Raw genomic sequence first — 57,671 nt, forward strand, 5'->3', positions numbered from 1 at the left:
GGTGCCGGGTAGTGGCTGGTGGGTGGGGAGGGTGTAGACGGTGTGGGCGATGTTGCGGAGGGTGTCTTGGGTGCCGGTGATGTGGTTGCGGCGCATGTGCCGGATGAGGCGGGTGGTGGCCTGCGCGGGCTCGAGCGCGAACAGTTCGTCGTGGTTTTTCAGCACCAGCGATCCTGTGCGCCGCTGGAGGGCGGTGTGATCGGCGGGCCGGTCGGCGGAGAGTGTGGTGTGGCGGTCACCGTTGGCGTCGGCTTCGGCCAGGATCCGGGTGATCAGGGGTGTCAGGGCGCCGTCGGTGTCCCGGATGCCTTCTTGGGTGAGGAGGGTGACCAGGTGCTCGACGGTGGCGGTTTTGTGTTCCCATGCCGCGGCGTAGGCGAGTGAGCCGATCCAGTTTTGATCGGCTTCGTTGGCTACGTCGAGGAACCGGCCGTGGTATGTGCCGGTTGGTCGCAAAGTGGGGAGCCCGAGCTGCTGGGCGGCCTCGGCGAGCGCGGGATCGTCCTGCAACGCCTGTCTACGCTCGCTCACCAATACTTGTAAGACTTTGTCGTCTCCGTGCACGTTCACCTCATGCAGTGAGTTCATCACCTGGTGCCGTGTGGGCGAAGGGGTGTTCGCGAGAATTCGGTCGATCAGGGCGATGATCCTGTCACGGTGGTCCGGCTTGGCGGCCTTCAGGTACGCGTGGCGGCGGCCGTCGTTCGTGGCCGCTTCCATCACGGCTCTCGCCTCGTCCGCCAGCTGTTTGGCGTCAGCGGCGAAACCGGCCGCTGCCGCGCTGGAGGCGATCGCGGTCGGGCTCTTCGTGTGGTCGGTGACGACTTGCCGGTACAGCCAGGCGGTGAGGTCGTCGGTGTGGCTGTCTTTTCCGGAGTTGCGGAGTCCCCGGTAGGTGGGCAGCCACAGCTCGCCGCTGTCCAGGAGGCGTGCTCGTTCCGTGGTGAGATGCTCGCTCATCTCTTTGAACGAGAGCCTGCTTTTCCTGTTGGGGTTCGGCCACCTGGCGATCAGGTAGCTGATGTTGAGGTCGCCGAAGTCGAGCAGGAGTTGCTTGGCCGTCGAGGCGAGTCCCTCCTCGGCCGGTGAGATGTCCGGGCCGTAGCCGGTGGGTTCGGTTTCGGCGCCGAGGGCCCGTGCCGCGGAAGGGAGGCCGTCGAGGTCGAGCGGGGCGAGGGAATAGTCCTGGGTGAGTTCTTCGGCGGGGGTCTCGAGGATGGTTTGGGCGATGGTTTCGAGGTCGTGCTGGGGCCCGGTGATGTGCCGGGTCCGCATGTGTGTGACCAGGGCTGTGACCGGGGCCGTGCCGGTGGAGGCGTAGAGGGCGGGGGTTGCGTTGACGATGGCGGCGGTTCGGGCGTGGATGGCGGCGTGCTGCCCCTGGTCGGTGGCGTCGAGGAGGGGCAGCCGGTCACCCTGGCGGGTGGCCTCGCCGATGACCGTGGTGACGATCTCGCGGAGAACGCCGGGATCTCCGGTGATGCCTTCATCCCGCAGCAGGCGGGTGAGCTCGTCGGCCGTGGCGGTCTTGTGTTCCCACGCCGCGGCGTAAGCGAGTTTGTCGATCCAGCCCCGATCCGCCGTCTTGGCCACGTCCAGGAACCGGCCCAGAAACGCGCCGCTCGGCCGCAAAGTAGGAAGCCCGAGTTGCCGCGAGGCAGCGGCCAGCGCGGGATCGTCCTTCAACGCCTGTTCCCGCTCGGTTATCAGTCCGCGCAACGCGGCGATTGCTCCGTGCACGTTCAAGTCATTCAGTGAGGTGAGTGTCTTGCCTTGAGTGCGGCGGGTGGTATTCGCGAGAATCCGGTCGAGCAGCGCGATGATTTTGACGCGGTGTTCAGGTTTACTGAGTATCAGATAGGGGTGGCGGCGGCCGTCGATTGCTGCCGCTTCCGCCGCCGCGTCCGCTGCGTTCGTGAGTTTCGCATAGCTGGAGGCGAAGCCTGTTTCCGCCGCGGTTTTGGCTATCGCGGCAGGATTGCTCGTCTGGTCGGCGACGACTTTTCGGTAGACCCACGCGGTGAGATCATTCAACTCTTCTTTGCTGAAATTTTCGACATTGCTCTTCCCTCGATAAAGCGGACTCCACAGGGTGCCGGAATTGGCCTGATTTTCCCTTTCCTGCTTGAAGTGCAGGTGGAATTGTTTGTCGAATAGGCCCTGTGGGAAGATTTCGCGGGGAATCGAGTAGGAGAGCCACCGGTCGGAGAGGTTGCCGTACTGGTGGAGGAGCCTCGCTGAGACCTCGGCGAGCCTCGCCGAGGTCTCAGGGGCTTTGGGGTCGGCCACCATCGTGTCATTCCGGCGGCGTTTCGGTGCGAGGTGGAGGGTGTGGGGGATGGCGGGGTCGGTGAGGCTGAGGCCGCCGGTGGGTGCGACGAAAAGAGGGGTCTGGTGATAAGGGGCGTGGAGCTCGACGCCGAAGGTGGCGTGGATCGCGGGGGTAAGGCGGTCGAGCAGGGTGGGGGTGAGGTCGCAGGCGAGGAGGTCGATTTTCGTGTAGTTGCGCCAAGCGGCGAGCTGGGTGGGGAGGTCTTGAAGGGCTGCGATGAGCCTTTCGGGCCGGTGTGCCGGGTCCAGGGTGTGGTGTCCGGGTAGCGCGAAGGTGTTGTCGCGGTGTTGGACGACGACGCGGAAAACGCCGGGTTCCGGGTGTGGGAAGGCGTTGGTGATGTTCGTGGTGTAGCCGTCGGGGACGAAGGCCACGCCACCGTTGCCCGGTAGCGGGATGGCTCGCACGGGCTCGATCGGGAAAGAAGCGGGGACGTCGTGTGGTCGTGGCGTGGTGATCGCTGAGGGCTCGGGCATGGACGCTGACGGCGTGGGGTCCGTGAGGGCCGGGGTGTGGAGGGTGTCCGGCACGGTGGGGGGCCGTGTGGTGGCGGGTGCGGTCTCGGCGAGGAAGGACCGGGTGCTGTCCGGCAGCACCGTGTCGGCGGCGCGCGCGGTGGCGGCGAGGTGTCCGCCGGCGGTGTCGGGTCGCGCGGCGGGCAGCGCCGGTGAAAGGCTCGCGGTGGTGCTGAGCGGGGCGGCGGTGCGATCGGCCTGAACACGTGATGACGTCGTGTCCGGGCTTGTGGATCTGGCCGGGTTCGACGTGTCCGGCCGGGTCTCCGAGACGACCGCGGTCTCCGGGGTGAGGAGCCGGTGACCGGGAGGCGCACCGGCCACGACACTCGTGATGCCGTCGGGTGAACCGTGGCCAACCTCCGGCGCGAGGGTGTCCGGGGTGGCGGTTCCCCTGTTCCCCCGTTCCGGTGTCGCGCCGGCGGCAAGGGCTGTCTGACTGGCCGCGTCACTCAGCGGCGAGAGGGTCGTGGGTGCGGCACCGTTCGCCGCGGCGGTGGTGTGGAGGGTGCCGAGGGCGTGGGGGCTGGTGGTGTAGGCGGGGGTCTTCTCCAGGCGGAGGCCGGTTTCCGCGGGGAGGGTGGTGTAGGGCGGCGGCGTTTCGGATGCCTCGGGGGTTTTGAGTACGTCCTTGGCGGGCTTCTCGGTGCCGGGTTCTTTGGCGGTGTCCGGCTTTTCGGTGAGGGTGGGGATGGTGAGGTCGGGGATTTCGGGTGGGTGGATGGTGTCGAGATTGCCGTTCGTGGTTCCGTTGGTGCGGCTGCCGCCGTAGCGGGAGAGTGCGCCGAGGGCGCCGAGGGCGGGGTTGCCGGTGGGGGCGCCGAGGGCGAGGTTGATCAGGGGTGCGGTGGCGATGACGGTGATCATTTGGCCGGTGGCGTAAGCGGCGTCGCCGAGGGCGGCGAGGGGTTTGTTGATGGTGGTGATGACCTGGCCGACGGTGACGTTGTCGGCGAGGAGGTCGTCGGGATGGCGGGTGGCGAGGCGGTCGCGGAGGCTGAAGGCGGTGGAGCGGATTCCTCCGGCTGCGGAGTGGAAGATTCCGGCGAACGCGCCGCCGAGTGCTCCTCCGACGAGGGAGGAGGTGAGGGATGTGGTGTCCCAGCCTTGGCGGTCGCCGTCGGCGATTTGGCGGGCTTGAACACCGAAGTCGGTGCCGCCCATCAACGCCGCGCCGAAGGCGGCGAAGCCGCCGGTTTTGATGGCGAGGTCTTTCGCGAACTTCAGCAACGCGGTTTTGGTGGCTTGCGACAGGCCACCGCTGAGGGACAGTTGTCCCATGCGGGTGATCAGGGCCCGCCAGATCGCGGTCAGCGCCACCCTCGCAGCGGCGATGACGACCCCGGTGAACAAGGCTCCGATCAGGGTGGCCATCAAATGGATGATCGAGGCGAGGGTGAAGGCGGCGAAGACGACGAACATGACTTTGGTTTTGTAGACGTCGGCGGCGGCGTTCTGCGCCATTTTCGCCAGCTCACCCGCGGCCTCACCCAGCCCCGCGACCCCGTCGGGGATCGTCGCACTCAGGAAGTGGGCGAAGAACTCCCCGGTCTCACCCTCCAAGACCTGCGGGACCGCCACACCGGCTGCCCGGGCAGCGGCCTCGAACACCCCGGCCGCGTCCTCGAACGCCTCCCACGCTTTCCACAACGCGACCAGGCCCTGATCGTCACTCTCCGGCCACGACAAGCCCAGAGTGAACTCCAGGAACTTCCGCACATCCGGCGGAATGTGCACACCCCCGTTGCTCAAGTGCGACACCTCCTCCGAACAACCAAGCCGTCGTCTGCCTGCGGACACAAAACGGCCCGGTGCAAGTCACCTTGCACCGGGCCGGTGGCCGCTATCAGGGCGGAAGTACCCGATCGGCCTAAACGGAGGGAATCACTTCGCGAACGAAACTCGTCGTCGGTCCAGGCTCAGCCGAGGTCGAGGCCGGGGGCCAGCAGCTCTTTGCGGCTGGAGAGCTGGAGCTTGCGGTAGACGCCGGAGAGGTGGAACTCGACCGTTCGTACGGTCAGCTCGGTTCTCGCCGCGATCTCCTTGTTGGTGAACCCGGCCCTGGCCAGACTGGCGACGCGATGCTCCTGCGGGCTCAGCGACTTGCGGGGCGGGGCCTTGTCCACCTTCCGTTGCTCGACGGCGACTTCCCCGGCCAGTCGGCGGTTGCCGATCTCGTGCGCGAGCTCCGCCGCGAGCGAGAACTGACCGGCCGCCCGTGGGGCATCTCCGGCGGCGGCGAGGGCCCGCCCGAACTCCAGGCACACCGTGGCGAGCTCGACCCGGGCACTGGCGACTTCGAGCAGCTGGACAGCGTCGCCGAGCAGTGCGACTTCCTGGCCCCGGCCTGCGACCATGGCCTTCACATACAGTGCGTAACCGACTCCGGCCGGGGCGCCGCAGTGCTTCGCGGCTTCGTGTTCACCCTCGGCCAGCGAACGGGCCAGGTCCGGGCGGCCGCACCCGGCGGCGGCGAACGCGGCCATGGCGCGCCAGTGCAGGACGGCCTGACTGGCCATGTGCTCGAACGCATGGGTGTCACCGCAGGTGACGAAGTCGTTCAGCGCTTCCTGGTACCGGCCTTCGGCGAGCCGGACGGTGCCGCGCGCTGCCAGCAGCAACGGCCGGTGGGCCGAGGGGCGCCCGGTCAGACCGTCGAGATCGCTTTCTTTGGCCAGGGTCACGGCTTCCTCGATCTCGCCCGCCCGCACCAGGGTTTCGAGCTGCCAGGCCAGGGCGAGGTGTCGGACACTGCGTGGAACACCGGGCCCGACCAGGCGTGACAGCATGTCCCGGGCACCGGCCAGGTCGCCCGCCAGCCGGGCGATCTGCGCGCGGACCAGCGGCCACACCAGATCCGAGGCGGGGCCGGCAGGTCCGGTCCGGCCGGCGAGGCGGGTGCAATGAGCGTCGAGCGCCCGGATGGCACGGGCGATGAGCAGCACGGAAACCGCCCGCCACACGCAGCGGAGGTCGTTCATGCACGGTGCGGTGGCGAGGGCGCGGTCGGCCAGCTGGGTCGCCAGGTTCCGGTCGATTCCCTGCAGCCCGACCGCCATGGCCTCGGTCGCCAGGCAATCCGGGTGCAGGGGAGCGGGAAGGAACTCCTGAGGCTCGTCGTGCCCAGGTATGGCCGGGGTTTGGGTGTGCTCGAAAAGCTGGGTCATCGCCTCGGCCTCGTCTGGACTCGCGCCGTCATCGGACTCTCTTCGGCCATCGCCAGGTCCCCGCTCGTGCTCCTCGATCTTCCGTCGCGTCACGTCCGGATCGTCGATCCGGACATTTCGCCAACGACGTTAGGCCGCCCTTGGCAGCGCGTCAACTGCGGAAACCGCCGTTGAGACAACTTTTCACCTCGGATCGTTACAGTGGAGGGAAGAGCACGGAGCGGAGTCCGCCGCGTCCGGCGATGCCGAGCTTCCGGTAGACCGTGGACAGGCAGAGTTCCACCGTGCGGAGAGAGACGTGCAGCCGTCCCGCGATGTCCTTGTTGCCGAAGCCCAGCCTGGCGAGATAGGCGACCCGGAAGTCCTGGCGGCTCAGCTCGCGGTAGCTTCCCCCTTCGCCCCAGTTCCGGAGCGCGGTGTCGATGCGGTCGACCCAGAATCGGTTACGTGATCGAGCGGCGAGGTCCCGGGCTGCTGAGAGGGCCTGCTCGCCCTCGGCGAAGTGCCGGTCCAGGCTGAGTTTGGCGCCGAAGTCGTACCAGAGGGCTCGCAGGTCGGCGTTCGCGCCACCGGTTTCCAGCAGGGCTGCGGCGGTGTGCAGAGGGTCGACTCCTTCGTAACTGTCGGTGATGAGAGCGTCGACCCCGAGTGCCCTGCCGATGGGATTGGGGGCGCCCCAGCGGTTCGCCTCGACGACCTCTTCCCTGGCGAGGGCGAGCGAGATGTCCCGCCGCTCGACGGCGTAGGCGTTCCGCGCCGCGGCCGAGCGCCAGGGGATGACCGCGGGGTTGATCACGGACCGTTTCAGCAGTTCACGTCCGCAGGCCATGAAATCCTCGAATGCCGCCTGCGGGCGATCGACGGCTTCGTGGAGGAGCCCTCTCGACCACAGCACCTCGGCACGGTCGCCTTCGTCCTCGAGAGGGCCGGTCAAGCCGTTCCGGCGGAGCAGGTCTCCGGCGTCTTCCAGAGCGCCGAGGTCGACCAGCGCGGCGACGGTCCAGGCTACCGCCAAGCCGTGCTGCTGGCTGTGCACACCGGCGGCGAGCAGCCCGGTGAACCGGTTGGCCGCGGTGACCGAGTCCCCGGTCAGGAACGCCACCCTCGCGTGCAGCACCGCCGCCGCGTGGCGATGGCGCTCGGAGCTCGACCGGCTGGCGTTGTGCACCGCTCTCGCGCAGTGCTCCCGCGCGGACTCGAGCTGATCCGCGTACACGAGAGCCAGCACCGCGTACCAGAAAGTGCCCACTTCCCAGCGTCCAGGCGAACTCAACGCGGTTTCCGCGGCTTCGACCGCTTCGTCGAGCTCGCCGATGCGGTTGACCACCGACAGCGCCTGCATGGCGATGGCGCGTTCGTCCGGGACGATCAGCCGTTCCCCGGCGGGCGGGGACTGGCCCGGCCGGGGGCCGCCGGCGACATAGACGAGGTCCGCCAGTTCGGCCGCGATGACGCCGGTGGGTTCGGACTGCAGGAGCCGGACCGCTTCCAGTGCGGCGTTGTTCGCTTCACTCCAACGGCCCAGCCTGGCGAGTTCGGCCAGGGCGCCTCGGTTGGGAGCAAGGCGATCGACGGGCGGCATCGCTCCTCCGGAGGTTCGAATCGGTACGGTCCAGCGATGATACCTGTCACGCAAAGTGACGCGAACTGAACCGTCGGTGTTCGATCGGGTGTGTTTTGGGGCGGGTTGCGGTGGACGTAAACACGGGAATCGTTCGAGAGGCTGACCTGCCTGCCTAAGGTGCTCGGAAAACTTCGGCCGGAGAGGATGAGGATGATCGGCGAGGACCCGACGGACCAGGAAGCCAGGCTCCTGCTGGTCGACCAGTTCTGGTACCCCGATCCGGACGACGACGAGGAAAGCCCGCCGCCGGAGGCGATCATCGGGCATTGGCCCGTCTCCGGCGACGGTCAGCTCGGCACCTTCTCGGCGAATCCGGATTACCTGCCGTCCGACGAGGAATCCCCGTCGGACCCGCTGGACGCGGTGCTGCACATGCTGGTGGACGGCGAAGCGAGGTCGGCGCACCTGCAGGTGATGATGGCCGGCTGTCCGCTCGACGTCGCGATGAACGGCGACGGCAGGCCGATGGTGCTCAAGGAAGAAGACGGCGCCCTGTCGCTGGTGGTGACCACCGGCGACGCCCACCGGGAACGGTTCCGCGCGCCGGACGTCCGGCGAACCGATCTCGCGGGTTTGGTGGACATGCTCGGAGAAGAACACGACGTCGTGCTCAACCCGGGCGGCCCGTCCGCGACGCGGCTCGCCAACGGGTTCGTGCGCTCCACGGCCGAATTCGGGGCCGACGAACTGGACGCCATCACCCAGACGTTCCGCGACATCGAGCAGCTGGTGATGACCGGATCGGAGTCCGAACTCGATCAGGCCGTCGCGACCACCTGAAAGTTGCGGGGTCAGCGCCGGAAGCGTCGCGAAAGCCACTTTCGGGACGTCTGATGTCCCCAAAGTGGCTTTCGCGACGTGTTTGGTGCGCGGGCATGGGTGGCGTCTGCGTGTGCTGGGGTCGACGATGGAGGAATTGGGACGTTGAACGTCCCAATTCCTCCATCGTCGCCAGGGGCGCCCGGTCCCCGGTCTTGATCAACGGAGGATCGGGGACACTCAACGTCCCCGATCCTCCGTCGACCACACCGGACTCCGGTACAAGCCCCACCCGGCGCCGAGAGCACCAGACCACCCCAATGGGTAGACAAATGCGAGTCCGCGAAAGTGGCTTTCGCGACACCGGGATCGGCGTGGGGGCGAGCGACCCGAACACGCCCTCTCCGCCGTCCACCTCGATAGGGCTGAAATGAAGTCACACCAACGAAAATCCCTTCATGAGTGAGTACGTACTGCCACCGTCCGGCCCGGGCGGCGGGGCCGGCTATTCCACTTGTAGCCATCCGATGGACTTCGCGGTCCTTTGCGCGGTCAACGGACGCGCCGAGGTACGAGGGCATTTCAGCTACGACAGCCGGGACCCGTATACGGTTCGGGCCTTCTTCGCGCGAGGCGAGGACGATTTCGTCGAATGGGTCTTCGGGCGTGAGCTGCTGGCCGATGGGCTGCTGAGGGCGGCTGGGCACGGCGACATCCGGATCCGGCCGTCGTCCGACGACCGCGCGCTGATCGTGATCGAGCTGACCAGCCCGTTCGGGACCGCGGTGCTCGCCGCGCTGCGCCAGGCGCTGGAGGAGTTCTTGGCGTGCGCCGCCGAAATCGTGCCCTTCGGTGAGGAACACCGGCTGCTGGACTGGGATTCGGAGCTGGAGCGCCTACTCGCCGGAGAGCGGTGAACGACGCCGCGTGTTCGTGAGGGAAGTCCAGCCGATCCCGCCGGTATCCGGGGAACGAGGTTCTCCGGCGGCCGGGCCGAGGGCACCATTTCTCGCGGACAAGGGGTTTCCCCGCCGTCCGGACGGACTCGTCGGACCTGCCCGAAGGAGCACGTGTGTCCATTTGGAAAAGGCTTCGCGCACGAGCCGGCGCGAGTCCTAACACCAAGGCCGAAGCCGCGGCCGGGATCGAACGAACCCCCGCCGGTCATGTCGAGGTCGTCCACTTGGCGGGTGCGGTGCCCCATCGGGCCCGTCTGTTCGCGTCGTCGCTGGCGCCGGATCCGCATCACCGCCTGCTGGTCGTCGACCTGCCGGAGAGCGAACTGGAAGAACTCGCCGGTGTACTCCCGGTGGGAACGCGAGGAGTGCGCCTGGTTCCCGTCCCGTCGGGGCAGGACCTTTCGTGGGTGGACGGCCAGTCTCTGGCGGAAACCCTCGGAAGCGCGGTCCTGCTCCCGCACGGGACGGTGCGGCCCTCGCACGCGGGTGTCTCCTTCGACGACCCGCTCACCGACGGCCGCTGGGTGCGGTACCGTCCCGGAGCCGAGGCGACCTGGGCGGGCCGGAGGTTGCCGCAGCCGTCCTGGGACGTGCCAGGCTCCTTGGCCGAGACCCAGGTGCTCGGCAAGGACGTCGTCGCCGAACCGTTGCCGTCGGGCGTCTGGTTGCGGGCGGCGGGCGACGACCGGTGGATCCGCGCCGCCCGGGCCAGGCTGATTCGCTGGGTGCCTTGCCGATCCGACGAGATCCTCGTCGCGCTCGGCGCCGAAGGCCTGGCGCCGTTGCCGATCGACGTGGTTTCGCGATGGTGGGAATCCTTAGTCGGGCCGCGTCGGGAACTGCTCCGCTTCGTCCAATTCGGACCAGTGCGGACCGCCGCCGGGAAGTCAATGGGACAGGCACTTTCCGACTCGACCGGCGCGGAGATCGTCGTCTACTGCGGCCTGCCGGTGCATTCGGTGAACGGTCCCGAAGTAGTCGCGCTGCGGCCCGACGGCTCCCACGGCTGGTCGATGTTCGCCCACACCCTGGCCTACCGGCCACACGGCACGGACGAGACCGGCGAGGCGGCACCGGTCTTGCGCGCATACCGGAAACCGATACCGAGGTTGCCGAAGGTCGCCGCGGGGGTCTACCGGTACGACTCGGACACCGTGGTCGAGGTCGTGCCGGCGGGACTGTGGGTCCGTGGCGAGGCCGAGCCCGCTTACAGCGACTTCGTCCGCACCCTGCCACCGGACCCGCAGGCGCCGACCGTGTTCCACAACGCCTCGGACGGGGAGATGACCGCGCACCACTGGCAGAGCGCGGAAGAAGTGGCCGAAAGGCTGCGGCAGACCACGGGAACGGCGGTGCGGGTGGTGCCCACCGACGGCATCGAACCCGCCCCCTCGACCAGTTGGGTGGCTCACCCCGGAAAGCGGAAGACGTCCGGCGAACCGAAGATCGCCGCCCCGGTCGCCGAAGAGCAGGCAGAGGCGGAAGAGCCGCTGGTCCTCTTGATGCAGCTCGTCGGCGGGAACCAGGACGCGGACACCGAAGACTCCGGGCCGAACGATGCCGCGCCTGTACCGGAGCAGGGCGCTTCCGCCGACTCCGTGCCGGATCCCGTCCGCGATCGCGCGCTCATCCGGGAGACCTGGCCGGAGCATTTCGCCGGTGCGGCGGAAGCGGAAGACCAGGACGCGTTCACCGATCTGATGGCGGCGCGGTTGCACCTCGGTCCGTTGGGCCGTGAAGCCGGGATGGACGCGACCGGTCCGCTGGCCGCGCTCGGCAGGCGCGCCGCGGAGGGGATCGTCGATCTGCCCCGGCACCGAGGGGCGACGGCCGCGGCGGTCGCCCCGGACAGGGACCAGTGGGCGTCGCTCGACGGGCGTGCCGTCCTGGTCGAGCCCGGCGTCTGTGCGATGTCCCTCGCGCCTCCGCCGCTCGGGGCCGGGACCACCGATCTGCTCGTCTGGTCCATGTCCGGACGGTTGGTGGAACTGCCCGCTGGAGACGGGAAGGGGGTCGTCTTCCCGCCGGGGACCTCGTTCGCGGTCCTCGACGTCGTCGAACCGGCGGACGGCCTTCGAGGACGAGTGCTGCTGAGGGAACTGAGCGATCGCGAGCTCGAAAAGCGCGCGCGTTCACTGGACGATCTGATCCTGTCGTCGCTGCGGCAGTCCGCCGAGCGCTGGCGCCGGACCGAATCCGGTGAGCCGACGCCGGACGGCGAGGTCGGCCGCCTGCCGGGCATGTCCGCCGGATCCGTGCTCGAAGGGAGCCTCAGTCGATGACCGGGAAGCAGGACACGGCGCCGAGCCTGGTGGAGTTGTTCGACGGCGGCGAGGTGAAGCTGCTGCTCGATCCCGCCTGGGCCGCAGAGAACGAGGACGACGCCGAGCCGCCACCGGACGCCATCCTGGGCGGCTGGGCCGTGACCGCCGACGGGATGTGGACCCGGTTCCGGTCCAATCCCGACTACCGGCCGCGGTCCGCCGACGCACCGCTGGATCCGGTGGACGCCGTGCTCCGCGCGATGGCCCGCGGCACCGGCGAAGACCTCACGGACGACCTGACCTCCACCCTGTTCGACACCGTGTTCGGGGTGGCCGTCGACGAAAAGAACGTCGCCCTGGTGCGAAGCGCGCCGGACGGTGTCTCCTCGGTCCTGGCCACCACCGCGTACGGGCACCGCGCCCTGCTCGACGTTCCCGGCTGGGTGGAGGTGACCTTGCCCCAGTTGGCGGCCGCGTTGCCCGAAACCGGGGTGGACGTCCTGCTCAATCCCGGATCCCCGGCGGCGATGCGGGTGCGGGCCGACGTGATCAGGGCGACCGCCGAGTCACCGGACGGTGTCCTCGACGCGGAGAAGCGGTGAATCAGGCGGATGATGCTCCCGTCTCGAACTCGCCGTTGAGCAAAGCCTTCGACAGTTCGATCCGTGACCGGTGGCCGGTTCGGGAGGCGAGCCTGCTCAGCCTTCCTTCGACGCTCTTCTCACTGGTGCGCAAGGCCGACGCGAGTTGCTTGTTGCTCAGGCCCTCGGACATCAGCACCGCGAGCAGATGTTCGTTCTCCGCGACGGCTTCCTGACGTCCGGGCACCGGAATACCGCGTTCACGCATGATGCTGCGGGTCCGCGCGCGCACGAGCAGGCAACCGTGCGCACCGAGGGTCTCGTAGACCTCGCTGAGCCCGTCGGGATCGGCGACCCCGTGTTTGATCAGCTTGGCCTGGATCTTGGTCTGTTCGAGCGGCTGCCCGCGTTCACCGCAGCGGCGCAGGCATTCGGCCGCCGCCGCGCGATCACCGGTCACGATCGCGCGGACGAACAGCGCGTGGACGACGTTGCGGACGGTCGGGGTGGTTTCCGCGAGCCGTTCGATGTCGGCGAGGCAGCGTTCCGCGGTCGCGCGATCGCCCAGATCGATCGTCAGGTCGGCCAGCAGGGCCCAGACGAGGTCCAGGCCGATGACGATCCCGCGTGCTTCGGCGTAGGCGAGGGCAGAGCGCACCTTCGCGGCCGCGCTCACCGGATCGCCGAGCAGGAGGTCGTATTCCGCGTCGGCGAGGTCCAGCAGGTGCGCGAGCACGGGGTTCGTCGTCCGTGCGTTGGCGAGCAGTTGCCGGGCGGTGGCGAATTTCCCGCAGGAGGCCAGCATCGAAACGATCAAATGGTGCATGCCGCTGTATCCGGCGTCGAAACCGCCACTGGAGCGGTAAGCGAGGGCGCGGCGCGCGATGTCGGTCGCCGAGTCGATGTCGCCCTTCAGCGCGGAGATCATCACCCGGCTGCTCGGCTGTAGTTCCTCCTCCGGCAGCTCCTCCTCGGCGAGCAGGCGTTCGGCGGGCCCGAGTTCACCGCTCGTCAGCAAACCCGCGACGTGCAGATTGACCTGCTCGGCGTGATAGCGCCGAACGGTGCGCAGCGGCCATCCGGCCCGGTCTTCGATGGAGGTCTCGAAATAGCGCAAGTCGCCGACGCACAGCCGGGCGAAGCTCCGGTGGAGGCTCGCGAACATCGCGGACGTGGTGTTGCCCGCTGTCCACTCTTCGGCGCCTTCGGCCAGCAGCCGGTCGGTTTCGGCCCAGCGGTCGAGCATGCCGCACGCCAGCGCCCTGGTCACGAGCGTGGCTTCGGGGGTGCCAGGCCAGTGGTGGTGACCTTCGGCCAAAGTGGACAACGGCTCGGTCCGGGCCAGCCGCCCGAGCGCGACCACGGCCGCGGCCTGGAGTTCCTGCGCGGTGCCGGCGGAAAGGTGGTCGGCGAAGTTCTCCAGCAACCGCCGCGCCCCGTGCAGGCTTTCGGCGTACTTCCCCCGGGAATGGCAGATCGCCGTATGGGTCAGGAGGATCATCATCCGCTGCGAACGGTTCTCGGCCAGTTCGACGGCGGCGCCGAGCCAGCGCAGCGCGACCTCCATCCGGTCTTCACTCGCCGCCGTGCTCTGCCGGAGCAGGTGCCCGAGAGCACGCCGCGAGTCGACGAGCTTGCCCGCGTCGACCACCCGGTCGCTCAGGTAGTCGGCATCCGGACAGGCCGCCGCACCCGTCCAGACCGCGGTGACCGCCTTCGCCGCGAACTGCTGCTTCGTGCAGGGCCCCATCCCCGCGATCAGCGAGGAGGCGATCTGCGGGATCACGAACCGCCACCCGCCGTCCGCCCCCTTGTGCAGAACGCCGTGGCGGCGCAGGACTTGGAGGTCGCGGATCACTTCCTCCTCCGCCACCTCCAGCGCTTCGGCGGCCAGTGTGGGCATGGCTGGCCCGAGGGGAGCGAGGACGGCCGCGGCTTCGGCGGTGCCGAGGACACTCGGACCGAGTTCCGCGCACATCTCGGTGATCCCTCCCCGGGACATCGGCGCGCCGGCTCGCGGAGCGGGCACCAGGTAGGCCCGCTTGTCCACGACCCTGACCTGGCCGAGCCGTTCGAGGTGCTCGTAGGCCTCGCGGAAGGCCGCGCGGACCCCGCGGCTCTGCGCGTGCAGGAAATCGACCAGTTCGGGTTCCGGGAGCACACTCGCCGTCGAGGTCACCTCCCGGCCGATCTCCGTCCTCGACATCGGACGCATCCGGAAATGCCGCACGAGACCGGATTTCCGGAGTTCGTCCACCGCTTCCGAGGCCACCGGCTCCAGCACGGGGGTCCGGACAGCGCACACGCAGCGGATCGTGCCGCTCGCCGCGCGGCGGGTCAGGGCGGAGAGGATCGCGAGTGAGTCGGGGTCGACCCAGTGCGCGTCGTCGATCAGCAGGAACGACCGGCCGCCGGGCTGCTGCAGGGAAGCCAGCAACGCCGCCGCCGCCCGTTCGGCCACCGCCTGATCGGACCGAGCCCCCGTGACCGGGCCGAAGGAGGCCAGAGTCGGCTCCCGGGGAACGGACACCGAATCGGTCGCGCCGGTCCTGAACAGCAACGGCAGCACGTCCCCGCGCGCGGTGAACCGGACGGCCGAAACCCGGCCCCCGTCCTCGCGCACCCGGGTGCCGAGTTCGGCGAGCGCCGTCGTGCGACCGGCGCCGGCCCGGCCGGTCACCAGCACGAGCGGCTCATCGGATTCGTTTACGGTGTCGAACAGATCCTCCACGCCGAGAATCGTCGCCGACGAAGAGGCGGCTACGAGCCGTTCGTGGCCGCGAGAAGCGAAAATTTCCGGCGATTCTGCCCCTAGGAACGGCGGATGGATTTCCATGAAGGACTTGCCGGTTGGAAAAAAGGGCGATTTCGTTCGCCGCGAACTCGTTCCTTCGGTCACCGGTATTCGTTTTCCGGTAGGCCGTCCCATGAGGTCGGAGAATTTTCCCACCAGACGAGACATGGATTTTGCCTGGTCGGTGTCTCGGCCCATACTGCGTTCCGGGACCTGATTCCCTGTGCCCTGGAAGAGGGGTGCGGGACAACTGGCCGAGGTGATCGAATAGCATGGCTTGTCGTTGGTGGGAGCAGGAAACCAAGCCGAAACGTCGCGTGAGATCCGCGAAAGGATGCGGATGCCGGACAGTTCCTGTGTCACCGTCGCCGACCGAGGTGACGGCGTCGGGTGCCCTTCGTGTTTTCGGCGAAATAGCTCTCTTTTCGAAGGTGGCGTGTCGATCCGATGGCAGCTCGGAGTAGCTCGTCCAGGCGGCAGGAGTGCCTCCGGCGTTTTTTCGTCCATCGGTTCTGCCCGAAAGAGCATCGGCCGGGCCCGAGGATGCCGATTTCGGTGGATAGAGATTTACTTGAGTCGTGGGTGGTGTGCTGGATATCCGGGTGATGTAGCGGAAAGGAACATGGGATGGCGCGGCAGGGCAATGGTTTTGTCGGACGCCGTGCGGAGTTGACCGCGCTCGCCGGCGTGGCGGCCGTCACCGCGGGCCCGGCGCCCTTGTCGGTGCTGTCCGGCGAGCGCGGCGCGGGCAAGTCCGCGACCTTGACGCAGCTCGGCCGCCGGTTACGTGAAGGAGGCGTCACCACCCTTTGCGTTTCGTGCGACAGTCCTCTTCCGGCGTGGGACCGCTACGGGATCACCTTGCTCGTCGCCGCGATCCGGGGGGCGTTCGAATCCTTCGCGGGTCGTCCACGGCTTTCCGAAGCTGTCGACGCCGTGGTCCGGCAGTGCCAGGAGGAGGCCTATGCCTCGGCTTGGGATCGTTACCGGCTGCTCAACGCCGTGGGTGGGTTGTTCGCCCGGCTCGGCGGGACGCGCCGGGTCGTGGTGCTCCTCGACGACGCGGATCTTCTGGCCGAGCCGGAACCGGTGCTCACCGCCCTGCAGCGGTTCGGCCGGCCGGTCGTGGCCGCCTGCACGCCCGGCGGGCCGGTGGCCGGACGGCTGCGCACCCTCGCGGACACCGTCGTCGAACTCGGGTCGCTCACCGGGGAAGAATCCGAGAGGCTCCTGCGCAAGGCCGTCGGCGCTCCGGTCGACATCGCGCTTCGGGACGCCGTGCGATCCGCGCTCGGTCCGCTCTGGGGGAATCCGGGGACCCTGCTGTCCACTGTGGCCGATCTGCGACGGCGGGGGCGGCTCGTTCCGGTCTGCGGGGCGGTCTGCCTCCGCGAGCCCGGCCGTGATGTCTGCCTCGCTCCGGATCACCACCTGCTGAAGACGGTCTCGGAGTCCGGCGCGGACGGGCGGGATCTCGTGCTGCTCGCCGCCGGGCGGCGCGGCCTGGACATCGATGGTCTCCCGGTGCTCGCGATGGCGACGGGTGGTTCGCCCACCGGCTTCACCCGGCGGGCCGACGCGCTGGTCCGCGCCGGGGTGCTGCACACCCGCACCCCCGGCCGGCTGACCTGTCTCTGTCCCGCGCTGGCCGCCTCGGTCGTCGAGCAGACCGGAGCGGACCGGGTCACCTGGTTGCACCGCATGATCGCGCGCCAGCTGCTCGACGCGCGGTCCCGGTACGCGCGCCCGATCTCCATCGTCGCCGAGCACGTCGTCGCCGCGGGCCGGGCGCTCGCACCCCGCCCGGAACTCGTCGGCCTGCTTCGCGACGACGAGGTGCGGCTCCAGCCGTTCGACCGGTCGAAGCTGATCGCCCACCGCTATGCGTCCTGGTGGCACACCGAACCGGGTGGCGAACGTGATCGGGCGTGGACCGAACTGGTGCGCCTGCTGGCCCGTTCCGGTGCGCCGACCGAGCTGGCGGGCCTGCTCCTGGAACAGGACGGGGACTCCGACGGGACGCAGGTGGCGGCCGCGGCGATGGTGTCGCTCTGCGCGGGGACGGCGGTGTCGACCGAACCGCCGGCGACACAGGGCCCGGTCGTGAACCGGTGGCTGTCCGGTGCCCCCGTGCGGTTCGAAGACGTCTTGGCGGGATTCGCCGTTCTCGGTGCCCCCGTCGCCGAGGTGGCGGTCGCGGACGCCCGGGTCGAAGCGGCTTGCGCCTCCGGCGACCTGGTTCCCGCGCTCGATCTGGTCCTCGGGCCGGACCACCGGCTGCCCGCGCACGGGCCGCTGGCGGCGTATCACCGCGTGTACGGCGGCTATCTCGACGGTGACTGGGACGAGGCGCTCAGCGCGGCCCGCGAGGTGGAGCTCGACCCCGCGTCGCCGGAACCACTGCGGACGCGGACGCGGCTGCTGGCGGCCGAGATCTGCGGCTGGCGCGGGGACGAACGCGCCGCCGCGGCCTGGCTCGACAAGGCGAAAGCGGCGGAGGTTTCCCCGTTGGCGTTGTGGGCGGCCATGGGGCCGCGTGTCGTGAGCGGGACGGCGACCGAAGCCCTGGACGAAGGCTGGGCGCTTTACCGAGCGGGGGCGGGGCTGCCCGACGAAGCGGGGATCCTGCGCTCGCTCACGCGCTTGCTGCTCATCTCGGCGGAGTACCGGGAAGCGCACTGGATTCGCCGGTTGCGCTCCGAGGCCGACGCACAGCACGAGCGGTTCGGGTCGCTGTGGAGCGCCGAGGTCACCGCTCTTGCCCATGGCCTCGCCGAGGACGCGCGAGTCGGTTCGGCCGCCGTCGTGGAGCTGGTCCGGGCCAGGGGAGACCGGTTCGGGCTGGCCACCGTCTGCCTGGCGGTGGGCAGGATCGCCGACGAACCGCTCGAACTGCTCACCGAAGCCTACGAGATCGCCCAGGATCTGGGCGCGACCAAACTGGCGGCGGCCGTCCGGCAGGCGATGGCCGACCGCGGCCTGACCGTGCCGGTCGTGCGGGCCAAGAGCCTCGAACTGTCCGAGATCGAGGTGCGCATCATCGGGTTCGTCCGGCAGGGACGGACGAACCGGCAGATCGCCGGGAGCCTCCAGATGAGCGAGAAGACCGTCGAAAAGTACCTCACCCGGCTCTACAGCAAGGTGGGCTGCCGCAACCGGTACGGCTTGGCGACGTCCGATCTGGACGGCTGGACCGAGCAGGTCGGGGCATGAGCACGCGAACCGGGGCAGGCCCGGAGGAGGAACGCGGAACGTGAACCAGAACGTCATCATGGTCGCGCAGGGGCCGGGCAACGGCTACCGGCGCATCGGCGACGCGGTGGCCGCCGCCCCGCACGGCGCGGTGATCGTCGTGGGGCCGGGCCGGTACGCCGAGAACCTGGTGCTCACCAGGCCGGTCACGATCACCGCCGAGGACGGTCTCGGTTCGGTGCGGGTGGCCCCGCCCTCGGGGGTCGCGGTGATCCTCGACTCGGATTCCGCGGCACTCGCCGGGCTGACGATCGCCTCGGCCGACGAGGAGAATCCCGCGATCCTGGTCGCTCGCGGGCAGTTGAGCGTCTCGGAATGCGCGGTGCGGGCGGAGGGCTGGACGACCGTGTTCGCCGCGGCGCAGGGCACCCTCCTCATGAGGAACTGCGAGATCGGCAACTCCGTCGGCGCGGGGGTGGTCGTCACCTCACCCGAAGGCGGAGTGCTCGACGCCTGCCGCCTGGAAGCGCTCGGGACCTCCGGGGTCGTCGTCGCGGAGGACGGGGTGCTGCTCATGCGCTCCTGCTCCGTCGACACCGCGGCGGGCAACGGGATCTGCCTCAACGGACGCGGAAAGCTGACCGTCGAGGACACGACGGTCGCCCGCGCCGCGAAGCCCGCGGTCGCCGTCGAGCAGGAGGCGACGCTGACCGCCACCCGGCTGACCGTGTCCGACGCCGAAACCGTCGGGTTCTATCTCGCGAGCTCGAAACCGGTGGTGCTGGAGGAGTGCGTGGTCGAGCGATCGGCTGCCGACGGCATCTTCGTGGCGGAGGGATGCGCTCCGGTGCTGCGGGGCTGCGCCGTGCGGACCGCCGTCAACCACGGCGTGCACTACACCGGCCGCGCGGCGGGGACCGCCACCGGCACCGAAGTGTCCGATGTGGATGGAGTGGGCATCGGCGTGAGCGCCCGGAGCGTGCCCGAATTCGACCGGGTCACCGTTTCCGCCTGCACGATCGCGGGGGTGCGTGTCGACGACGGCGCCGATCCGTTCTTCCGCCGCCTTCGAGTGCTCGGCTGTGACGGTGCCTCCGTCGAGATGACCGGCGCGGCGAGGGGAACCTGGGAGAACCTCGAAATCGAAGAAGGCCGCGGCGTGGGGATCATGGTGACCGACGGGGCCCGTCCGTCGGTCACCGGCTTGAGCCTGAGCCGCACGGCGGACGCCGGGGTGCGCGTGCTGGGTGCCGCGCTGACCCTGACCGACAGCGCGTTGTCCGGCACCGGTGCCGAAGGGGTGCACGCGGGCTCGGGGGCGGACGTGTCAGTGACCGGTAGCCGGGTCCACGGCAGCGCGGGAGCCGGTTGCCTGTTCGCCGACGGCGCCTCGGGCACCATCACCGATTCGGAGTTCACCGGTGGATCGGCCGACGGGATCCGGCTGGACACCGAAGAAGCGGTCCGCGTTTCCGGCTGCACGGTTCGCGACAACCACGCGAGCGGGTTGCGCCAGACCCATCCGAATCCGGCCATCGAGGTGCACGGTCTCGTCTCCGGCGGCAATCTGGCTCCCGACGCCTACGGCACTTCCGCTTCGGCGGGTGCGGCGGCTCCCGCCGCGCGGCCGGATCAGCCGGCGGCGGCCGCCCGGAACAGCGTGGCGGACCCGCTGGCCGAGATGCAGACGCTGGTCGGCCTCGCCGGGGTCAAACGGGAGGTCAACTCCCTGATCAACCTCAACAAGATGGCGCAGCGCCGCAAGGACGCGGGGCTCTCGGCGCCGCCGATGGCGCGCCACCTGGTCTTCGCCGGGGCACCGGGCACCGGGAAGACGACCGTCGCCCGGCTCTACGGTCAGGTGCTCGCGCAGCTGGGCGTCCTTCGCAAGGGACACCTGATCGAGGTCGCGAGGGCGGATCTGGTCGCGCAGATCATCGGCGGTACGGCGATCAAGACGACCGAAGCCTTCAACACCGCGCTCGGCGGGGTGCTGTTCATCGACGAGGCGTACACGCTGAGCTCCGGTTCGGGCAAGGGCGGGACCGGCCCGGACTTCGGCCGTGAGGCGATCGACACCCTGGTCAAGCTCATGGAGGACCATCGCGACGACGTCGTGGTGATCGCCGCCGGCTACTCGAACGAGATGCTGAGTTTCCTCGAGGCCAACCCCGGGATGGAGTCGCGGTTCAGCCGCACGATCGAGTTCGCCAACTACACGCCGGACGAACTGGTCACGATCGTGCGGGTGCAGTGCGCGAAGCACGACTACCGGCTGACCGAGGACGCCGTCGAAGTCCTGCTCAAGTACTTCGACGCGATCCCGAAGGACGGCACGTTCGGCAACGGCCGGACCGCGCGCCGGGTGTTCGAGCGGATGACCGATCGCCAGGCCTCGCGGCTGGCCGAGATCGACGATCCCTCGTCGGCCGACATGACGTTGCTGACCGCGGCCGACGTCGAAACCTGAGAGACCGGACCGGACACGGCGCCACCCGGTGCCGGAGCTGGAAAAGCTGGAGCGAGAAGATGGCTGAAGATTCCGCGGCCGCGCTGGTCGCCGACCGCTGCGGGGCGCACCTGCTCGTGCGGGAGCGCCATGAAACCGTGGACCACGCGGGACGGTTCGCGTGGCCGCCCGTCGTGGACGGGCAGTTGTTCGTGCTGGTCTCGCCGGTCGCCGCCAGAAATCCTTCGGTCTTCGGTGTCCTCCCGGATCTGGTGGGGGTCGCCCGGCGGGAGACCGGCGCCCTCACCGTCCGGATCGGGCTTCCCCGGCTGGGCGCGCACACGGCGATCGCGCAGCGGCTCGCCGACCGGCTCGGTACCGACCTGTTCGCCGCGGACGGCGGCTTCCTCGACCGGCCGGGCGCGGCCCTGTTCGCCGGGCACGGGACCGGCGGTACCGGCTGGCGCCTCTTCCGGCCGGGACAGGGGGCCGAGTTCGGCGGGATGCGGCATCCGCGGCCCGGGTGGGAGCTCGCCGTGGCCGCTCAGCCGTTCGTGCGGGGACCGGTCGCGGTGGAGCCGGTACCCGCCGGGCTGGTCGTCCGCGACCTGCGGACGGCTCCCACGAAGCTGTCCGACCCGGTGGCTTGGATTCCGGTGGACCCACGCGCGCCCCGGGTGTTCGTCGGCGGTCAAGGGGTGGCGCCTTCCCCCGCGGCGGTCGCCGAGGTGCTCCGATCGCTGCCGGAGTCCTTCGTGCTCGTCCCGGGGGAACCCGCGGTGGCGGGTTACGCGTGGCTCGCGGAGACCACCTTGCGCCTCGGCCGGGACCTCGTGACCGTTCCGGGCGGGTTCTCGACCGCGGGGCCCGGGAACCGGCCGCCGCGGACGCGGTTCCCGTCGTTCGCCACCTTGCTCCGCCAGCCGATGGGCGGCGGGGACCAGGTGGTCCTCGACGTCGTGCCCCCTCCCGCCGGTTGGGAGCGGGTCGGTCCCAGCACGTACGGGCTGGGTGACGTGCGGGCCGACGTCGTGCCCTCTGGCCTGGTCGTCCGCTCCGGTGCGGCGGACCCGGCCTCGACCGCTCTGCCCTTCGATCCGGCAGGCTGGACCCTGCAGCTGGGCACCCCCGGATCCCGGGTCGACCGCGCTCTTCTGCACGCGGTGGAGAAGCTGCTGTCCGGGCTGGACCCCGCCTTGCGGGCACGGGCCAGGTTCCGCGTCGCCGGCGAGCCGGACGACTCGACCAGGGCGGTCCTCTCTCGGCTCGCCGCGCCGGGCGGTCCCTCGACGGCGAAGGCCGCACCGCACCGGAATCCGGTGCCCGTCGACCCCGCACCCGCAGCCCCGGCGCCCATCGCTCAGGCTCCGGCCGCCCCGGCGGCGGAACCGGTCACGCCCGCCGCACCGCCGCACGCTCCGGCTGTGCCGAGCGCGGCCGCGGCGGCGAGGATCGCGACGATGTCGGCGATGCCCATTCCGACGGTCTCCGGAATGCCGGGGACCCGGCCCGGCCCCGCCGAGGAGGCGCCTCCGGCACGCAGGGAGGAGCCCGCGCCGCCACCGCCCGCCGAACCGCGGCCGGTCACCCCACCGGCGGCCGGTGGTCCCCCCAGCGCGCCGGAGCCGTCGCCCTACCCGCCCGAACCGCTCGTGCCGCCCGCCGCGCAAAGCTCTCCCGGACGTGCCGGGACTGACCCGGCGCCGGGCGCACCGCCCGTTCCGGTCGCGCCGCGGCGCGACCCGCTCTCGGTGGCTCCGGGACCGACGCCGCTGGCGGTCGCCGACCGGGGCAGCAAAGCGACGGAGCAGGCCAGTTTCACCGCGGCGGCCGGGCACGACTTCAGCGAGGCGCTGGCCACCGTCAACGCGGCGCTGGCGACCTGGCCGTCGATGCGGCAGGACGATTCGGCCGGAGTGAAGGCCGATTACGCCGCGGTCTGCCTGTTCCTGGGCGAAGGTCGTGGTGGAGCGCAGGCGGTCAACGGAGCGGTCCGGTCCGGCCAGGAGAACGGCTTGCCCGGTCAGCTCGAGTGCCTCTCCTCGGGGATCCGCCGCCTGCCGATGCACCGGCGGCCGGTTCTGCGCCAGAGCCGGTCCGACGAGCCGGTCGAACCGGGTTCGGTCCACGTCGAGCCCGGATTCCTCACGGCGAGTCTCGACCTGGACGTCACGGTCACCGACGCCGCGGTCGACGTGCTGATCTGGCCCGCCACGGCCCGGCGCACCACGGAGCTGCTGGGCCAGCGCACACCCGATGAAGTGGTGTTCGGTGCCGGAGCAAGGTTCAAGGCGCTGGCGGTGCGCCGCGCCGACGACAGCGAGGATCCGGACGTCGAGGGCCCCCGGGCTCCCCGGATCGCTGTTCTCCTGCGCGAGCTGGCGCCGGGCGAGGTCCCCGGCGACACCACCGAACTCGACGAACGCGATCAACGGGCGCTCGGCAAGCTCGACGCGGTGCTGGCCCGGCGGCGGAAGAACACCCTCCGGCTGGTGGACGGTCCCGGGGCGGTCGCCCGGTTGACCAGCCCACTCGTCGAGTGGGACGCCGAGACCATGGCGGCGCCGGGACGGGCGGGCGGGCATTCGACCGTGATGGCGTCATGAGACCGCCACGGTTGCTCGAAACGACGGCGAGCTTGGCGGCCGTCGTCCTCCTCACCGTCCTCTCCGGCGCCCCGGCCTCCGCCCAGCAGCCTCCGCAGCCGCTGCCGACCGACCAGAAGGGCTGCCTCGGTCCGCCTCAAGGGACCGAACGATCGGCGCCGTGGGCCCAGCAACGGCTGGCACCGGAACGGGTCTGGCCGCTGACCACCGGAGCCGGGATCACCGTCGGCATCGTCGACTCGGGGGTGGACGGCGGTTCACCACAGCTTTCGGGCGGGAAGGTGACCGCCGGGGTCGACGTCACGGCCCCAGGTGGGCGGGCGGACACGGACTGCTACGGCCACGGCACGTTCGTCGCGGGGATCATCGCGGCCTCGCGGGACTCCACCACCGGGTTCGCCGGTGTCGCGCCCGGCGCGTCGATCCTGCCGATCCGGTGCGCCAAACTCGGCGAGGACGGCTCCGCGCCGGTCCTGACTGCGGCGTCGCTGGGCGACGGCATCCGGGCGGCCGTGGACGGCGGCGCGCGCGTGATCAACGTGTCCGCCAGCACGACGGTGGACGATCCGAAACTGTCCAGCGCGGTGTCGTACGCGGCGAATCGCGACGTGGTGGTGGTCGCTTCCGCGGCCAACAGCGCGCAACAGGGCGATCCGGTGACCTATCCCGCCGCGTACCCCGGGGTCATCGCGGTGGGAGCGATCGACCGGGATGGCAAGCACGCCGACTTCTCCCAGACCGGGTCCTTCCTGTCGCTCGTCGCCCCCGGTGTCGGGGTGACGAGCATCGGCCCCGGCGGACCGGGGCAGTGGCAGGGCACCGGGACGAGCTACTCGGCGCCGTTCGTCGCCGGTGCCGCCGCGCTGGTCCGGGCCTATCATCCGCAGCTCAGCGCGGGCCAGGTCAAGCATCGGCTCCAGGTGACCGCCGATCCGCCCGCGGCCGCTCGTCCCGATCCCGGGCTTGGCTGGGGCACGGTGAACGTCGTGGCGGCCGTGACCAGGGTGCTCCCGGAGGAGGCCGGTGTCCTGAGGCAGCTGGCGAGCCCGCCGCCGATGGGTCCCGTGCCCGATCCCGAAGGCGAGGGGAACGGCCAAGTGGTCGCGGTCCTCAGCCTGCTCGTCGCGGGAGTGCTGGCCCTCGTGCTGGTGCCGGCGCTGCGGCTGATGCGCGGCGGCCGGGAACGGAACTGGGCGGTGCGGCGGACGGTGCGCGTCCGGTCGCGTGAAACTGGTCCTTGAGAACCAGCCGTCGGTGCGCCGGTCGGGCGATAGAGGTCAAGTGAAGTGTGCGAGCCCAGGCTTTCCTCACTGGTGAAATCAGTCAGAGGGAGGCAGTCGTGGAGAGCGCCGAGGTCTTGGTGCACGCCCCCGACCCGTTCACGGCGTCCGGCGTCCGGACCCTGCTCGAACGGTCGCCTCACCTGCACGTTCGTGTCGACGACCCCGAGCAGGACCGGGTCGACGCCCCGGACGTCACGGTGGTGGCGGTGGAGGGGGTCGCCGGTGTCGAGGTGTTCGCCTACCTCCGGCGGCTGCAGAACCGGCTCGGCGCCGACGCGGCGCTGAAGTGCGTGGTGGTCTGCCGCGAGTTCCGCGCCGAGGACATCCTCACCGCGGTGGAATGCGGTGTGGTGGCCTTCCTGCACCGCCAGGACGTCACCAACACCTCCCTCACCGCGATGGTCACCGCGGTGAGCAGGGGAGCGGCATTCCTGCCGGGCTCGCTCCAGGGCACCCTGCTCGAACGGTTGAACTGGCTGCGGACCGAGGTCCTCGATCCGGAGGGGCTGACGCTGTCCGGTCTGGAAGACCGTGAACTCGCGGTGCTCCGGCTCATAGCCGACGGCTACCAGACCGAGGAGATGGCGGATCTGCTGCCTTACTCCGAGGGCACGATCAAGAACGTCCTCTACGGCTTCATCAACCGGATGGGACTGAATTCGCGGGCGCACGCGGTGGCGTACGCCTTCCGGACAGGCGCGATATGAGGCGCTCCAGGTGATCAGGGGCAGCGGATGTCGCATTCGGACAACAGATACAGCGAGCGGGAGGTTCTGGTGAAGACGGTACGGGTAGGGGTGCGCGCGTTCGATGCGATCACGCAGGTCGGACTGACCAGCTACTTCCGGTCGCGGCCGGAAGTGGAAGTGGTGGACTGCGCGGCGCTGACCGCGAACGACGTGCGGGTGGTCCAGGCCGATCGGATGTCGTCGCAGGTGGTGGCCGAGCTCAAGCAGTGGGCGGCCGAGGTGGCCGTGCCCACGGTGCTGGTGACGAACGAGTTGCAGGAGCACGAGGTGATGACGGCCGTGGAATGCCGCGTGGTGGCGGTGTTGTCCCGCGAGCAGGTCTCCGCCGATCGGCTGGTGGAGGTGGTGCGCGCGGCCGGATCCGGTCGTGGGGCGCTGCCCCCGGACCTGCTGGGACAGTTGCTGGAGAACGTGCGGCGGTTGCAGCGTGACGTGCTGTCCCCCAGAGGGCTCGGAGCGGCCGGGCTGACCTCGCGGGAGGTGGACATCCTGCGGTTGATCGCCGACGGTTTCGACACCGCGGAGATCGCCGAGGAACTCTGTTATTCCGAGCGTACGGTCAAGAGCGTGATCTACTCGATGACGAACAGGCTGCACCTGCGAAACCGCCCGCACGCCGTGGCGTACGCCCTGCGAGCCGGCGTCATCTGAGCCCGAGGAGCCGTCGCGCGCTGGGGGCGCGACGGATATGACGGGCCTCGGGTGTGGTGAACGAGCGACAGGAAAAGTCGAGGACCACGAACACCGCCGGACATGAAGACAGCCCTCCTCGCCAGTCGGCGAAGAGGGTCTTTGCGCGTTGCAAGTACCGCGTTCAGAGGACGAAACGCGTGTGCCGGCTACGGGGGTTCGGGCCGGCAGGCCAATTCCGGCGGCAGGCGGTCCCTGAGACGGCCTTGGGTGCCGTCAGGAACGCCGTCCGAAATCCGTTGTGGCGGTATGTCGGGTGAAGAAGGTCCCGGATCGCCGTGGGCGAACCCTCTGATCAGTCCTCTATGGACACTTTCGGGATGTCCGCGTTCGCCGGCCGTCGTGCTCGGCGCCGAGCTGACCCATTGGACGAGCCGGAGCGCGGTCTTCGCCGATTCCGGGGCCAGCGTGTGTCCATTGCGGAGCACCCAGTCCCGCACCCACGAATCCACCGAGGTCGGTACGGCCTCGACCCGGTCGGCGACGTGGTCCACCTCGGTCCCGGCCGCGTCGAGGACTTCCGCGAGCTGCCGGTGAAGCGCGAGCCGGATCGCCTGCGGCATCGTCGTGTAGAAAGCCTGGCGGACGGCGGGGTGCCGGAAGCGCAGCCCGTTCCCGGTGCGCGTCAGCAGTCCGGCGTCCACGAGTTCGTCCACCAGACGCGCCACCTCGGCCGCCGGAAGCTCGAGGACCAGTGAAAGGTCGCGCTCCGGGAACTCGGGGGCGGACAGCGCCGCCCAGCGCAACGCTTCCTGGGCGCGCGCGGACAGGAACGCCAGCCGGCGTTTGATCACCTGCGCGGCGGATACCGGCAGCACGGGCCGGTCTTCGCCGTCCGGTTCGGTGAGTGCGCCGTGGGCCCGCCACGCGTCGACGAGGTCGGTGAGGATCCGGGGGTTTCCCGCCGCTGTCCTGGCGAAAGCGACGACCGCGGGCTCCGGTGAAGGTCCGGCGAGGACGGTCAGGAGGTCGGCCGCCTCGTCGTCGCGCAGGTCCTGCAGCCTGAGGATTTCCCCGGCCTGGTCGCGCAGTTCGCCGAGAGCCGCGTCCGCGGTGAGCGGACGATGCGAGCCGATGAGCAGCAACGGTGACCGAGCGGTCAGGTGGACCAGCTCCCGCCAGACCGACAGGCCCGCCGAATCGATCCACTGTAGATCGTCGGCGAAGAGGATCAACGGCGCCTGCGCGCAGAGTTCTCGTACCAGCCCGATGATCGATTCGGCGTCGGCCGCGGAATTCCGGTCACGGGGGACCTTCAGAGCGCGCGCGAGCGCCGCCCGGCGAGGATCGGTCGCGGTGAGCCGGACCCCCAGGCATTCGAGGACGAGGCGAAAGGGCGCCTCCGGGCTGAATTCGTCGGCGACGCCGATCCCCACCGCGCAGCGCGCCCCGGCGAGGGCTTCCGCCGCGAGCGCGGACTTGCCGACACCCGCCGCGCCCTCGATCCACAGCACACCACCGCGGCCTTGCTCGACCCCGGTGATCGCGGACCGGAGCCGGGAAAGTTCGGCGGCCCGGCCGACGAACTCCGTCGCGCGCAGGCGTGCCGGCCCCGAGGCGTCACCCGTCTCCAGCGGCCACAGCGCCGGGTCGTCCGACCGGATCTGGTCGTAGCGGGTGGTGAGGGCGGATCCCGGCTCGGTGCCGAGCTGCTCGATGGTGATCGCCCGTACTGATTCGAAGACCTCCAGCGCCTCCTCGCGGCGGCCGCTCCGGTAGAGCGAGAGCAACAGAAGGTCCTGCAGATGTTCGCGCATCGGGTGCCGCGAGGCGACGTCACACAATTCGGTGGCGACCTGTGCGTGCTCACCGAGATCCAGCAGCGCTCGCGCGCGTTGCTCGACGGCGTCGAGCCGAAGTTCCTTGAACCGCTCGCGTTGCGCTGCCGCGAACGGGCCGGGAAGTTCCGCCAGCGGCTCCCCGCGATACAGGGCGAGGGCTTCGTCGAGCGCGGCGATCGTCCCGGCGGGATCGCCGTCCCGGTAGCGGCGGCGAGCTTCTTCGCGCAGGGTTTCGAAGCGGACCATGTCGATGGCCTCGCCTGGAACGCGAAGGAGATAACCCGTCGCGCTCGACTCGAGGACCGGGGGAGTGCCGGGATCGGTTTCCTGGGCCGCGAAGACCTTCCGAAGCGCGGACACGTAGGTGTAGATACTTCCGTTCGCGCTCGCCGGCGGATGCTCACCCCAGACCGCGTCGATCAACTCCGATCGCGTGACGACCTGATTGGCGCGCAACGCGAGAACGGCGAGGACCGTGCGGCGATGGGCCGGCCCCAGGAGGATCTCTTCGTCGTCGTGCCAGACCCGGACCTGGCCGAAGAGAGCGAAGCGAAATCGCATGACGGCCTCCTTGACGCTCGGGGTATTGGTCCGGGAACGGTGGACGACTATCGAACTGACCGGCCTTCAAAGCGACTTTTCCACCCCGTCGAGGCCGGTGTCGAGCGCGGCGCGGGCCCTTCGGGGAACTCTGCGGTTCATCCACAGGGGTGTGCCGTTCGGGAGCCGTCCGGAGGGCGAAGAGAGGCCGGCGAGCAAGCTCTCAACGGCTCGCCAATATGTCTTTGAACTGGGGTTTTGTGTGTCGATACCGGGTCGTGGCGACGGGTTTCGCACTATGACCGACCGTGGCTGTCAAGTCACTGCCGAGGGCTGTCGCGGGGGCCAGGTAGCGCGACAAGCGCACTGGCCCGGTATCGGTGAGCCGATTCGCCGATACCGGAAATCGGAAACCGCCGAAGCGGGTGTACGACATTTCTCATCGGACAGGAAAAAATGGACCCATTCCATTTTCTGTTCCAGTGCGCGGGAATTCGGTCGCGGTCACCTGGGTACATGGCGTGCACAGGTCGTCGCGCGGCGAAGAAACCTTTTGAGGTCAAGGGGTGAAGCTCCGCGCGGGGGTGGCTTCGGTGCGGAAGGGCAGAGTCGTCCGTCATTTGTCTTGTGATCAGGTCGATTCCACTGAACGGCGGTAGTGTCGACAGTGGAATATGACAGGATCGTCGGGATGTCCGAGCCGCCGAGAAGGGGGGATGTCGTGGTGTTCGAGGATGACCGCCGGAGTCACGCAGAACCGGGGGAGAGGACGACCTGTCCGCCCCCCGATGCCCGGGAAGACGTCTTCCGCCCGCAGCTGGAACTGGCGAGTCACTTCGACGAGTACGTCGACCAGCTGGCCGGCCTGGTGATCGTCCAGCCCCGGGGCGAGGTCCGGGACTCCTACATCGACATCCTGGTCGGTCTGAGCAACGCCGCCGAGGCGTTCCGGCGGTCCGAGGCGGGTGACGCGCAGGAGGCGGCCGAACGGCTCCGGTCCGCTGTGGACCTGCTCAGCCGGGCGCGGACGGACGGATTCGTGCTCGTCCACGCCTGACCGCCCTTTCGGGCGAAGTCCTTGACCGAAAAGACCTCTTCCTTCAGGCCTCCACCCAGCCGTGCTTGTGCGCCAGGTGGACGAGCTGACGCCGGATCAGCGTGATCTGCTCGCCGGTGACACTCGGCGCGGCACCGATGAGCGACTCGGTGACCTCGTCGAGGAATTCCTTGACCGTCAGGACGTCGCACATGCCGTCGTCCTGGGTGCTCGCCGCCGCACTCCGGCGCGCGAGGTCGCCGGCCCCGCCTTCCGGGGACTCGACGAGGTCCACACGCGACGCTTTCAAGCCGCGTTCGCTCTCCAGCACGTCGAACTTCACCGAGACGCCCGGCCCCAGCAACCGTTTGTCGAAGGTGAGCGCGTTGACGTGGACGAACACATCCTCGCCACCGTTCTCGGGCGCGGCGAAACCATATCCGCGGATCTCGTCGAAACTGACGATTTTTCCTTCGGGCACGACGGAAATCCTCCGGCTGTTCGATGGGTGTCCAGGGGTGCTCGGGCAGGCCGCGGGGGCTGGTCCTGGCGCCGGGTGATCAGAAGCCGCGTTCGCCGCCGTCGGACGTCTCGGTCTTGCGGGCGAGCAGGATCGGCAGGGTGTACTCCGGTTTCGGCTGCTGATCCGACCGGTTCTTCCTGGCGCCGCGATCGAGGATCAGCAGGAGTGTGCCGCAGATGATGCAGACCAGTTCGGTACCCGTCGCGCAGTACTCGGCGAAGGTGCTGAAGTGGTCTCGTTGAGCGAAGACGCCGACGGTTTCCGCGATGGCGTACGAACCGAGGGTGGCCACGCCGAAATCGACGGCCAGCCAGGTCATGAGCCGATGGCGCCACGCCAGGAGTCCGATGGCGATGAGCGGACCGGATATCGCGTTGAGGAGGAACAGGGGAGCGAGGAAACCCAGTCCTTCGATGGTCCAGAGATAGAAGTGGACACCGGAGGAACCCAGCAGGCCAATCACGACGGCGATGCGCAAAGCTGCTTTCATCGTGAACTCCTTCGATCCCTCTGCTCCTTCGCTTCTTACCACGGAGCCCGCTCGTCGTCCGGAACTCGTTGCGCCGAGTGGGACGATCGCCGGTCGTGGACGTGGGAAGGCGCCCTGCACTTGAGACATGTTTCGACCGCATTCTGGCACTTCGCCAATGTCCGATGGCTCTTTGCTGCTGCCGCTGCCAGATCTGGTGAGCACAACTGCCTTTTCTGACACGGGTTTTCCGGATGTCCCCTCCTGGCCGGGCGCCGTCTTGGCGATGTAATTTCGGGTGAAACCCTTGCCCCGAACCGCGCGCGTGATGGATCGCCCTCATCGTCGGAGATACGCTGGCTTGTCTTGTGTTCTTGGACGGAAACGCCAGAGGTGACCATGGTTCGGCGCGGTAACGGCCAGCTCCGGACAAGGGAGCGAGCCGACACACCAAGCGGTGGCTTGGATCTTCGTGGCGTCGAGGGGTTGTGCACCTCGGAAGTCGAGGCGCGGCTGGACGTGGTCACCCCCGGATTGACCGCCAGCGTGCCCTGGCTGATGGCCGGGCAGGACACCGGGCCCGCCCCGGCCGTGCCCGCCGGGCTGTGCGCCTCGGCCAAGTCGGCCAGAGAAATGACGCGAGGCAAGGACGTCGGCCTCGCCGTCGCGTGGGCCGAGGAGGCGCTGGACGAGGCTCCGTGCCGTCACGACCCGCTGTGCGTGTGGCGTGCCCTCGTGACACTGGTGAGCGCCGGTGAACTGGTGACCGTGGACGAACAGTGCGCCCGGCTGGTTGAGGACGTCGAGCCGGGGCCGTTCACCCGGGCGCAACGCCGCAGCATGATGCTCCGCGCTCGCGCGAGAGTGGCCCGGCATACCGGCGATCTGCCGGGCGCGCGCCGGATCCTCGGCGAGCTGATCGAGTCGGACGTGAGCCAGAACGTCCGGCTGCTCGGCGTGTCCTGGCTGGTCGACGTCCTGCTCGAAGAAGGGGCGATCGACGAAGCGGTGGACCTGATGGCCGAGAGCGGCCTCGAGCGGGCGGCGCAGCAGTGGCTGATGTGCCGCCCGATGCTGTTGTCGGCCCGGGCGGCGGTCCGGCTGGCCACAGGCGACGCGGACACCGGCTTCCAGGACTTCCTGCAGGCCGAGCGCCTGTTCGAGGGGCAACGGATGTCGAACCGCGCCATGCTGCTGTGCCCGACGCAGATCTCCCTGGCCGCCAAGGCCGCGCGGCGGGACGAACTCGCCGCCCGGATCGCCGGTCAGGTGCTGCTCAGGGCTCGTGGCTGGGGTGAGCCGAGGGTGCTGGGCATGGCGTTGAGCACGCTGGCGACGGTCGAAGACGGACCGGACGCCTGTGCGCAGCTCACCGAGGCGGCCGAGCTGCTCGAAGTCGGCGGCGCCCGCAGCGAACTGATCACCGTCAATCAGGAGCTCGCCCGGCGCTTGGCGGCCCGCGACGACGTCGCGGGGGCACGCTGGCGGATCGGCCGAGCCGTGGGAATCGCGAAGGAGATCGGAGCGCACGGCAGGGCACAGAACCTGCGCGCCGAGTTCGGCGGCATGACCGACTCGGTGCGGTTGACCAAACAGGAGAGCAGGGTGGCCTCGCTGGCGAGAGGTGGCCACTCGAACGAACAGATCGCCGGAAAACTCGGTCTTTCACTGAGAGGCATCGAGTTCCATCTGTCCAATGTGTACCGGAAACTGGGCGTGCGGGGAAGGAGGGGGCTCCGCGACGCGCTCGGTGAAGAAGTGGCCGGTCGGCAGATGTGACGGTGCAGGGTGAGGCGAGAGGACGAAATGTTCGAAGAAGCCGGATCGAAAGAGCCGGTGGCCGGTCCGGTGGATCCCGTCGGTGCCGTGCGGACCGAACTCGAGCGGCTGGTGGCCGACGGCCGGTGGTATCTCGCGGGGCACTTGGTGCGGATGCTGTCTGCCCAACACTCACTGTCACGTCCCGTCACCGGCTACGCTCAGTTGGTGCACATCGCCGGGGCACGCTTCCTTGCCGGGCTCGAGCAGGACGAGTCACGGCACGCTGGGCGCGAGTCCAAAGAGGTGCTCCGGGTGGTGCAAGCCCTCAATCGCGGCCGCCAGCGGGGTGAGGTGGTGCGGCTGGCTCGGGCGCCGCTGACCTCGGAGGATCTTCCGGGGCTGGCGAGGATCTGGGTCGGTGTGCTCGCCCTCGCGTACGCGGGGAATCTGGCCGACGCACGTGCCCTGCTGAGGCTGGCCGAGGACACCCGCGGCGAGCACGGCGCCACGGTGACACGGTCGGGTCTCGCGTTGCTGCGGGCGAGGGTGGTGTCGTGGGGAGCGGGGCGGGAAGCCGCCTCGGAAGCGATGAAGGAGATCCTGACGCGCGGGATCCCGGCGGAGCTCCGCAGCCTCGCCGTCGCGTGGACGGTGTCCGCGTCGGTGGCGGCGGGCGAATTCTCGCGGGCACGGGCTCTCCTGCGTGAACACGACTTCGACGGTCCGCTGACCGATGTCGCCGACGAAGCGGAACTCCTCTTCGCCCGCGGCGGACTGCATCTCGCCACGGGTAAGCACGAACTCGGTTACGACGACTACAAGGCCTGCGGACGTCTGCTGCTCAGCCGCTCCGTGCACAACCCGGCGGTGCTGCCTTGGCGCGCCCACGCGGCGCTCTGCTCGCACGTGCTGCAGCGGCCCGTGCTGGCCGCCTCCCTCGCCTCCGCGAGTGTCATCGCGGCGCGCCGTTGGGGCGCGAGGGAAACTCTCGCCATCTCGTTGTACGCCTCCTCGACCATCGCCGCGGATCCCGACGGCGCGCCGCGCCGTGACGAGCACGGGGATTTCGCCGGCGTCGTGCTCCGGCCGGAGTTCACCGCGGTACTGAACGATCTGTGCAGCGCCACCGAGCACGCGCCGTTGACCGACCCGGAGCGTGAGGTGACCGAATTGGCTCGCGCCGGACTGCGCAACAAGGAGATCGCCGAACGGCTGTCCGTGTCGACGAGAACGGTGGAGGCCCGGCTGTCCAAGGTGTATCGCAAACTGGGCGTCACGGGCAGGGACGGGTTGCGCGGCATCTTCACCCTGTGATCAGACGGACGACGCGTGTGATCAGACGGACGACACACGTGACTGGATGGACGACACACGCGATGTCCATCTGATCACGTGTGTCGTCCGTTCAATCACGTGTGCCGTCCCCCTGATTACAGGCGTCGCGGGGTCACCGGAGGTGGGCGGCGCCGATCAGCGCCAGCAGGTCGTTCTCCCCGTCGGCGACCTTGAACGATTTCGCGTCGCGGAGCAGCTTTTCGGGATAGAAGACCTCCCCGCCGGGGAGTTCGACACCGTCGAGGCGGGTCGCTCGCGCGCCGCAGAGCTGGATCGCGAGGTCGCACACCTCGAAGGCGGTGTCGGTGGTGAACACCTTGCTGGCCGCGGAATGCGCGATCGAACCGAGGTCGCCGGCGTCAGCCTGCCCGTAGTTGTGGGCGTAGACCGCCCGGTTGAGAGCGCGGGCGGCTTCGAGCCGGGTGAACATCCGGAACAGGCGCAGCTGGACGGACTGGTGCTCGCGCAAGGGCTTGCCGCCTTGGACACGATGCCCGGTGTAGCTCAGCGCGCCTTCGTAGGCGGCCCGGCCCGTGCCGAACGCCAAGAGCGCCATCGAGACACTGGCCAGCGCGTGCGTCGCGTGCATGGCGATCGGGTAGGCGTTCTCACCGATCAGCAGATACTCCTTGGGCAAGCGGACGTCGGTGAAGGAAAAGCCACCCTGGTTGAGGGCTCGGAGTCCGAGTTTCTCCAGTGGCGCTGTCCGGGTGACGCCCTCGTGGTCCAGGGGGACGACGAAGATGCCGCCCTTGGCGAGGCTGTCGCCGTCGAGTGTGCAGCAGACCAGGGCGTGGGACGCGGTCACCGCGCAGCTGATCCAGTCCGCTTTGGTCCCGTTCAGCACCCACTCGTCACCGTCGAGGTGTGCCCTGGTGTCCCCGCCGCCGACGGTCAGGGACGGGGTGTGCGCCGCCATCATGTCGGAGCCGTGATTCGGGTCGGTGATCGCGAAACAACTGGACCACGACGGCTGTTCCCCGGTGTAGTAGGGGCGGCTCAGCTCGTCCACGAGCCGAGGGCTGCCGAAGTTGTAGACGAACTGGAAGACCAGCGGGGCGATGAACAGGCTGGTGGCCAGCCCGGCGTCCCCGGTGGCCAATTCCTCCAGGACGAGGAATTCCTCGAACCGGGTCAGGCCGAGCCCGCCGAACTCGGCCGGGGCGGTCAGGGTGAGGAAGCCCGCCTTGCGGGCCTCCGCCATGAACTCGAAGTACGGCGAGCCGGTCGCGACCGCTTCGGCCGCGGTCATCCGGTCCAGCCGGTGGCCGATCGGGGCCGCGTACTCCCGCGCGAACACCCGGGCACGGTCACGCCACTCCTTGGCGTGCTCGCTGATCGTCAGGTCGAGTTCGGTGTACGGATCCCGTCCGGTCATTTCTCCTGCTCCTTCGGTCGGTTCAGGCGCTCCAGTACCTCGGAGCAGGTGGCCAAGATCGTTTCGCGATCGACGACGTGCCAATCCCGGCCGCTGCTCAGGGCGTGGAGTTCGTCGTCGGGTTCGAACGCGAAGGCGGCGCCCGCGTGGGTGAAGACCTCCGCGTCGATTCCGCCGTTGCCGACGGCGACGGTGACGCCGCATTCGACGTCGCCGGTCGCCGCCAGCTCCCGGACCACCGCGGCTTTCCCCCCGGGTAGCCCGGGGGTGCTGAGGAGTTCGCCGGTGAACCGCCCGCCCGATTCGGCCAGCCGGGCGCCGTACCCCGAATGCAGGCCGAGGTCGTCCACCGCCTCCCACAGGGGGAGCTCGGAATTGCCGGAGACGAGGACGATCCGGTAGCGATACCGTTTGAATAGCTCGATGAGCGGCTCGGCGAAGGGGAACAGCTCGTCGCGGCACGCCCGCCAGGTCCGGGCGGCCGTCTCCCTGGCCTCGGTGACCGTCGCACCGCGCAACGCCTTCGCATAAGCCTGATACGCCTCGGTCATCGCTTGGCGACGCGAATTCCCGCCGGACGCGTAGCCGCGGATCGCCCGCAGGCAGGCCAGCCCCTCGTCCTTGTCGCAGACGCCGTCCTCGACGAGGTCCTCCAGGTAGCGGGTGCCGAGCACACCGCGCAACAGCGTGCCGTCCAGGTCCAGCACGGCGTATCTCACGATTCGCGCTCCACCAGCAGCGCGGCGAGGTGACGCAGATCGGCGGCCGCGGAGGGCGGTAGCGGCGAGGTGTCGAGCACGGCGAGGGCTTCGGCGGTGCGGTCGGCGATCATGTTCTCCACCATCGCCGGGGCGCCGGTGCCTTCGATGACCTCCAAGACCCGGAGCGCGTCTTGCTCACTCAGCCGCGGATCGCCGACGTGCTTCTCCAGCAGCGCGCGCCCGGCGGTGTCCGCACGCTGCGCGGCCAGGGCGAGCAGGACGGTGCGTTTACCCTCGCGCAAGTCGTCGAAGACGGGTTTGCCGGTCGTGGCCGAGTTCCCGAAAAGGCCGAGAAGATCGTCTCGCAACTGGAACGCGTCCCCCACCGGCAGGGCGAACCGGCTGAGCCGATCGAGCAGGTCGGAGTCCGCGCCGGCCAGCAGCGCACCCAGTTGGAGCGGACGTTCGACGGTGTACCTCGCCGTCTTGTACCGGATGACGGTCAGCGGAGCGCCGTGGTCGTCAAGGGGGTTGAGGCAGGTGAACAGATCCAAGTACTGGCCGTAGTGCATCTCTTCGCGCATCTGGTCGACCAGCGAGCAGACGGCGGAGCGACGGCCGGGTGGCAGCGCCGCGCCCGTGAGCAGCTCGGTCGACCACATCAGCGCCATGTCGCCGATCAGGATCGCCGCCGCCTCACCGAAGCGCCGCGCGTTCCGGGCCCGCGGATACCGGTCCGCGATCGAGCGATGGACGCTCGGCCGGGATCGCCGGGTCGCGCTGTCGTCGATCACGTCGTCGTGGATGAGCGCGAACGCCTGGTACAGCTCGAGCGCCGCCGCCACGTCGACGATCGTGTCCGGTAGCCCGGTGCCACCGGCGGCCCGCCATCCGGCCGAGCAGAGCATGGGGCGTAACCGTTTGCCGCCCGCGGTGACGAAATCCCTGAGTGTTTCTGGAATCTCCGGACTGAGACCCCGGCAGGCGGCGTCGTCCCGTTTGGCTTCCAGGAAGAGGGTGAGCCGGGTCAGGACCCGCTCCCGGACCTCGTCGAAATCCAGGGACCGGCCGGTGTGTTCCGTGTAGACGGTCATGGGGTGACTCCTGTGCTCACGAAGACGGTGCCTTGTCGAGGGCGAAGATGCGGAAGCTCCCGCGCCCGCTGTTGTCCAGGTAGTCCTGATAGGCGGGGCCGTAGCTGGTGATGAGCCGCCACTGCGCGTCGTGGTCCTCGCCGGTGAGCAGTCGCGCGGTGACCGGGAGGACCTCGTTGCCCAGGGTGATGGTCGCCCTCGGGTCGGCGAGGAGGTTTTCCGACCACGCCGGATGCTTGCGGTCGCCGAAATTCGACGCGACCACGGCGTAGGAGTTCCCGTAGGGAGAGAAGAAGAGCGGCGAGGAGTACTGCTTGCCGCTACGACGGCCGGTGGTGGTGAGCAGCAGCGTGCCGGCGCCGGTGGTGCCGCCGAGGCTGAACCTGCCCTTGGTCCGTTCCAGCAGGAAGCGATCCGCGGGCACCAGCACCGTGCGCATGAACGTGATGAACCAGCGTTTCGGGGCGACGCGGATCATCGTTTTCCAGAGGATGGCCTGCACTCGTTCTTTCATGACGAAAACTCCCGGATGATGAGGTCGGCGGCCCGCTCGGCGAGCATGACGGTCGGGGCGTGGGTGTGCCCCCGGGTGATCCGTGGCATGACCGAGGCGTCCACGACCCGGAGGCCGGCAACCCCGCGCACGCGCAGTTCCGCGTCCACCACGGCGCCCTCGTCCGTCCCCATCCGGCAGGTGCCCGCCAGGTGGTAGACGGTGTCGGTGTGCGCCCGGACGTGCTTCTCGACGCTTTCGGCGTCGTCGGGGTCGAGCGCCGGATACCAGGAGTCGCCGACGTACGGCGCGAGCGCCGTCGTGCCGAACATCCGGCGCGCGATCTCGACACCTTGGGTCAGGCGTCGCAGGTCATGGCCGTCCGGGTCGGAGAACGTGCCGAAATCGATCTCCGGAGCCTCGGCCGGGTCCGCGGACCGGAGCCGGACCTGCCCGGAGCTCTCCGGCTGCAGCAGCACGACGGCGATGGTGAGCGCGTGATCGGGTGGCGGGTCGATTCCGTGGTTGACGAAGGCCACCGGCAGGAAGCTGATCTCCAGGTCCGGCGCCGGTTGCTCGGGGCCGCTCGCGAGGAAGCAGGCGGCTTCGGCCACGTTCGAGGTCAGGGGGCCACGGCGTTCGGACTCGTAGAGCGCGGCGGCGGCCGGTTCGCCCGCGGACGCCAGCGTGACCGGTTTCGGGCAGTGGACGATCAGCGGCGTGAACACGTGGTCCTGCAGGCCGAGTCCGACACCAGGGACATCGGCGACACAGGCGATGCCGTGCTCGGCCAGTTGCGCTGCCGGACCGATGCCGGACAGCAGCAGTAGTTGAGGTGAGTTGACTGCGCCAGCGCTGAGCACGACCTCGCGTCGCGCGGTGAGTGTCACCGCTTCGCCGTCGGAGTTCAGGGCCTCGACCCCGGTGGCCCGGCCGTCGGTGACGACGATCCGCCGGACGTGCATCCCGGTCAGGAGCTCCAGGCCGGGATGCCGGAGGGTGCGCAGATAGCCGTCCGCCGCGCTCCAGCGTTCACCACGACGCTGGGCCGTGGGGATGCGTCCAGCCCCGGTGTGGTCGCCTCCGTTCACCCCGGCTGACCGTGGTAGCCCGAGCTCGTCGCAGGCGTCGAGGAAAGCGGACGTCGCCTCGGACTCGCCACGCACGTCTTCGACGTACAGCGGGCCGTCCGAGCCGTACACGCCCGCGTCGTCGTCGCCGACGCGGCGTTCCGACCGGCGGAAGTAGGGTTCGACGTCCGCGTAGGACCATCCCTCGGCGCCCGCCTCCGCCCAGCCGTCGAAGTCGGCGCGGTGACCGCGGGTCCAGACGTTGGCGTTGATCGACGAGCAGCCACCGAGAACCCGGCCCCTGGGGACCCGGATCGCACGTCCGGTCAGGCCGGGCTGCGGGGTGCTGCGGTAGTCCCAGTCGGCTTCGCTGCCGAAGAGGGCGGGGAACGCGACCGGGATCTTGATCGCCGGGTTGTCGTCGGGGCCGCCGGCTTCGACCAACGCCACGGTGACGTCGTGTTCGGCGCCGAGGCGGGCCGCGATGGCGCATCCGGCCGATCCGGCGCCGACGACGATGTAGTCGAAGGCGCGTACTGCGTCCGTCATAAGGGATTTCCCTCCATCTGGCCCTCGTCGGGAAGAGGATGGGCTGTGGCGTTGTGTCTGCGGGTATAGGCACTGCTGGTTTACCGGATCACGTTCGCCCGATCGTGGCGGGCGGTGTGAATTTCTGGTATTTCCGCCCCAAAGGACACCGGGTGCGGCTGTGTCGGACGGTGCGAAAGAGCCTCGGTGGTGGACGAAAAGTCCTGGTTCCAGCGCTGGGACCGCGATGTGTCGCACACTCGCTCGCGGAGGCACGGTAACCGCCTCGGGTCGAAGTATGATCGTGATTTTGTTTCTCAAAGGTGGAAACGCCGCAAAATCGTTTAATGGATCTGCTCGAAAACACTTTTATCGCGCGCCGAACCTGAGATTTCCGTTAAAGTCTGCGAACCATCCCCGGAAAGAAAATCACTCGCTACGCGTCTTCCGTGGTTTTCCTGCGCAGGCCTGCGATCGCTTGAGGAGTACGAGCTATGAGTACGACCGAACAACGGCGCCACGTCGTCCTGCTGGGCGCGGGTTATCTGTCGATCTGGTCGTACCGGGCGTTGAAACGCAAGGTGGGCAAGCAGGTCGACTTCACCGTCGTCGCCCCGGCGACCGCGCACACCTTTCACGGATGGACCGGCGAGGTCCTTTCCGGCGAACTGCCGCCGGACGCGCAACTGAGCCCGATTTCCGAAGCGATGCCCACCGCGCGGCACGTGCGGGGGCACGCCAGGAGCGTGGACCGCGCCGCCCGGACCGTGGAGGTCGAACGGGTCGACGGGACGAAACAGACCCTCCACTACGACCATCTGATCGTGGGCACCGGGCAGTACGAAGACGTGAGCCGGGTGGAGGGGATGGAAGAGCACGCGTACCGGCTGCGGGACGCGGGCCGGACCGGGAAACTCGTCGCCCACCTCGACGAGTGCGTGGAGAGCGCCCGTTCGTCGACCGAGGAGAAGCTGCGCGCCAAGGCACTGACCGTGGTCGTGGCAGGCGGCGGTCTGGCCGGGATCGAAGCGTCGGTCGCGATCGCGCAGCGGCTGGCCCGGGCCACGGAGGGAACTTCGGAACGGGAGTACGCCGAAGTCGTTCTCGTCACCCCCACCGGTGAACTGGCTAAGGAGATGCCGCCCAAGCTGCGCGCGCATGTCCGCAAAGAGATCCAGGACAACGGAGTACGTCTCATCGCGTCGGCCCGGGTCGTCGCCGTGGGCCCCGACGGGGTGAAGCTCGACGACGGTTCCTGGCTGGCGGCGTCCACTGTGGTCGCGGCGATCGGGAACAGCCCGCGTCCGCTGCCGGGACTCGACGACCTGCCGGTCGACGACCGTGGAGCCGTGCGGGCCGACCGCATGCTGCAGATCGCGCCGGAGGTGTGGAGCGGCGGCGACGCGGCGTCGGTGCCGCTGGCGTCCGGCGAACCGTGCCCGGTCGACGCCGCCTGGGCGATCGGTCAGGGAAGCTGGGTCGGCGGGAACGTCGCGCGGGTGATCCAAGGCCGCGCACAGCGCGAGTTCACCTGGAAGAGCGTTGGGGTCACCGCCGGTTTCGGTCGGGGTCACGCCGTGCTGGAGGCTTGGGGGATGTCGTTCCGCGGCCGCCCCGCCTGGCTTTCGAGGGCGGCGTTCTTCGGTTACTACCTGCCTTCACGGCCCCAGTTGCGCCGTGTCCTCCGGATGCTCGTGGCCCGGCGCCGGGGAAAGTGACCGGCGCGGGTTCCGCAACACGCCTCGCCGCCGATCGGCACGGCCTTTGAGGCGTCGGTCCAGGTGGTCGTGAGTGTTTTGGGTCGTTCTAACGACACTTTTCACTCACGACCACCTCGACCAGGCGCGCTGCCGGGCTGTGTCGGGCACGCCGGGTCGCGGTTCGTGAAGTGATTCCCTCCTTATCGACGGGACCCGTCCGATGATGTGGACGGAAGAGACCCGTGCGGCGAAGGTGGCTTGAAGGAGCACTGGGCCCGAGGAGGAACATTGCGATACCGAAGACTGCTCACCTTGTTCGCCGCACTGATCGCACTGCTGGCGGCCACGGCCGCTATTCCCGCGACATCGTCCGCGCAGGGTTCGGTCGACGTCGCCACCCGTGTCGCTGATTCGGTCGGCTTCGCGTCCGGGGGAATCCACCTCGAGAACGGGAAAGCCGTCGTCAATGTCGTCGACGACGCCGCCGAGCGGAAGGTGCGCTCCGCCGGGCTCAAGGCGAAAAAGGTCAAGCGTTCCCTTTCGGCCCTGACCGAAGTGAAGAACCAGCTGGACAAGATCAGGAACGTCCCCCAGACCGCATGGGGCATCGACACGAGCGCCAACCAGGTCGTCGTCACCGTCTACGACACGGCGACGAAGACGTCCGCCGACCGGGTCACCGCGGCCGCCGCGGCGTTCGGCGACAGCGTCCGGATCGAGCGGCGCACCGGGAAGCTGTCCCTGCACATCGCGGGTGGCGAGCAGATCAGCAGCAGCGCCGGCGCCAACTGTTCGCTGGGCTTCAACGTCACGCGCGACGGCCAGCCGTTCATGCTCACCGCCGGGCACTGCACGAACGCCGGTGGAACATGGTCCGGTGGCGACGTCACGGGCGCGCCGGTCGTCGCCAGTGACTGTCCCGGCGCGGACACCGGTCTGCTCGCGCGCCCGAACGGCACCGGGCCGGGACAGATCGTCAACGGTCAGCGCATCACCTCCGCGGCGGTTCCCCTTGTGGGGCAGCAGATCCAGTCGCACGGCAAGACGACAGGGACACGCGCGGGCCGGATCATCGCGGTGAATCAGTCGGTCAACACCGACGTCGGCGTCATCAACAACACGTTCATCGCGGAGATCGTGACGCTGCCCGGTGACTCCGGCGGTCCGGCGTATGCCGGGACCCGCGGTCTCGGCACTCTTTCCGGCGGTGACGACCGGGTCAGTTTCTACTACCCGCTCACCCTGGCGATGCAGGCATACCGGCTCAAACTCGCCTGACGACCCACGGCACCGTCCCGACCGATCCGGGCCGTACCAACGGCCCGGATCGCTCATGAGCGGACAACGTTCTGGCACACAACGATTTCGAGGGGAGGTGAGAGAAGTGTCGGGTGGTTCGGTCAAGTTGCCTGCCGAGTTGCAGACCTTCTTTTTGGTGACGTTGGGGATGCCGTGGCCGGAGGGTGACGACGCGGCGCTGTCCGAGCTGGCGCGGGCGTGGCGTGAGTTCGAGGCCGCCGCCGAGGAGTACCGCGAGGCGGTTCGGGCCGGTGGTGTGGGGGTTCCGGCCGCGCTGGTGGGGGAGACGGGGGAGTTCTTCACGTCCTATCTGGGCGGTGACGTGGTGTCCGGGGTCGAGGCGTTGGGGGAGTCGGCGTCGGGTCTGGCGGGGATGGCGAAAACGGCCGCGGCGGACGTGGTGAAGGCCAAGGTCATGATGATCGCGATGGCGGCGATGGCGCTGGCGACGATCATTCATTTGCTGGCGACGTTGATCGGTGCGGCGTTCGTGGGGTTGGCGCAGTTGACGGCCCGGCAGGCGTTGATGGCGATTTGGCGTGGTCTGGTGGCGAAGATGCACGCCCTGGTCACGATGAAGCTCAACCAGGAACTCGGGATCCGCCTGGTGAAGGCGATCGGCGCCGGAGTGGTGGCCGCGACACCGCATACGGTGAAGTTCGCGCTGGCGGGCGCGGGGATCATGGGTGGTCTGGATCTGTCGATCCAGACCGGGCAGATCGCGGCGGGCAAACGTGACGAGCTGGACGGCAAGTCGTTGCTGGGCTCGTTCGGTGGCGGGGCACTGGGTGGCGCGTTCGCGGGGATCTTCCACGCGGGTGCGGTGTGGGCGAGGAGTGCCGCGGCGGGGTGGGGGGACAACGAAGCGGCGAGGTTGCTGGCGGAGCGGATGAAGGCTGAGGGGGTGACGCTGGAGACGTTGAAGGAGGCGGGGGAGCGCCTGGCGGTTGCGCCGCGGGCGATCCCCGGCTCGGTGGAGGCGCTGGGACATCTGTCGTACGGGATCGGGCAGGTCGGCGTGGTGTTCATCACCGCGCCGGTGATCAACCTGGCGACCGGGTCGCCACACGCGAGTCCGTGGCTGGGGATGCTGGGGGCGTTGTCGGGGTTCGGGGGTGGCCGCGGCGGTGGTGGCGCTGGTGGCCGCCTCGACGCGCTGCTGGTCGATCTGGGGCATTTGCCGAAGGCGGTGGAGTTCACGATCCCGGCCGCCGACGTCAAGACGGACATCAAGACGGACGTCAAGACCGGCAGCGAGGCGAAGGTCCCCGTCGCCGACATCAAGACCGACTTCACGGCCGACGTCAAAGCCGGTGGCAAGGCCGACGGCGGCGTCACCACCGGGGAACGGCTCTTCCTCGAACCGCCACCGTCCTATGCGGACACGATCGCGGCCGATGCGGCACAGCGTCTCGTGGCCTCGACTACGCCGGGGCAGGCGATCGGCACTCTCTTCACCCCCGCGGTCCACGAGAACCCCGCAGGCGCGGTGGTTTCGGCGGCTGACACGAGTTCGACGGTCCACATCGGACAGAAGGACGAGCCGGCGGGCGTCACGAGCCCGGCTTTCGCCGCAGAGGGGACAACGGCGCACTTCCTCACGACGGCGGCACAACCGCAGCCGGGGGCGGTGAACGGTGGCCACGCCACCCCCACTACCGCGACGGCCGGCCCTGCAACCGCCGCGAGCACCACCACCACCGCCACGGCCGGCGCCACGACCACCACGTCCAGCACGAATACCGCCACGACCGCGACGACCAGCACCGCCACCAACGGGCCTTCCACGGCCACACCCGCCGCGCAGACGACCTCCGGTGCCGAAGCAGGCAGGGCCGCGCCGGAGCGGAATCCCGGTGCCGTGTCCGAAACAGCGGCCGCGCGAGACACCGACGTGGCCACTTCCGCACAGGTACCCGAGGCGAAGGCCGTCGACACGGCGTCGACCGGCCCGCAGCGCGTCGAGAGTGCTCCCGCGACCACCACCACAGAGCCCGCGCCGGCTCCCGAAGCACCTGCGGTTTCCGAACCCGCACCGATCGCGGCGGAAAGCCCGCAGAACCGGCCGCAGCCGGCGGTCACCCGTCCGGCGGCCGCCGAAACAACGACGAGCGACCGCGCGACTCTCCCGGAGAAATCCGCTCCCGAACGCACGACCGGCGACCTGCCTGCCAGGCCAGGGAAGACAGAACTCACGGAGCCCAAGGTCGAGACCGCAGGGGCACAGAGCGGACGATCGGGCGCGGCGACCCCTGCCCGGGTCGAAGGCAAGCCGGTCACGGAGGCGGCCGCGCACACCGCTCAGTCGTCCGACACGTCCAGCCGCCCGGCGCCCGCGCGGCTGGAACCGGACAGGAAGATCGCCGAACCGATCGCACGGGCGGCGGAGGTCCGGACCTCGGTCACGGCCGACGCGCCGGGACGTCCGGCCACCGGCGTCGGACGCGACGAAAACCGTGGACAGACCCGCGACGAGGCCGATTCCGACGAGGCGTTGCTGATCCCGGTCGCCTATGTCGACGAGACCCCGCACACCGCGGTCCACGGCGAGGAGCCCCCGGCGCGGATGGGCCGCGCGGAGTGGGCGGAGTGGGAAAAACTGCGAGGGACACTGACGGCGACGCCCTACAAGGCGGAGCGCTTCGAGCCCTACGCCAAAGGTGAGAGCGACGACGGCAAGCTGGGCGGCCGGATCACGCAGATCCGGTTCACCGTCCGGCGGGGCCAGGTGGCCAACGGGACCTGGATCCGGGAGATCGCGGTCCCGCTGGCCCTGGTTTCCGACGACGTCGATCAGAAGACCCGGGAAACCCTCATCGAGTCGCTGCAAAAGGAACTCGCCACGCTCGAAGCCGCCACCGATCCGCACCTCTTGCGTCTCGGCAACGGCGACCGGGCCCACTTGCGTCTGGAAGCCGTTGCCGCGGACGGGTTCGCCGAGGGCTGGGACCGGTACTCCGGGGAGAGCCTTCCGGTCACCGTCAAGAACGGGGAAGGCGAGACCAACCAGGTCCAGTGGTTCCTCGGTTCCGGTACGGGCGCCATGCTGCACGAGATCATCCACGCCGCGGGCGGTAAGGACGGTTATCGCGATGCGACCGCCGGCGCCCGACGCGAGCAGGTGCGGGGCATCATGGGGCCATCCCCCGAGACGGAGCGGTTCATCGCGCGCGAGACCATGGCCGTTCTCGACGGACTGTCCCTCGCCGCCGGAGACCACGGCGGCGGGCTCCGCAACCCGGACCCGGCGCGGGCCGGCTCGACCTCCGTCGTCTCCAGCGAGCCGTACAACTCGATGCACCGGCCCGCCGAAGCCCCGAAACCCAAGAAGGACCCCGACCCACCGCCGCCGCTGTCGACCCACCGCCGCGGCTCGTCCGGGTCGCGGCCGCGTTCCCAGGGATCCGACAGCGGCACGCGAGGATTGTGGCGGAGGTCGAACCCGTCGCTCGGCACCCTCCCGCTCTCGCCTTCGATGCCCACGCTCATCGAAAGCGACGCCGAGGCGCGGGCGGGGTACGCCCGGCTCGTCCGTCCTTCCTTGGTCGCGGTACCGGATTTCGAACCCATCCGGGCGGCCGTTCTGGCCAAGGTGCCCAAGTACGAAGAGTGGGTGCGGGAAAACCTTTCAGACGCCAAGCTCGCGGATTTCGGCGCGACTCTCGACGGCCTGAAGCAGGACATCAGCCCTCGGCTGAACGTCACCGTCGAGGTGCACGCCATCGACACGGCGCGGAATCCCATCGACCGGACGACGGAATCGGTGACGTCGAGCGAGCATCTGGCGAAAACGATCCAGGCCGCCGACCAGATCGAGCGGACACCGGTGAATCCGACGAGCTTCAGCGCTCCCGCCGGGCCGGTGACCGTCTCCGGCGGGATCCGGGGGATCGGCTCGGCTTCCCAGAGCGGCGTCGTGGCGAAGCGGACGTCGAGCAGCGCGTTCGACGTGACCGAACAACGGCAAGGCACTCGCTCGCGGCATGACGTGACGTATCGGGTCAAGGTCTTCGAAAAGGCGCACTCACGGGGGACCCGGGAGCGCGACCCGGGCGACGAAGTGGTCCTCGACCTCGAACTCGACTGGCCCAAGAACGCACCCGTGGAACCGCTGACCCCGGCCGATCCGGCCGGTGGCAGACCCTCCGGGCAGCGGGCGATCGACTTCGCCGAAGTGCACAAACGCATCAAGCACGTCGAACTCAAGGGGACGAAGAAGGTCTTCGACGCCATCGTCGAACAGCTCGACCTCAAAGAACGGCGTGACGGCGAGGTCGTCGCCCTCAAGACCTGGCTGGACAATCTCGGTGGCGACCACGGCAAGGAACTCGTCACCGGCGGTCTCGCGAAACGGACGTTCGAGTTCAGGCACCGTGAACGGCTGGAAATCCTGGTCCGCAGGCACAAACCGGAAGCAGGGTCGCGGCCGCATTCCTCCCACGCGGGCGGCAGCCAGAGTTCGATCGGTCATCGCCGGTCGAGCAGCGCGCTCGACACGGACGAGCGGAGCGGCACGCGGGAATGGGGCGGATCGCTCGGGAGCGGATTCGGTGAATCGCTCTCGGACCTGGTCGGCGCCAAGGTTTCGGTGAACGCCTCCTACGCGCGGTCCGCCTCCGATTCGGAGCGTCACGCCACCAGCCTCGAACACGAATCGATCGAACAGCTCCACGGCGCGTTCGAAAAACACGATGAGGACTTCCCGTTCGCCGTGACGATCATGCCGGAATCCGGCGATCGCCCGGTCAGCCGTGGTTCGGGCTCCAGCGCGGGCCGGCGGCCGTCGACCCGTGATGGCCGGGTGTACGAACTGGTGGTGCCCGGGTCCGTGCACGTCTATCTCGCCGAGGCGGGGCAGATGGACTCGGAATCCTCCATGGCCTTCGGCTCGGGCAGTGACGGCCAGGCGTCCTCCAAAGCGGGGATGACCGTGAAAGAGGTGCCAGACAGGGCCGCATCGCACTGGAAGATCGCCGAAAGCGATCGGAAGACCATCGCGGGCATCGTGGCGGCCGTGCTGCGGGGCGAGGAGGAGATCACCGACCACCAGAGCCAGGCGGTGCAGGACGACCTGGCCGCGCTGCTGGGCGAACCCGGGCGAGTGCGGGAACTGGTCGCCGGAACGCGCATGCCGCTACCCGGGGAGCGGAGTCTCTTCATCGACGCCCAGGTGGCGCGAGGGCGTGGACACTACGTCAAGCAGGCCACGTGGAAAGAGCTCGCGAGCAAGGTGGCCGTCGGTGAGACCTCACAGGTCGGCAGTTCCCGCTTGCGGGAGGGCATGCTGTCGATCGAGGTCGAGGCGGACGCCGGGCCGGTGACGATCCTCGGGTCCGTGTCGGCTTCGCGGGAACACGAGCGGGCCTGGAACGTCGGCCAGTCAATCCGGAAGGAACAGGGCTGGCCCGGCGGCGCGGACGCCGTCCACCTCTTCAACTACCCGATGACCCTCAACTTCCGGGTGGGCACCGATTGGGCGAACATCGACAAGGAGCTCGAGTTCGAGGATCCGGAGGCCGGGGTACCGATTCCCGGACTCCAGGCACGGCTCCAGGTGGCGGCGCCGGCCCGGCGGGGGGTCAGGGTCGGGGTGGGGATCGAGCATCTCGACGAAACCACTTGGGGCGATCAAGCCGGGTTGAACACTTCGGCGCTGAGGCCGGGAGGACGGCCGGTCCGCTCCGAGCTCGACTCGCTGCAAGCCCTCCTGGACTTCCCGGCGACCATCATCGAAGGGTTCTCGGGGTTGCTGCCCGAACCGGACCGGACCCGCGATCGGGTCGCCGGCGCGGTCAAGCACCTCGCGGCCGGGGAAAAGCCCACACCGCTCGGGATTCACCACGAGGGTGAGTCCGCGCGCGACGCCTCGCAGCAGAAGATCGAAACCTGGGCCGGCCACGCCGCACGTCAGGCCAGGCTGCCGCTGACCGCCAAATCCGACGTGCTTCCGTTGGACAGCTTCAACGAAGGTGGCTTCTTCGCGACCGGTAGCCGCGACCTGCACGGCACCGCGGAACTGAAGACGGATCTCCTGGAGCCGCAGATTCTCCGCCGGGACGACGCGCACGTTTTCGCCGACACGACACGGACGACGACGGAGCTGTCCCCCGAGGAGCGCAGGAAACTCGGTGCCGGAGCCTCCGCCAAGGCCACGGTGCCCACCGGTGGCCTGGCGACCGTCGGTGCCGAAGCCAAGGCAGGACTGGCCCGCGAGCGGAGCGACGACGGCTCCGAAACGGTGGTGGACGAGACCCACCGCGAGACGACCGAGCGTGGCTACCTGGTCGCTTGGGATCACCGGCACCGCTTGGCGCTGTCGGTGCTCGAAGGGCGCACCGGGATGCTCGGCGGACGGCATACCGGAGAAGCGAAGAGCCGGTCTCTGGAGAAGTACGTCCCGATGGCGGAACTCCGCTGGGTTCCCGCGTCGGCGCTCGCCGAGATCGGCGAACTCCCGCCCGCTGAACTCAAGAAGCTGCACCCGGACGACCAGAAGGCTCTCTCCGCCGGGACTCAGGCCCGGTCCTCGTCCGGTAACGGCCCCGAAGACATCCTTGGTGATCTCGACCCGGCGGACTCGTCGGTGGTGCCTCGGCTGATCGCGAACCTGACGACGGAATTGCGCGCCTGGGAAGCCAAGATCACCGAGCCGAAGGTCCAGCGCGAATTCAGGGAACTGCACGACGAAATGCTGGGAAGTCTCGGGACGCACCTCGCGCTCGGCGGCTTCGGCGACACCGTGCGCGCCATGCTCCGTGGTGGCGCCGTGCGGTTCGGGAGGCGGTTCCTCGACTCGGGAAAGCTCGAACAAGTATTGGTACTGAAGGCCAGGTTGCCGCATGGCCAGGAGAATCCGGCCGGCTTCGACTACCGCGTCGAGTCGTCCAGTACGACGACGACGCGGCACCGTGACGGCGTCGCCTGGGAGAAGTCCTACGGCGTTACCGCGGAGGGCACGCCGAAGCTGCCGATTCCGGAGTTCACCGGGTCGTCGAAACTCGGACTGGACCAAGCGATCGCCCCGCACGCCGGGGTGCAGGGAGCGCGGACGACCTTCCGCGGACCTGAGTGGGCCGCCGCCACGACCGTCAAATTCGCCTGGAACGGCAAAGCGACGCAGCGGACCCACGATCTCGAGGTCTGGGTGGAGGTCCATCCCTGGGCTAGGTCCGGGGTCTATGCCCGCCACGTGCCGGGTATCCGCCATCAGCATGTGCGGGAAATCGAAAAGCTGAGTCCGTCGACCTTGGACGCCGTGGTGCGCTCCACGCTGCCCGCTTTCCTGACCGACAGCGGCTCTCCCTCGCCGACCATGACCGGCTCTCTGCGCGAGCATTGGGCCGACGATGGGCGCGGTGCCTCCTGGCCGGACGACGCGGCGCTCTGGGGGTTCCCCGTCGAGGCGCCGAAACTCTACGCGGAGATCCACAAGACCGTCGAAAGCATGAACGCGGAGCGCACGTTCGCCGTCCTGGTCGCCACGCAGGCGCCCTTGCTGGGACGACGCCTGCCGTCCTTGCTGTCCGAGGACGGCTACCTCGTCGACGTGGGCAGCCGTACGACCATCGACTCCGTCAGGATCAAGCTGGATCTGGGGGACCGGTACCTCGTCCGGGAGATCGAGGGCGCGTCGCTGACCGTCGGCCGCGACGCCGCGACGAAGGCCACCGTCGAGCGCTCGCACGAGGGCACGGTCTCGGGCGGGCTGCTCGGTGGGCCGGTCTCGGGGCTGGTCGGGGAACTCGGCAAGGAACGGCAGTTCGGAGCTCCCGCCGAAGAGGTCCCGATCGAACTCGGCGGGACCCCGGAAGGCCGGGGCGATGGTGTCTTCTGGGTCAGCGCGGTCCCGGATTTCACGATGATCTTCAAGCAGGCCAACGGGAAGGAGGGCAAACCCCTCCGGATCGGCCCGGATGGCCGGATCGATCTGCTCGTCGACCGCGCGGGGCTGGCCGCGCTCGGTCTGGAGCCGCCCGCCGGGACCCGCGGCGGGCTCGCGCCGGGCATCCCGTCGATCGCGATCAGGGTGCCCACCGCCATCAGCCGGACGTCCACATTCGCCAGTGACCGGACGATCAAAGCCGCGAGTGCCAGGAATCCCGCCGGCGAGGCGCGAAGCGACGCCACCTCCGTGCATCGCGCCGTGAGCCGGGAGAAAGATCTCAAGATCCTGCGCAAGGAATTCGCCGCCTTGGGCGGAACGACCGACCGGCCCGCCGTCCGGGTGGAGGTCGACGAGCGCTTCCAGCGCCTCGAGACCGCGCTCGACAACGTCCCCGCGCCGATCGCCCGCCAAGTCCTCGACATGGTCCGCGGGGCGATGTTCACCACCGGGAACATCCCGGTCCGTGAGGTCGACATCGACGGCGTCACACACCGGCAGACGATCCGGCCGGTGTTCCCCGAGACCTTCGGACGCCTGCTGGACACCCTTGCCCATCAGTTGGAACAGGAGAACAACCCTTTCCGCGAGGGAGGCCTTTTCGCCGGTCTGGGCCCGCAAAAGGACGAGGCGCTCCTGACCCGGCTGGCCCACCTTGCCACGGTGAACTTGCCCCGGGTGGGGCGCGACTACCTGCTACAGCACCCGGCTTTCCACACTCTGCTCTCCAATCCGGACGCGGTGAAGGAAGCGCTGTACGCGGCAGGTGAACTCGAACCGGATCGCCGGGCCCCGGCCGGAGCCGCGGTGAACTCCGCCCTGCGGGCGAGAGTGCCCCTGCTCACCGGGCTGATCGTGCTCGGCGTCGCAGGGGTCACCAGGTTCCTCAACGACGGCGACCGCTACGCCGGGCTGGAGGTCCAGCCCGCGCGGGAGGAACAGCTCGTCAAGGCGGCGAGGGCGATCAGGGAGACCCTGCGCAAGGCGCTCGATACGACTGCCGACCTGGCCGACCGGGAGCGGCAGGACCCGAAGGCCTGGCACGGCCTCAGCGAACAGTGGGCGAACGCGATGCAGCAGTTCGCCGTCGTGGCCGGTGTCGGCCTGGAGACGCACGCCGCGCGCGCGGACGCCTACGCCCGTTACGTCGCGGAGGGAGTGCTGCCCGCGTCGGATGTTCCGTCGAGGCCGGGTGAACTCACGTCCCGGGTTCCCCTGGCTTCCTGGCTTTCGGACGGAGTCGAGCTGGCCGCGTTCTGGGAGCGGCTCGCGGCCGGGGCGGGACACGTGCTGGCCGGTGCCGAACTCGCGGTGTTCGTTCAGGCGAGGAGGTCCGCCGACGGACAGGTCTTCGCCGTCACGGACCCGGAAGGCCGTCCGGTCGAGCTGAATCCGGCCGCCTTCAGGGACTGGGCGGAAGAAAAGGGCCTCGCGGCCCCTCTTTCCCTCTTCCCGGCGGCCCGGACCCATGGGCCGTTGCTGACCGTCCCGTTCAGCGGGGGGCTCTGGGCGGGGGCGCGGGATTCCCGGCCGGTGCCAGGTACGGCGAGGCCGGGGATGTTCGAGCTGGTCCTGGCCAAGGACGGCGAGCGGCCACAGCCCCACCAGCTGGCGGCGGCGCTGCGGGGGAGCGCGTGGAACCACGCCGACGAGATCATGCTGTCCGGACGCGACCGGGCGGATCTGGAGCTCCTCGGTTCCGCGTTGAGCCGCGACCTCGGTGCGACCGTGCGCCACGAGTTCGAGCGGGGGAAGGCGCCGCTCCTCGTCACCTCGGACGGGCACCTGACGGTGGGCGGACTCGGTGCCCAAGCCGCTCCGGTCCGGCGACCGGCCGACGAGATCACCGCTCTGCCCTTGCCGCTCAACCTGGGTGTGGCTTTCGTCGACCCGGCTTTCACTCGCAACCTGACGGGGGTCTTCGAAAACCACCCGGACGACCGGATCCCGGTGGCCGTTCACCACCGCGATGGCCGGTTCTTCCTGCCGGACGCGCGGAAGCGGGAGATCCCCCATGACCCCTTCAAGTTCGCCGAGGCGCTCGCGAGCCAACCGCTGAGCCTGGTGACGTGGGTGCAATTCTCCAAGATCTCCCTCTTCGCCTGCGATCTGACGAACGAGAGCTTGAGCAAGCTCAAGGCCGCCTTGGTCAAGCTGCCGGTGCTGGCACACCTCGATGTCGAAGCGATCAAGCTCAACACGCGCATCCACATCACGCCGGACAGCGACGTGCTCTTCGGTGATCAGCGCGCGTTGCCGGACGGGACGCTTTCGCTGACTCCGCCGGGCGCCATCGTCCCGGTCCTGGCCGACCCGGCTTCGGCCGATCCGGGGTTGTCGGTGGCGCGGTTCGGGGAGGACGGGGTTCCCCCGGCCGAGTTCCTCACCTGGCGTCCCGGGGACTCCGGAAGCACATTGCTCGGTCACGCGCGCCAGTTGGCGGTCTCCGACCTGAACAGCCGTTTGGCCGCCAGGTTAGGGAGCGGCGAGTCGCCGGAGGTGCGGGATCGCATGGGCGAGCCCATGCCGGAGAGCTGGGTCCGCGCCTGGCTCGAAGGCACGGGTTCTCCCCACCACCCCTTGGGAAGCTTCCACGAGGCGGACACCTTCGCCCGGGAGTCGGGTCACGTGGTGAACGCCTGGGAGGTCGCGCAGGCGTGGGGCCGCGCGAGGGTTTCGCAGGAAACCCGCCTGGACGAGCACCACGCGATCCCCGCGGAGGACAGGGTTCGTATCGAGTACATGGTGGACGGGTTCGTCGACGCCGCGGTGCAGGCGCCGACGGCTTCGTTGCCGCGAGTGCGGAGCGCGGTGTTCGTGGCGCCGGGTTCCCTGGCCGGTACCGACGGGCTCGGCGCGGTGGTCGAGTCCCGGATCCGGCTGCGGCTGAGCAGTTATCCGCCTGGCGTGGTGACGGTCACGGCGGACCAGCTGCTCGCCCAGGTGTCGGTCTCCGCGCTCACCCGTCCCGAGGGCGATCCGCAGATCGGTGTCGTGCAGGTCCATGTGGAGGGGCAGCGTGCGCTGAGTGGTCTCTACGGTCCCGAGGCCTATTCCCTGCCGGGCGATCGCCCGAGTCGCCACTGGAAGGAGCTGGACCAGGCGCGTGCGGATCTCGCGCGGCTGGCCGACGGTGCTCCGGTTCTCGCCCGGGCCGGAGAGATCATGAATCGACTGCACCAGCCTCCCCGGGTCTTCGTGGAGCGGGAGCCGTCGCGGGTGCACCAGGCACACCGGGAACGTCATCGGGCCGCCACGGACCTGGTCGCTTGGGAACTGCTCTGGAATGGCGAGCAGGCCGCGATCGAGCGGGCGCGTGGCCTGGTCACGGCGGTGGGCTGGCCACGTCGAGGCGGAGTCGTGGGCGGCGCGCCGCGGGCCGACCAGCCTGCTCCGTCGACGGAAGCCGGTTCGTCGAGGGCCGCGGCTTCCACGACGCCGGAAGAGCCGCCTCCGCCCGCCGATGTGATCGCGTGGCAGCCACCGTTTCCGGATACGCCGGGGCCGCGCACCCTCGACGCGTACGTGGCGGAGAACCACACCATCGCCGGACAGCGCAACTTCGACGGCTTCATCGGGTCCAACGCGCTGGCCATGATGCCTCTCGAACTTTGGGAGATGGTACGAGAACACCTCAGGAACGACGGGACACCGGCAAGCTGGGCACGGGCCTGGGCCGAGAACATGAGCCCACGCCAGCCGCTCCAAGCACGGTTCGGCGGGACGTACGGTGTCGCGGCGGCTTCGGGAGGGTTGCTGAACCCCTCCGAGGTGCAGCAGGCATGGAATCGCGCGCGAACCACCTTCGAAACCCGCCTGAGCGCCAGTGGTGAGCTCGACGGAATCGACCGGCACTTCTCCATCGGCCTGATGATCGACGGATTCGTCGACGCCGCGTTGCAGCCGCCCCCACGGATACTTCCGGAAATCCAGGTCGCGGTCTTCGTCGCACCGGGCTCGTCCACCGGGGTGTCCCATCTGCGGACGGTGGCCGGGCACAAGATCGATTCCCGGCTACAGCAGTATCCGGCGCACGTGAGGTCGTTGTCGGTCGAGCAGTTGCTCGCCCGTGTGTCCATCACCGCGGTCACCAGGCCCGACGGTGACCCTCGGATCGGGGTCGTCCAGGTGCGGGTGGAAGGGCAGCGGAGGCTGTCCGGGCTCTACGGCCCCGAGATGTACACCGACCCGGCCAACCCGCTTCCCTCGCACCAAACGCACTTGGAAGAGGCACGCAAGGTGCTCGTCCGGATGGCCGAGGATCATCCGGCGTTCGCCCAGGCGCGCGAGATCATGAACATGTACCACCAGCCGCCTCGCGTGTTCGCCGACCAGGAACCCCCTCGGTTGCATCAGGCGCATCGGGAGCGTCACCGGGCCGCCAACGATCTCGTCGCTTGGGACTTGGTCCGGGTGGTGCCCATCATTCCGGGCGAAGAGGTATGGGCGGCGGAAACACGAGCCCGGGCCTTGGTCGCCACCGTGGGCTGGCCCCGGGAAAGCAGGCTTCTGGGCGGTGCGCCGCGCGATGATCGAGCCGGGCAGGCGAGCGAAGCCGGTTCGTCGAGGTCCACGGGATCCGAGCGGATGGTCGACGTGGCGTCGCGGTTGCCGGACGGTGACGCGCTGGCCGGATTGTGGGAGCGGTTGGCAGGCACCGAGGGACGGATGTTCGATTCCGCCGGTGGCCCGGTGCGGGTATGGGCCGTGCTGTCGGATGACGGGCCGTTGTTCGAAGTGGGGTCGGACGCCTCGCGGTCCGAGCTGACTCCTCAGGAGTTCGTCTCGTGGGTGGCCGAGCACGAGGTTTCGGCTCCTGAATCGCTCTTTGCGCAACGGGACACCGTCTCCGGGAAGGGCAAAGCCCGGCAAGAGAGCGGACCGGAGCGTGTTCCCGCGGTGGTGCGGCAGGCGACCGGTCCGGCCGCGAGCAGCGACTTGGTCACGGTCCACGACGGCCGGGGCACTCCGTACGCGAACGCGAGAAACTCTCAGGCTCTCCTCGCTTCGATGCTGCCGGGAAAGACCACGTTGGCGTCGGTGGCCGATCTCCCCGGCACGCTCTTCTCCTGGGCGGTCGGCACGCACCTTTCCATCGCTTCCTGGCGGGACGGGCGGATCCATCTCCATTCCGACGGTCGCGTCGGCACTTCGGAAACCTCGGGTGGGGGACCGGCCGCCTCGGCGGACCTGGTCAACTGGACACCGTCGCCGGCGGGAAAGACCCTGGCGGACGAGGTGCGGGACATCAGCCTCGTCAACGACAAGAACCTCAAGCTGTTGATGGGTAAGAACAACCCCACGCCGATGCCCGTCGAGCTGTGGAAGCTGGTGCAGGACCAGCTCGAACTCGACGCGGTGCCGCCGGAACTGGCGAGGAACTGGGCCGGATCCCCGAGCGTGCATCGGCTCGGAGACGAGCGAGCGGCGGAGGCCTCTGGAAACGTCCTGAGTCCCTGGGAGATTGGGGCGGCGAAGGGGCGAGCCCGGGCCTACTTGGAGACGCGGACGACCGATTTCGGCACTCTTCACGAACCGGCTTCGCGCAAGATCAAGCTCATGGTCGAGGGCTTCGTCGACGCCGCGGTACAGGCGCGGCCGGAGTCCTTACCCTCGATACGAGGTGAGGTGTTCGTCGGTCCGCGTTCTCTGGGGGCCGTGACCGTGACCAGCCTGCTCGCCCGGATCGACTCGACGATCAACGCCAGGTTGGCCGAATACCCGAAGAACACGGTGACGACGTCGGCGAAGCAGTTGTCGGAACGTGTCTCCGTCCATGCGCTCACCCTTGCCGACGCGGACCCGCGGATCGGAGTCGTCGAGGTCCGGGTCGACGGGCAGCGTGAGTTGAACGGGCTGTACGGTCCGTCGGCCTATTCCGACCCGAAGAACCCGCTTCCTCGGCTCAAGACGTTTGTCGCGGTGACGCGGAAACAGCTCGCGGGAGTGGACCGGAACAGCCCGGAGTTCAGCCGGGCACGGGAAATCATGGACAGGTTCCACCAGCCGCCTCAGGAGTTCGCTGGTCTGCCGCCACGTATGCACCAGGCGCACCGGGAACGTCACCTCGCGGCAACGGAGTTGATCGCGTGGATGCTGTACAGCTCGGATCCCAGGTCTGCGGTTCTGGCCGTGAGAGTCGCCGAAAACTTGGTACCGGACGTCGGGTGGCCACGACCGAGCCGGATCGACGGGGTACCGACCCTGAGTCGTGTCATCACCGGACATCCGTCCGCCGATCGTGAAGTGGCCGCGCTGGCGCTGCCGCGAAACACCGGTGTGGCCTTCGTCGACCCGCGTTTCTTCGGCAACGTCGTGAAGGCATTCGCCGAACGCACGGACGATTCCGTTCCCGTTGTGGTGCACCACAGGGACGGCCGGTTCAGTCTCCCGGATTCCGCCGGTCAGCGTGGCTCAGCCGGCTATCGGGTGCTGGCCGAGAGCCTCGCCAGCATGCCGGCGAGGCTGATCGAATGGCAGAAGTTCTCCCGTGTCGTGCTCTACGCCTGCGATCTTCCCAAGGAGGCGCCAGGAAGGCTCCAGGCCGGGCTTGCCGAGATTCCCGCTTTGTCGCATCTCAAGGTCGAGGCCTACTTCTTGGGAGAGCGGGTCCATTTCCTGCCTGAGGGCACCGTCGTCACCGGTGACATGACCGGTTTGCCGGACGGAACACTCACTCTCGCGCCATCGGCCCGAGAGTCCGTCAGGGATTTCTTCGCGGGCTTCCGCACGGCTTTGACCACCGCCGTATACCTCTCCCGATGGAGTGGGCGGGTCGAGGTCGATTCCCAGGGCACGGTGACCGGGACCAGGCCCACCCCGCTGAGCGGGCTCGTGGGACGTGAGCCGACCGCCTTCGGCCGGACACTCACGCCGCCGGACGTGCTTGCCTGGCGGCCGTTCCTCGACGGCGCGGAACCGAGCACGCTGAACGAGTACGTGCGGAACCGCAGTATCGTCAACCAGGCCCGCTTCGACGACTTCCTGTCCACGGGGACGAAAATCCTCGGGTTGCCAAAGGAAATCTGGAACCTGGTGCGGATGCAGCTCATTCTGGATCCGGATTCGACCCCGCTGAACTGGGCGGGCGACTGGGCGCAGGAAATGGCCCATGCCGAACGCCCGCGACTGGCCCGGGCCGACGACCTGACACCGACGGGCCCTTATGGCCGGGACGAAATACGGCAGCTGTCCGGCTTCGCCTTGAACTCGGCGGGGGCCCAGCTGGCCTGGCACCGGGCGAGGATTGCTTACGAGACCAGGCTCGACTTCGGCCGTGGTGAGCTGCCCGAGGAGGCGCGTAGCCATATCCACATGATGGTGGAGGGTTTCGTCGACGCCGCCGCGCGCGCCCATCCTGGCGAGCTGCCTCGAGTACGTGGTGAGGTGGTCGTCCCGAAGGGCCAATCCGGCTGGGCGAACTTGGTGCGTTCACAGGTGAAGAAGACAGTCGAACAACGGCTGGAGGAGTACCCCGCGGGTGCCGTGCCACTGACGGCTAAGCAGCTTTCGGGGCAGATCTCGATCTCCGTGATCACCCGCCCGCGGCGTGACGTCGAGATCGGCAAGGTGCGGCTTCGTGTCGACGGGCAACGTGCTCTGTCCGGATTGTATGGGCCCGAAGCGTTCACCGATCCGAACGACCCCTGGCCCGGCCGCGCGAGGCTTTTGAGCCAGGCACGGGAAAGGCTGGCGCTGACGAAGCCGGACGAACCGGTCTTCGCCAAAGCCAGGGAGATCATGAACCGGTACAACCAGCCTCCACGCGTGTTCGCCGGCCAGGAACCGCCGCTGCACCGAGCACATCGCTTGCGCTATGAGGGGGCTGTGGAGCTGATCGCCTCCGGATTGATGGCCCGCGTCGAGCTGAAAGAACTCGAGGAAACGGCCAGACTGCTGGGCGATGTCGTCGGCATGCCACGACTGGGTGGTGCCCCGGTGCCGTCGAAGGGCCTGTTCGCCCTGCACTCACCTGCCGGGGGCAGGGTCGCCGCCCTGGCGTTGGAGCACAACACCGGTGTCGCTTTTGTCGGCCCTGCCTACTTCACCCACGTCAGCAGGGCCTTCGCCCCGACCCGAACCGACGCGCTTCCCTTGGTGGTTCATCATCGGGCGGG

At 69.1% G+C, this 57,671-nt stretch carries 28 protein-coding genes (1 of these 28 running past the window's edge); 16 read left to right on the plus strand and 12 right to left on the minus strand.

Annotated features, from left to right (window positions below):
• From IE302_RS41715 to IE302_RS41725, 3 genes are all read right to left on the minus strand, one after another.
• Positions 1-4,647: WXG100-like domain-containing protein (locus tag IE302_RS41715; RefSeq protein ID WP_444541950.1), on the minus strand; the 4,647-nt coding region annotated here is incomplete at its 3' end.
• 119 nt (positions 4,648-4,766) lie between these two features.
• On the minus strand, positions 4,767-6,014 hold the full coding sequence (locus tag IE302_RS41720) for a helix-turn-helix transcriptional regulator (RefSeq protein WP_191260001.1): 1,248 nt from the start codon (positions 6,012-6,014) through the stop codon (positions 4,767-4,769).
• Positions 6,015-6,210: 196 nt separating this feature from the next.
• Positions 6,211-7,596: a helix-turn-helix transcriptional regulator gene (locus IE302_RS41725; protein ID WP_191260002.1), complete on the minus strand. Its 1,386-nt coding sequence runs from the start codon at positions 7,594-7,596 to the stop codon at positions 6,211-6,213.
• Between the two features lie 192 nt (positions 7,597-7,788).
• On the opposite strand from IE302_RS41725, the gene IE302_RS41730 reads away from it, so the two are divergent.
• From IE302_RS41730 to IE302_RS41745, 4 genes are all read left to right on the plus strand, one after another.
• Positions 7,789-8,418: a type VII secretion system-associated protein gene (locus tag IE302_RS41730; protein ID WP_191260003.1), complete on the plus strand. Its 630-nt coding sequence runs from the start codon at positions 7,789-7,791 to the stop codon at positions 8,416-8,418.
• A 437-nt stretch (positions 8,419-8,855) separates the two neighbouring features.
• Positions 8,856-9,314 carry an SsgA family sporulation/cell division regulator gene (locus IE302_RS41735; RefSeq protein WP_191260004.1) on the plus strand — a complete coding sequence of 153 codons (459 nt, stop codon included), beginning with the start codon at positions 8,856-8,858 and terminating at the stop codon, positions 9,312-9,314.
• 155 nt (positions 9,315-9,469) lie between these two features.
• Positions 9,470-11,638, plus strand: a complete 2,169-nt coding sequence (locus tag IE302_RS41740; protein WP_191260005.1) for a hypothetical protein — start codon at positions 9,470-9,472, stop codon at positions 11,636-11,638.
• On the plus strand, positions 11,635-12,222 hold the full coding sequence (locus IE302_RS41745) for a type VII secretion system-associated protein (protein WP_191260006.1): 588 nt from the start codon (positions 11,635-11,637) through the stop codon (positions 12,220-12,222). Before IE302_RS41740 ends, IE302_RS41745 begins: the two co-directional genes overlap by 4 nt.
• Before the next feature lies 1 nt (position 12,223).
• On the opposite strand, the gene IE302_RS41750 is transcribed toward IE302_RS41745, so the two are convergent.
• Complete coding sequence (locus IE302_RS41750) at positions 12,224-14,932, minus strand: AAA family ATPase (RefSeq protein WP_191260007.1); 2,709 nt, start codon at positions 14,930-14,932, stop codon at positions 12,224-12,226.
• A 690-nt stretch (positions 14,933-15,622) separates the two neighbouring features.
• On the opposite strand from IE302_RS41750, the gene IE302_RS41755 reads away from it, so the two are divergent.
• From IE302_RS41755 to IE302_RS41780, 6 genes are all read left to right on the plus strand, one after another.
• Positions 15,623-18,208, plus strand: coding sequence for a helix-turn-helix transcriptional regulator (locus IE302_RS41755; RefSeq protein WP_191260008.1), 2,586 nt, complete (start codon positions 15,623-15,625; stop codon positions 18,206-18,208).
• A 40-nt stretch (positions 18,209-18,248) separates the two neighbouring features.
• Entirely contained in the window at positions 18,249-20,657 is a 2,409-nt protein-coding gene (locus IE302_RS41760) for a right-handed parallel beta-helix repeat-containing protein (RefSeq protein ID WP_191260009.1), read from the plus strand.
• Positions 20,658-20,716: 59 nt separating this feature from the next.
• Positions 20,717-23,242 (plus strand): hypothetical protein, encoded by a 2,526-nt coding sequence (locus IE302_RS41765; RefSeq protein ID WP_191260010.1) that lies wholly within the window; start codon positions 20,717-20,719, stop codon positions 23,240-23,242.
• The gene (mycP, locus tag IE302_RS41770; RefSeq protein WP_191260011.1) at positions 23,239-24,483 is read left to right on the plus strand and encodes a type VII secretion-associated serine protease mycosin; all 1,245 of its coding nucleotides are present in this window, start codon (positions 23,239-23,241) and stop codon (positions 24,481-24,483) included. The genes IE302_RS41765 and mycP overlap by 4 nt, the downstream gene beginning before the upstream one ends.
• A gap of 98 nt (positions 24,484-24,581) precedes the next feature.
• On the plus strand, positions 24,582-25,232 hold the full coding sequence (locus tag IE302_RS41775) for a helix-turn-helix transcriptional regulator (RefSeq protein WP_093935872.1): 651 nt from the start codon (positions 24,582-24,584) through the stop codon (positions 25,230-25,232).
• 69 nt (positions 25,233-25,301) lie between these two features.
• Positions 25,302-25,925, plus strand: coding sequence for a response regulator transcription factor (locus IE302_RS41780; RefSeq protein ID WP_093935886.1), 624 nt, complete (start codon positions 25,302-25,304; stop codon positions 25,923-25,925).
• A gap of 188 nt (positions 25,926-26,113) precedes the next feature.
• Here the strand turns inward: IE302_RS41780 and IE302_RS41785 are convergent, their stop codons facing one another.
• Positions 26,114-28,306, minus strand: a complete 2,193-nt coding sequence (locus IE302_RS41785) for an ATP-binding protein (protein ID WP_191260012.1) — start codon at positions 28,304-28,306, stop codon at positions 26,114-26,116.
• A 700-nt stretch (positions 28,307-29,006) separates the two neighbouring features.
• On the opposite strand from IE302_RS41785, the gene IE302_RS41790 reads away from it, so the two are divergent.
• Positions 29,007-29,342: a hypothetical protein gene (locus tag IE302_RS41790; protein WP_191260013.1), complete on the plus strand. Its 336-nt coding sequence runs from the start codon at positions 29,007-29,009 to the stop codon at positions 29,340-29,342.
• 43 nt (positions 29,343-29,385) lie between these two features.
• Here the strand turns inward: IE302_RS41790 and IE302_RS41795 are convergent, their stop codons facing one another.
• Together IE302_RS41795 and IE302_RS41800 are read right to left on the minus strand one after the other, a co-directional pair.
• Complete coding sequence (locus IE302_RS41795; RefSeq protein WP_191260014.1) at positions 29,386-29,802, minus strand: cold-shock protein; 417 nt, start codon at positions 29,800-29,802, stop codon at positions 29,386-29,388.
• A gap of 79 nt (positions 29,803-29,881) precedes the next feature.
• A complete protein-coding gene (locus tag IE302_RS41800; protein ID WP_191260015.1) occupies positions 29,882-30,334 on the minus strand; it encodes a hypothetical protein in 453 nt (150 codons plus the stop codon).
• A 465-nt stretch (positions 30,335-30,799) separates the two neighbouring features.
• Between IE302_RS41800 and IE302_RS41805 the strand changes: the two genes are divergently transcribed.
• The gene (locus IE302_RS41805; RefSeq protein ID WP_191260016.1) at positions 30,800-32,092 is read left to right on the plus strand and encodes a LuxR family transcriptional regulator; all 1,293 of its coding nucleotides are present in this window, start codon (positions 30,800-30,802) and stop codon (positions 32,090-32,092) included.
• A gap of 27 nt (positions 32,093-32,119) precedes the next feature.
• The gene (locus tag IE302_RS41810; RefSeq protein ID WP_191260017.1) at positions 32,120-33,388 is read left to right on the plus strand and encodes a helix-turn-helix transcriptional regulator; all 1,269 of its coding nucleotides are present in this window, start codon (positions 32,120-32,122) and stop codon (positions 33,386-33,388) included.
• A gap of 133 nt (positions 33,389-33,521) precedes the next feature.
• Here IE302_RS41810 and IE302_RS41815 read toward each other — a convergent pair whose 3' ends face one another.
• Genes IE302_RS41815 through IE302_RS41835 form a run of 5 tightly spaced genes read right to left on the minus strand, consistent with a single transcriptional unit; the run spans position 33,522 to position 38,694 of the window.
• Entirely contained in the window at positions 33,522-34,787 is a 1,266-nt protein-coding gene (locus tag IE302_RS41815; protein ID WP_191260018.1) for an acyl-CoA dehydrogenase family protein, read from the minus strand.
• Complete coding sequence (locus IE302_RS41820) at positions 34,784-35,506, minus strand: HAD family hydrolase (RefSeq protein ID WP_191260019.1); 723 nt, start codon at positions 35,504-35,506, stop codon at positions 34,784-34,786. Before IE302_RS41820 ends, IE302_RS41815 begins: the two co-directional genes overlap by 4 nt.
• Positions 35,503-36,582, minus strand: coding sequence for a polyprenyl synthetase family protein (locus IE302_RS41825; protein WP_191260020.1), 1,080 nt, complete (start codon positions 36,580-36,582; stop codon positions 35,503-35,505). Before IE302_RS41825 ends, IE302_RS41820 begins: the two co-directional genes overlap by 4 nt.
• Before the next feature lie 16 nt (positions 36,583-36,598).
• Positions 36,599-37,096: a nitroreductase family deazaflavin-dependent oxidoreductase gene (locus IE302_RS41830; protein ID WP_229908347.1), complete on the minus strand. Its 498-nt coding sequence runs from the start codon at positions 37,094-37,096 to the stop codon at positions 36,599-36,601.
• Positions 37,093-38,694 carry a GMC family oxidoreductase gene (locus IE302_RS41835; protein ID WP_191260021.1) on the minus strand — a complete coding sequence of 534 codons (1,602 nt, stop codon included), beginning with the start codon at positions 38,692-38,694 and terminating at the stop codon, positions 37,093-37,095. The genes IE302_RS41830 and IE302_RS41835 overlap by 4 nt, the downstream gene beginning before the upstream one ends.
• A gap of 473 nt (positions 38,695-39,167) precedes the next feature.
• On the opposite strand from IE302_RS41835, the gene IE302_RS41840 reads away from it, so the two are divergent.
• The 3 genes from IE302_RS41840 to IE302_RS41850 all read left to right on the plus strand — a co-directional run.
• Positions 39,168-40,391: an NAD(P)/FAD-dependent oxidoreductase gene (locus IE302_RS41840; protein ID WP_191260022.1), complete on the plus strand. Its 1,224-nt coding sequence runs from the start codon at positions 39,168-39,170 to the stop codon at positions 40,389-40,391.
• Positions 40,392-40,661: 270 nt separating this feature from the next.
• Positions 40,662-41,651 carry a S1 family peptidase gene (locus tag IE302_RS41845; protein WP_191260023.1) on the plus strand — a complete coding sequence of 330 codons (990 nt, stop codon included), beginning with the start codon at positions 40,662-40,664 and terminating at the stop codon, positions 41,649-41,651.
• Positions 41,581-57,671, plus strand: partial view of a WXG100-like domain-containing protein gene (locus tag IE302_RS41850; RefSeq protein ID WP_191260024.1) — the 5' portion only. 4,075 nt of this gene lie beyond the right edge of the window; 16,091 of the gene's 20,166 nt are visible here — the first part of the coding sequence; the start codon lies at positions 41,581-41,583; its stop codon lies beyond the right edge, outside the window. Before IE302_RS41845 ends, IE302_RS41850 begins: the two co-directional genes overlap by 71 nt.

The organism is Amycolatopsis oliviviridis, from assembly GCF_014654365.1.
Lineage (GTDB): Bacteria > Actinomycetota > Actinomycetes > Mycobacteriales > Pseudonocardiaceae > Amycolatopsis > Amycolatopsis oliviviridis.

Excerpts from the sequence above, each read along its gene's own strand:
- IE302_RS41810 (WP_191260017.1), top strand. The coding sequence starts at position 32,120 with ATGTTCGAAGAAGCCGGATCGAAAGAGCCGGTGGCCGGTCCGGTGGAT.
- mycP (WP_191260011.1), top strand. The coding sequence starts at position 23,239 with ATGAGACCGCCACGGTTGCTCGAAACGACGGCGAGCTTGGCGGCCGTC.
- IE302_RS41735 (WP_191260004.1), top strand. The coding sequence starts at position 8,856 with ATGAGTGAGTACGTACTGCCACCGTCCGGCCCGGGCGGCGGGGCCGGC.
- IE302_RS41730 (WP_191260003.1), top strand. The coding sequence starts at position 7,789 with ATGATCGGCGAGGACCCGACGGACCAGGAAGCCAGGCTCCTGCTGGTC.
- IE302_RS41835 (WP_191260021.1), bottom strand. The coding sequence starts at position 38,694 with ATGACGGACGCAGTACGCGCCTTCGACTACATCGTCGTCGGCGCCGGA.
- IE302_RS41785 (WP_191260012.1), bottom strand. The coding sequence starts at position 28,306 with ATGCGATTTCGCTTCGCTCTCTTCGGCCAGGTCCGGGTCTGGCACGAC.
- IE302_RS41745 (WP_191260006.1), top strand. The coding sequence starts at position 11,635 with ATGACCGGGAAGCAGGACACGGCGCCGAGCCTGGTGGAGTTGTTCGAC.
- IE302_RS41755 (WP_191260008.1), top strand. The coding sequence starts at position 15,623 with ATGGCGCGGCAGGGCAATGGTTTTGTCGGACGCCGTGCGGAGTTGACC.
- IE302_RS41815 (WP_191260018.1), bottom strand. The coding sequence starts at position 34,787 with ATGACCGGACGGGATCCGTACACCGAACTCGACCTGACGATCAGCGAG.
- IE302_RS41720 (WP_191260001.1), bottom strand. The coding sequence starts at position 6,014 with ATGACCCAGCTTTTCGAGCACACCCAAACCCCGGCCATACCTGGGCAC.
- IE302_RS41840 (WP_191260022.1), top strand. The coding sequence starts at position 39,168 with ATGAGTACGACCGAACAACGGCGCCACGTCGTCCTGCTGGGCGCGGGT.
- IE302_RS41800 (WP_191260015.1), bottom strand. The coding sequence starts at position 30,334 with ATGAAAGCAGCTTTGCGCATCGCCGTCGTGATTGGCCTGCTGGGTTCC.
- IE302_RS41765 (WP_191260010.1), top strand. The coding sequence starts at position 20,717 with ATGGCTGAAGATTCCGCGGCCGCGCTGGTCGCCGACCGCTGCGGGGCG.
- IE302_RS41725 (WP_191260002.1), bottom strand. The coding sequence starts at position 7,596 with ATGCCGCCCGTCGATCGCCTTGCTCCCAACCGAGGCGCCCTGGCCGAA.
- IE302_RS41830 (WP_229908347.1), bottom strand. The coding sequence starts at position 37,096 with ATGAAAGAACGAGTGCAGGCCATCCTCTGGAAAACGATGATCCGCGTC.
- IE302_RS41825 (WP_191260020.1), bottom strand. The coding sequence starts at position 36,582 with ATGACCGTCTACACGGAACACACCGGCCGGTCCCTGGATTTCGACGAG.